Source organism: Paraburkholderia sp. PAMB 6770, from assembly GCF_057748135.1.
The window spans coordinates 802635-860305 of the sequence record NZ_CM173239.1 but is presented as its reverse complement, the minus strand read 5'-3'; the positions used below and the strand labels follow the sequence as shown (position 1 = coordinate 860305).

The following is a 57671-nucleotide window of genomic DNA, read 5'->3' as shown; positions in this document are numbered from 1 at the left end:
ATACAGCTCGGCCTGGTAGCCGTGGTACGCGTAGGACACCACGTTCGACGCCAGCGTGAACAGCACGCCGAGCACGATCAGCAGCGCAGGCTCGGAGGCTCGCGCAAACAGCGCGATCACGACCGCCATCGTCAGCAGGCCTGCGACGATCTGCGTCTTGCGCTCGAACCTGTCCGCGAGCCAGATGCCGATCAGCGGCCCGAACGGGTTGGCGATCGCGATCACGAAGGCGTATCCGAGGCTTTGCGTCACGTGCACGCCGCGCTCGATCAGCAGCGTCGGCACCCACGCGGCAAATCCGTAGAAGCCGACGACCTGCGCCATGTTGAAGATCGAGAGGATCACGGTGCGCCGCAGGTACGGCGGACGCAGCACTTCGCCCAGCGTTCCGCGGCCGCCCTTTTCGAGCTGGACCGGCGCGGGCGGCACCCGCGCGACCGACTTCCCGGCCACCACGCGACGCTCGATGTCCGCGACGATCCGCTCGGCCTCGTCGATACGTCCATGACGGGCCAGCCAGCGCGGGCTCTCGGGAATACTGCGGCGCAGGAACCACACGACGACCGCGCCGAGCGAACCGATCAGGATCACGATGCGCCAGTAGTCGAGGCCGAGCGGCTGCGTGTCCTTCAGGATGTACGCAAGAAACGCGACCACGGGCACCACGCTGAACGTGATGCACTGGTTGACCGCATAGGCCCGGCCGCGCTCCGCGCTTGGGATCAGTTCGGAGATGTACGTGTCGATCGTCACCCGTTCGATGCCGATGCCGATACCGGCCACGAAGCGCCACAGGTTCAGCGCGAGGCCGGTCGTCTGGAATGCCGTGATCGCCGTGCACGCGACGTACCAGACGAGCGACCACGTGAAGATGACGCGGCGTCCGAACCGGTCCGCCACCTGGCCGAACACGAGCGCGCCGAGCCATAGCCCGGCGAAGGTCGAGAAGACGAACGCTTCGACGTCCCCAGCGCCCGCCCCATCGGCGCGGCGCACACGCGCCTCGCGCCCTCAGACCAGCCGCCCGTCCCGCGCGACGATGGCGCCGCCCGCCACGACGAGCTTGCGCACCGGCCGCGCGACCACGGCCTCCGCCGGCGTTTGCGCGTCGACCAGCACGAGGTCCGCGCGGGCGCCGGGATGCAGGCCATAATCGGCAAAGCCGCAGCCGCGCGCCGCACTGTGCGTGACGCAATCGAGCGCGACGGCGAGTTCGTCGTCGCGCCGGAAGTCGTTGCGCAAGCCGATCAACATCGCGCGCTCCAGCATGTCAGGCGTGCCGTAGGGCGTCCACGTATCGCGAATCCCGTCGTTGCCGCCGATCACCGTGACGCCTGCCGCGCGGCAGGCGGCCACCGGCGGCACCGCGACGGAGGCCGGCGCGGTCGTCACCAGCGCGACGTCGAGTTCGGCCATCCGCGCGAGCAGGGCATCGCGCTCCCGCGCGGCGAGATCGCCGAGGCAGAACCCGTGGCTGATCGCCACCTTGCCCTGCATCTGCAGCGCGGCCGTGCGCTGCAGAATCAGGTCGAGCGAATACGCGCCCATGGTCGATCGCTCGTGAAGATGCAGGTCGAGACCGCAGCCATGCCGCTCGGCGAGTCCGAAAAGCAGGTCGAGCACCTGCACCGCGTCGCCCTCGACCGCACACGGATCCAGGCCGCCGAGCAGATCGGCCCCGGCGCGCAGCGCTTCGGCGAGCAGCACGTCGGTGCCGGGCCGCTTCAGCACGCCCGATTGCGGAAACGCGACAATCTGGATCTCCATCTGCCCGCGCAACGTCTCGCGCGTGGCGAGGACGCCGTGCAGGTGCCGCAGCGCGGCATCGGTGTCGATATCGACATGCGTGCGCAAGCGCGTCGTACCCGCGGCAAGAAACGCCCGCGCCAGCGCGAGCGACTGCGCGCCGGCATCGTGGCGCGTCGCCGCGCGCCAGCGGCGCTCGTTCCCGATGCGCTCGATCAGGTGCGGCTCAACCGCGTTGTGATACCACGGCATGCCCCAGAGGGTCTTGTCCAGATGCGTATGCCCCTCGACGAGACCGGGCAGCACGAGCAGGCCCGCCCCGTCTTCGATGCTGCAGGCGTCCTGTCCGTCGATGGCCGGCCCGAGCCGGGCGATCCGGCCGTCCTCGACCAGCACGTCGAGCGGGCCGCCCGCATCCGTGCGCACGTTGCGAATCAGCAGGCTTTTCATGCCGGCATTCTACGGCGCCTGGGCCGTGCCCGCACACCCCGGCGCGATCGTCAGCAGCGACGGCCACACGCGGCGCCAGCCGTCGTCGTGCGACACGCCCGCGACCGTGATCGCGCGCGCGCAGCGCGGGCCCGTCGCGTCGACGAAACGCTGCGCGACCACAGGCGGCACCGTTGCGTCGTCGGCACCGCTGAAATGAAGCTGCGCGATGCCGGCAATGCGCGACGCGAAATCGATCGGATTCTCCGACTCCGGCATCGCCGAGACATGATGCAGCCGGTTGACGAATGCATCGTCGAGATTGCCGGCGACCGTGCGGATCGACGCGACATCGTTGCGTCGCGCCGCGATCAGCACGGCGACCGCGCCGCCGCCCGAGTAGCCGACCAGTTCCACCGGCTGCCCCGGCGTGCGCGCGGCGAACCGGCTCACCGCGTCGTTCATCGCCGCGATCACGTCGGGCGCGAAACGCTTGCCGGTCCAGTACGGGATGCCGCAGCGCGGATTGATCGCCATCGGCGTGAACTGGCACGGGCGCGCGAGGTAGACGACGTTCGGCGCGGGATCCTCGGCCGCGAGCGCGAGCCCGGTGGCCTCGCGCGGCGTCGGGTCGAGCGACGGCTCGGTGCGCGACAGCCACGCGAGCCCGTCGCCCTCGATATAGACGCGCAGCGGCCGGTCGCGCCGCGCGATGCGCGCATACGCCGTCAGCACGAACGTGCCGGTATCGACCTGCAGGCGCTGCAAATGCGCGGGCGCCGCGAGCGCGTCGGCGTGCGCGTCGCGGTCCAGCGCGGCACAACCCGGCAACGCCGCGCCGAGCAGCAACGCGCACAGCACGGCTGCCGCACGCGGCATGCGCGCTCGCCGCGAACGGATGCGCGCGAACCGGTCGTGCGCACGCGTCATCGCGGGTCGAGCCGCGCGAGTTCGGCCGCCATCCGCGTGACGACGCCTTGCCAGTCGCCGCGCACGTCCTGGCGAAACAGGCGCATGCGCGGATACCACGGCGTGTCGGTGCGATCGAGCAGCCAGCGCCAGTCCGGCACCTTCGGCAACATCACCCAGGTCGGGCAACCCAATGCGCCTGCCAGATGGACCGGCGACGAATCGACGGAGATCAGCAGATCGACGCTCGACAGGATCGCGGCGGTGTCCTCGAAATCCGCAATCTCGTCGCTGAGCGACAGCAGCGACATGCCGTGCGGCGGCGTGGCGGCCTCGGCCGCCGCGGGGCCTTTCTGGAGCGCGACGAAGCTGACGCCCGGCTGCGCGAGCGGGGCGAGCTGCGCGAGGCGCATCGAGCGGTTGGCGTCGTTGAAGTGCGTCGGCCGCCCGGCCCAGACGAGCGCAACGCGCGGCCGCGGCACGTCCGCGAGACGCTGCTGCCAGCGCGCAAGCCGCTGCGGGTCGGCGTGCAGATACGGCGTCGGGCCGGGCAGATCGTCGAGCGTGAGGCCGAGGGCCATCGGCAGGCTCATCATTTCGCAGTGCATATCGAATGCCGGCGGCAGGTCCGCGCGCGCGATGATCTCGTCGAAGCCCTCGCTGCGCCGCGCGAGCGACAGCGTCTCGCGGTTGATCTCCAGCACCACCCGTGCCGCGCTTTTGCGCTTCGCCCACGGTACGAGGCGCATGAACTGGAAGGTGTCGCCGTAGCCCTGCTCGTCGTGAATCAGCAGCGTCTTGCCGGGCATCGCACGGCCGTCCCAGCGCGGACGCTGCACCTTGCGCTCGATCGCGCTGGTGTGCGCGAGGCTGTAGCGGTAGCGATATTCGCGCCAGCCGCGCTCGAACTCGCCCAGCAGCAGCAGCGTTTCGGACAGATCGAAGCGCGCCGGAAAATCGCCGGGTGCGTGCGCCACCAGCCGCTCCTGGATGGCGCATGCCTCCGCGATGCGCCCCTGCGGACGGATCGTCGCGACCAGCAGTTTCCACAGCGCGAGCGGGCCGCTGCCGCTCGCGAGGGACGGGCGCACGCGCGCTTCGGCCTCTTCGAGACGGCCCGCTGCGAGCAGCGTGCGCACCTCGGCTTCGAGCGCGCGCAGGTCCGGGAGCGCACCGCTCATCGCGGGGCCTCGACGCCGAGCGCGTCGAGCAGCGGGCGCAGATAGCCCGCATACGCGTGCCAGCGGCCCTTCGACGTCGTGTAGATCGGCTGGCGCACCTGGTTGACGCTCGCGGTGCGCACGACGCGGCGGTTCTGATGGAACGCGAGACATGCGTCGTCCCACGGCAGGCCGAGGAACCCGATCAGACGACGCGCCTGCCCTTCGAGATCGTCGACCACGGCCTCATAGTCGGTTTCGATGAACACGTCGGCGGGCAACAGCGTGCGCCAGTGCGCCATCAGCCGCTCGTAATCCCGATAGAAGACGCCGAGTTCGGTCTGGTCGTATGCGAACGGCTGCTGTCCGCCGAACAGCTTCGTATAGCACGACAGACAGGTGTCGACCGGATCGCGCCGCGCGTGAATGATGCGGGCGCCCGGCAGGATCAGCGGAATCAGGCCGGCATACAGGAAATTGCCCGGCATCTTGTCGACCAGCAGCGGCCGCCCCTGCGCGAGCGGCGCCACCCGCGACAAATACGCCTGCCCGCATTGACGCAGCGCCGCCGCGGTGTCGGACGTGTCGAGCGCTTCGACCCAGTCCGGGAACGCGCCGAGGCCCTCGACCGCGATGCGCAGCGCGGACAGTTCGCCCGCGCCGCTCACCTGCGGATGGGACGACAGGATCTGCTCGATCAGCGTCGTGCCCGAGCGCGGCATGCCGACGATGAAGACCGGCAGCGTCGCGGCCTCGCCGCGCCCCGCGAGGCGCGCATAGCGCGCGGGCGTGAAGGCCGCGCGGACGCGCGCCATCCACTGCCCGGTCTGCGCGCCGTCGTAATCGAATGACGCGCGCTTCTGGCGGTTGCCGGCGTCGAGGTGCCGGAACGCGCGCGCGGGGTCCCGGATGTCGAGGTAAGCCTTGCCGAGCGCGAAATGCGCGGCGACGCGCTCGGTCAGCGGACGGCTCTCGCCCTGCGCGAGAAAGCTTTCCATTGCCGCGATGTCGGGATCGTCCGCGCTGAACGTGCGCACGTCCGAGCGCGCGGCCAGGGTCTGCACGGAGTCGGGAAAGCGCTGCAGCACAGCGTCGAAGGCGGCGAGCGCGTCGTCGCGACGCCCGGCTTCGAGCAGCAGCGTCGCGCGGCCGACCAGCGCGGTCTCGGCGGTGGTACCGGGCAGCGTCGAGGCCTGCGCATACGCGTCCAGCGCTTCCGCGGTGCGGCCGAGATCCTGCAAAATGGCGGCCAGCGTGCTGTGCGCGTCGGCGTTGCGCGGCACGAGCGCGACGACGTGCTGCGCGATCGCGAGCGCCTCTTCCGCATGGCCGATATTCCTGAGCGCCTTCGCGCGCGCAATCAGCGCGGCCGGATGCTGCGGCGCGAACGCGCCGAGCATGTCGAGCGCACGCAGCGCCGCGTCGTGACGCTGGCGCGACATCTCGACTTCCGCGAGATTCATGTAGGCGTCGATGAGGCGCGGACTGAGGTCGATCGCGCGCCGCGCATGCCCGGCGGCCTCGTCGTGGCGCCCCTGGGTCGACAGCAGGAACGCGAGGTTGCTATGCGCCTCCGCATACGAGGGGTGGAGTTCGAGCGCGCGGCGATAGCACGCGAGCGCGTGGTCCATCCGTCCGAGCAGGCGCCACGTGTTGCCGAGATTGTTGTGCGCTTGCGCACCGTCGGGATCGAGCGCCACCACGCGTTCGAGACACACGCGGCTCTGTTCGAGCCGGCCCATCTCCTGCAGCAGGATGCCCAGGTTGTTCCAGCCGGAGACGAGCGCCGGATCCTGCGCGACCGCCCGCTGCGCGGCCTCCTCGCCTTCGGTCAGCATGCCCTTCTGGCGATACATTTCCGCGAGGTTGCTCGAATAGATCGCCGGCGCGCGCGGCGCGAGACACGCCTGGCGCAGATGCGCAATGGCCAGATCCAGATTGCCGTACGCATGCGCCATCAACCCCAGCAGGTGGAGCGCGTCGGGCTGGCCGGGCCAGACCGCCAGCACCCGCTGCGCCAGCATCTCGGCCTGGTCGGCCTGACCGGCATTCCAGTGCGCATAGGCCCGGGCAAGCGCCTCCTGGATGTTCATGCTGCCTGGGGCAGCGGCGGTGTCGGACATGGCTCGGATTTCACGATGGCGGATAGGCTGCGCGCGATCGTAGCATGCGGGGCGGGTTCGCAAGCCTGCCCGAAGCGGTGCGCCGCGCGCCCCTCCTCGCGTTTTCCCCTGGTTGAATCTTTGCCCCGATCGGACCAGACTGTCGGAAACAGTGTGATCACAGGTCACAGATCGCAAACAAACTGAAAGAGGAAGGCACGTGCACACGCGTGAACACAAAAGAGGGCTGCCGCAGCTGGAACTGGTCGAGCGCGAGACGATGGCCGATCGCGTCTATCTGCAGCTGCGCGAGGCGATCATGACCGGCCGCTTCGCGCCGGGCCAGCTTCTGAGCCTGCGCACCGTCGCCGACGCGGTCGGCTCGTCGACCATGCCGGTGCGCGCCGCGCTCACGCGGCTGCAGGCAGAAGGCGCGCTGATCGACGGCGCCGGGCGCGCGCTGATGGTGCCGCCGATGACGAACGATCTGCTCGAAGAACTGCGCGACGTGCGCATCGCGCTCGAAGGCTGTGTCGCCGCGCGGGCCGCCGCGCGCATGACGCGCGCGAGTCTCGAAGCGCTGCAGGCGATCTTCGACGAAATGGATGCGCACGTCGAAGCCGGCGACGCGGCCGCCTATCTGCGCAGCAATTTCGCCTTTCACATTGCGATCTACACGCACGGCGCCAGCGACCTGACGCTCGCGACGATCCGCAACCTGTGGTTGCGCATTGGTCCGTTCCTGAATCTCGTCACGCCCGACATCGCCCATATGCGCCGCTCGATGCTCGCGCACCGGAAGATCGTCGACGCGTTGCGGCGCGGCGACGCCGACGGCGCGCGTGCCGGCATCGCGGAAGACATCGGCGACGCCGCCGCCGACATGCGCGAACGACTGCAGGAGCACGCCTCCGCGAGCGCCTGAGCGCGTCGCGAAGCCCCGCCAACGAACGATGGAGAAGCAAGCATGACCGTTTTGCAGATGTTGATGCCGCGTCCCGGCCTGCGCGTGCTGGTCACCGGCGGCGCGTCCGGCATTGGTGCGACGATCGCGCGCGCATTCGCCGAAGCCGGCGCGCGCGTGCACGTATGCGACGTGAGCACGACGGCCATCGACGCCCTGCGCGCCGATCCGGACACCGCGCGCACGATCACCGCCACGCTCGCCGACGTCGGCCGGCGCGACGCGGCGCATGCGGTATTCGACGACGTCGCCCGCGAACTGGGCGGCCTCGACGTGCTCGTCAACAATGCCGGCATCGCGGGCGAAACGGGCGGCATCGACGCGCTCGACGTCGACGAATGGGAGCACACGGTCGACATCAATCTCAACGCGCAGTTCTACTTCGCGCGCATGGCCGTGCCGCTGCTGCGCGAAGCCCGCGACGGCGGCGCGATCATCGCGCTGTCGTCGGTGGCCGGACGGCTCGGCTATGCGTACCGGACCCCGTACGCCGCGACCAAGTGGGCGATCGTCGGCCTGACGAAGAGCCTCGCCATCGAACTCGGCCCGGCCGGCATCCGCGTGAACGCCATCCAGCCGGGCATCGTCAAGGGGCCGCGGATCACCCGCGTGATCGCCGAGCGCGCCAGCCAGCTCGGCATCGCCTACGAGGCGATGGAGCAGCAGTATCTGTCGCACATCTCGCTGCGCCGGATGACGACCCCGGAGGAAGTGGCGGCCACCGCGCTGTTCCTCTGCTCGCCCGCCGGAATGGGCATCTCGGGTCAGGCGATCTCGGTCTGCGGCAACGTCGAAGTGCTTTAGTCACACGAGGACACCATGGTAGCGAAACGAAAGGTCATCATCACCTGCGCGCCGACCGGCGCCATCCACACGCCGTCGATGTCGCCGTACCTGCCGGTCACGCCGCGCGAGATCGCGGACGCCGCGCTCGCCGCGGCACGCGAAGGCGCCGCGATCCTGCACCTGCATGCTCGCGACCCCGAGGACGGCCACCCGACCCAGGATCCCGCGGTGTTCCAGCAGTTCCTGCCGCGCATCAAGGCCGAGACGGACGCGGTGATCAACCTGACGACCGGCGGCAGCCCGCACATGAGCGTGGCCGAGCGCCTGCGCCCGGCGCATCATTTCCAGCCGGAGGTCGCGTCGCTGAACATGGGCTCGATGAACTTCGGGCTCTACCCGATGCTCAACCGCTACCCGTCGCTCAGGCACGACTGGGAACGCGCGCATCTGGCGAACAGCCGCGACCTCGTGTTCAAGAACACGTTCGCGGACATCGAAACGATCCTCACCTCGTGCGGCGCGAACGGCACGCGCTTCGAATTCGAGTGCTACGACATCTCGCACCTGTACAACCTCGCGCACTTCGTCGAGCGCGGCCTCGCAAAGCCGCCGTTCTTCATCCAGAGCGTGTTCGGCCTGCTCGGCGGCATCGGCGCGCACCCGGAGGACCTCGCACACATGCGCCGCACCGCGGACCGCCTGTTCGGCAGCGACTACGTCTGGTCGATCCTCGGCGCGGGCCGCAACCAGATCGCGCTCGGCACGATCGGCGTCGCGCAGGGATCGAACGTGCGGGTCGGGCTCGAAGACTCGCTGTGGATCGAGCCGGGCAAGCTCGCGGAATCGAGCGCGGCGCAGGTCGCGAAGATCCGCCAGGTGATCGAGGGGCTCTCGCTCGACATCGCGACGCCCGACGAGGCGCGCGCGATGCTCGGCCTGAAGGGCCCCGACGCGGTGAATTTCTGAGCGCCGGAGACCGACATGGCCACTGCCGAACTGAACGTTGTCGCGATGCCGACCGGCTGGCTGAGCGTCGACCGATCGTCGCTCGTCTACGGGCGCCATTACGGCACGACGATGCGCATCCCGGTCTGGTCGACGGCGATCGTCGGCGCGCAGCAGAAAATCGTCGTCGATACCGGCATTCACGATCCGGGGTGGGTCAGCCGCTTCGTCTGTCCGTGCGACCAGGCGCCCGAGGAACGGCTTGAGCGCGCCCTGAAGGACTATGTCGGCTGGGCCGCGGACGAAGTCGATATCGTGATCAATACGCATCTGCATTACGACCACTCCGGCGGCAATACGCTGTTCAGAAATGCCCGCTTCATCGTTCAGTACACCGAATGGGAATATGCGGGACGCCCGCTGCCGACCCAGGCGGCGTTCTATCAGGAGTTCCTGATCGGGCGCGAGCCGCTTGCGTGGTTCCGCTGGCAGTTCGTCCACGGCATCGCCGACATCGTGCCGGGCGTGCGGGTCATTCCCACGCCGGGCCACACGCCGGGGCATCAGTCGGTCGCGGTCAATACGGCGGACGGCGTCGTCGTGATCGCGGGCGACTGCGCGAACTGCATGGAAAACATCGTCGACGGCGTGCCGGTCGGCATCGTCCACGAAACCGCGGACGAACTGGCCTCGCTGCGTCGCATCCGGCAGATCGCCGACCTCGTGATCCCCGGGCACGACCCGGATGTCGTACCCGGGTCGGCGGGGCTGCGGCTGCCGGCCGGCGCGCGTCTGCCGCACGTCGAACGCTGACGCGCCCTGCAGTTCAACGCAGCACCACCATAACTCAGCAGTACCTGGAGGAAGACATGAAAGTCATCACGCAAGGCCTGCAGCGCGCGAGCCGATCGCTCCGTGCCGCCTGTCGCGGGCTCGGCATCGCCGCCGTGCTCGCAGGCACCCTGCTCGCATCCGGACAGGCGAGCGCAGCAGGCAAATACAAGGTGTTCCTGTCGATGAGCTACGTCGGCAACGACTGGCAGACCGAGGCGGCCAACATGGTCAAGGCGATGGCCCAGACCCCCGCGCTGAAGAACAAGGTCGATCTCGAAGTGCAGGTTGCCGGCACCGACGCGCAAAAGCAGATTCAGCAGATCAACTCGATGGTGCAGGCCGGTGCAAAGGCCATCATCGTCTATCCGATTTCGCCGACCGCGCTGAACCGCGCGATCCACTACGCGTGCTCGAAGGGCGTCGTGGTGGTCGCCTACGACTCCAGCGTGACCGAACCGTGCGCGCACAACGTGTCGATCGACCAGCACGAGGCCGGAAGCGCGACTGCGCAGTGGCTCGTGAAGACGCTGCACGGCAAGGGCAATATCGTGCTGATTACCGGCGTGCCGGGCACCTCGGTGGATCGCGAGCGGACCGAGGCCGCCAAGGCGGTGTTCGCGAAGTATCCGGACATCAAGGTCGTCGCCGAAGGTGTCGGCATGTGGAGCCAGGCCACGGCGAAAACCGAACTCTCGAAGATTCTCGCGACACACGGCTGGAATCAGATCGACGGGCTATGGATGCAGGTCGGCTGCTTCACGGCCGCCTCGATGCAGCTCGACGCGGGCATTCCGGATAACCAGATCCGCCCGTGCGCCGGCGAGTCGTCGAACGGCCACCGGGTCCAGATGCTGCCGCCCGGCAGCGTGAAGGGCGAAGGCGCGTACCGCCCGATCGGATACCGCTCGATCTCGTATGGCTCGCCGCCGTACTCCGGCGCACTGGCGCTGGAGCTCGCCGTCGAAGCGCTCGACGGCAAGAAGATTCCGCAGCATGTCACGCTGAAGCTGCCGCTCGTGGATACCGCCGACTCCAGACTGTGCGCGACCGGCTCGATTGACGAGCTGCGCGCCGGATGTACCGCGTTCCCGCCGGACAAGGTGCCGCCGGGATGGTTCGCCGACATCTACTCCGACCAGACACGCGAGGTCGGCTTCAACGCGGCGCTGACCGGCAAGCCGGACTGACGGCCGGCTAACGGGCGGCGCGCCGCGCATCGCGCGCGTGGCGCCGCCCTCTCTCTTCATGACATCCCGACCACGGAGCGCCCCGATGAGTGCATCGCCCCACCCGGCTCAGGCCCCGCTCGCGCCCGCATGGGCGATCCATGTCGCGAACGTGACCAAGCGCTTCGGCGCAACGGTCGCGCTCGACAACGCATCGTTTCGCGTGAGCCGCGGCAGCGTGCACGCGCTGCTCGGCGAGAACGGCGCGGGCAAATCGACCACCGTCAAGCTGCTGTCCGGAATGCTGCAGCCGGACGCGGGTCAGATCGAGGTACTCGGTCGCCCGGTACAATTACGCAGTCCGAAGGATGCGCAGCGCGCGGGCGTCCAGACGGCCTTCCAGGAAATGACGCTCGTGCGCGACCTGACGGTCGCGCAAAACCTGCTGCTCGCCAACGAGCCGACCGGATGGACGGGACGCATCCGGCACGCCGACGCGCACCGGCGCGTCGCGCACTGGCTCGAGGCGCTGGAGCTCGACGAGGTGCGCCCCGGCGCCTACATTCGCGATCTCGCGCTGCCGGTGCGCCAGAAGATCGAGATTGCGAAGGCCATCGTGCGCGAGCCGCAGATCCTGCTGCTCGACGAACCGACCTCGGCGCTCTCGGGACGCGACGTCGGCTGGCTGCGGCGCCGCATCGACGAGCTGAAGGCGCGCGGCGTGACGTTCGTGTTCATCTCCCACCGCATGCAGGAGGTCCGCGACTTCTGCGACAGCCTGACGATCTACCGCAACGGACACGACGTCGGCTCGTTCGACGCCGCCTCGATCTCCGACGAGGAAGTCATCCGGCTCGTGATCGGCCGCTCGATCGACGCGAAATATCCGCCGAAGCAGCCGCCCGCGCGGCTCCCCGGTCCGCCCGCCCTGGAGACGCGCAACGTGCGCATCGACGGCGTCGTCAACGATTTCAGCCTGACGCTGAAAGCAGGCGAAGTGCACGGCATCGCCGCGCTGCAGGGGATGGGGCAGCGCGAGCTGTTCGAGGGCCTGTTCGGCGCGACGCTGATCGACAGCGGCGAGCTGCGCATCGACGGCCATCCGGTCACGCTCACGTCGACCGCCGACGCGCTGCGCAGCGGCGTCGCGGTCAGCCTGCTGCCGGAGGATCGCAAGACCGAGGGGCTGTTCCTGCGGCTGCCGGGCGGCGAAAACATCTCGCTGCCGGTCATCCGCCGCTTCACGCGCTTCGGCCTGATCGCGCGGCGCCGCGAGCAGGCGGCGATCCGCGGCGTGCTCGCGCAGATGGAAGTGAACCCGCGCGCCGAATACAAGCCCTGCCAGTCGTTCTCGGGCGGCAACCAGCAGAAGATCGCGATGGCCAAGTGGCTGCTTGCGCAAAGCCGGATCTGGCTGATGTTCGACCCGACGCGTGGAATCGACGTCGGCACCAAGCATCAGATCTTCGTGCTGATGCGCGCGTTCGCGGCCGCCGGCGGCGCGGTGCTGTTCTATTCGACCGACGTGCCCGAGCTCGTCAACGTCTGCGACCGCGTGAGCGTCGTCTACCGCGGACGCAACGTCGCGGAGCTTGCCGGCGACACGCTGACCGAGGAAAACGTGATGCGCCGGATGCTCGCGAGCTGACCGGCGGCATCGGTGCATCAGGCTATGAGGACTACCATGAACAATGCAATGGCATCGCCCGAGCGCGATATCGCAAGCCCCGACGCGCGCTTCGGGCTCGGCGCCCGGATCGATCATCACCGCGGCCTGCTGATCGCAATCGGCACGCTCGCGGCGATGATGATCGCGTGGATTTCACTGTCGGCGACCTCGATCGGACTGTACGACATCGGCTCGCTGGTTTCGAGCGCCGCGACGCTCGCGCTCGTCGCGATCGGCCAGACGATCGTCGTGCTGACGGGAGGCTTCGATCTGTCCGCCTCGGCGATCCTGTCGCTGTCCAACGTGCTCGCGGTGCACTTCGTCGGCGGCACGCCGCTCGAACAATGGCTCGGCGTCGCACTGGTCGTCGCGATCGGCGGCGCGCTCGGCTTCGTCAACGGGGCGCTGATCGCCTGGGTGCGGCTGCAGTCGATCGTCGTCACGCTGGCGACGATGTTCATGGTGCAGGGCCTCACGCTGCTGATCCAGAACAAGCCCGGCGGCAGCGTCGGCGACCAGTTCGCCGGCTTCGTCACGGCCGACCTGATTCCGGACAAGCTCCCGATGTCGGCGGCCATCGTCGTGGCGGCGCTCGTCGTCTGGGCGTTCGTGCGCCGCACGCGCTTCGGCGTCGGCCTGTACGCGATCGGCAGCGATCCCGACAGCGCGTTCGCCAACGGCACGCCGGTCACGCGCTACCGGATCGGCACCTACGTGCTGGCCGGCGTGTTTTATGCGCTCGCGGGCCTGTACGTGTCGGCCCAGACCGGCTCGGCCGACCCGCTCGTCGGCCGCCCGCTGCTGCTGTCGATGTTCACCGCGGTCGTGCTGGGCGGCACGCGCCTCGGCGGAGGACGCGGCGGCTGCGTCGGCACGGTCTTCGCGGCGATGACGCTGATGATCACCGTCAACATCCTGCTCGTGCTGAACGTGTCGGCGTTCTTCACGACCATCGCCGAGGCCGTGATCCTGATTCTCGCGGTGCTGGGTTCGTCGATCGGCAAGCAGTCCGCCGCGCACGCCTATGCGCGCTACGCCGCCCAGTACGTGCGCGGATGGCGCAGCGGCACGCTCGCGCGCAGCGTGCGCAATCCGCGCCGGGTGGTGTTCGAAGCGCCGCATGCGCAGCAGGTGGCCAACGCGGAGTTGACCGGACGCCGGTTCGCGGACTGGCTCGAACGCAACCGCGAATGGGTGCGCTACGTCGTGCCCGCATATCTGCTGTTCGCCGGGGTGCTGGCGGCCACCGCGGCGGTGTACGGCCCGCACGTGCTCGCGAGCGCGAACTTCTACAGCAGCCTGTTCACGCTGACGCTGTTTCTCGCGCTGCTGGGCCTCGGCCAGGGCGCGGTGATCCTGACCGGCGGCCTCGACCTGTCGGTGCCGTGGCTCATCACGCTCGCCGGCGTGCTGCTGACCGGCCTCACGCACGGCGTCGACGCCAACGCGCTGTGGGCGATTCCGCTCGTGCTCGGCGCGGGCGTGCTGGCAGGGCTCTTCAACGGCGTGGGCGTCGTCGTGCTCGGGCTGCCGCCGATCGTCGTCACGCTGGCGGCGAACGGCCTGCTGCAGGGCCTGACGCTGCTCTACTGCAACGGCTCGCCGCAGGGCTGGGCGCCGCCTGCGCTCGCGTCGTTCACGAACGCGCGGATCGGCTGGTTTTCCGCTGCGGCGTGGAGTCTTCCGCTGGTGCTCGCCATCGCGTGGCTGCTGCTGCACCGCACCGCGTTCGGGCGGCGCGTGCACGCGCTCGGCAACTCGCCGGTCGCGGCGAAGCTGTCCGGCGTGCGGGTCGGTGCGACGCTGGTCGCGGTGTATTGCCTGTCCGGCCTGTGCTCGGCGATCGTCGGCATCCTGCTGGCCGGCTTCAGCAACCAGGCGTTCCTCGGCATGGGCGATCCGTATCTGCTGCCCTCGATCGCGGTGGTCGTGGTCGGCGGCGCCCTGATCACGGGCGGCCGCGGGCACTACCTGGGCGTATTCGGCGGCGCGCTGCTGCTGACCGCGCTCGGTACGCTGCTTGCGGGCACCACGCTGCCGCCCGCGGTGCGCGACATCATCAACGGTCTCGTCGTGCTTGCAGCGGTCGTCACGCTGCGCGAGCGCAAGGCATGAGACATGAGGCATGAGACAGGAGACGGACATGAGCGCAACGGCACGCCGGATGGCGGTGATCGGGACGGGACGGATCGGCCGGGCATGGGCGATCGTGTTCGCGCGCGCGGGCTTTCGCGTGGCGCTGCACGACGCCGATCGCGCGATGCTGGACGGCGCGCCGGACGCGATCGCGGCAAGCCTCGCCGATCTGGCCGGATTCGGCCTGCTCGACGAAGCGCCTTCGTCGGTCGTCGCGCGCATCGGCGTGCACACGCGTCTTGAAGAGGCGCTCGATCGGGTCGAACTCGTGCAGGAGAACATCGCCGAGTCCGTGACCGCCAAGCGCGCGATGTTCGAGCAGCTCGATCGCCACGCGCCGCCCGGCGCGCTGCTCGCGAGCTCGACCTCGGGTTTGCCGGTGTCGGCGTTCACTGCGCATCTGACGCACCGCGCGCGCTGCCTCGTCGCGCATCCGGTGAATCCGCCGTCGCTCGTTCCGCTGGTCGAACTGTGCGGCGCGCCGTGGACTCCGCCCGACACGCTGCAGCGGGCGCGCGCGTTATACGAGGCGGCGGGCCAGCGGCCGGTGGTGGTCAACCGCGAGATTGCGGGCTTTCTGCTCAACCGGCTGCAAGGCGCGCTGCTCGACGAAGCGCTCAGCCTGTATGCGCAGGGGTACGCGAGCGCGGCGGATCTCGACACGGTGATGCGCGACGGGCTCGGCCTGCGCTGGGCGTTCATGGGGCCGTTCGAGACGATCGACCTGAACGCGCCCGGCGGCGTGGCCGATTACGCGTCGCGCTACGGCGGCACCTATCGGTCGATCGCCGCGACGCGCACGCCGTTCGACTGGTCCGACGCGACCATCGCGCAGCTCGACGCCGCACGGCGCAGCGTGTTGCCGCGCGAGCAGATCGAGGCGCGCAGCCGCTGGCGCGACCGCCGGCTGATGGCGCTGCTCGCCCATCGGCGGCGCGACGAGGACGACGCCGCCGGCGTCGAGCCTCCCCTTCAATCCGACTGAACGCAGGAGACACTCATGCTCGAAACCCGACTGCTGGTCGACGCACACAATCACCTTGGCGAAGGACCGCTGTGGGATGTGCGCGAACAGCGGCTGTACTGGATCGACAGCACCGCCGCGGAGATTTATCGCTGCCGCGCGGACGGCAGCGACGTCGAACGCTTCTTCGTGCCGACCCACATCGGCTCGATGGCGTTGCGGGAACAAGGAGGCGCGGTCGTTGCGCTCGCAAGCGGCCTGCACTTCTATGACTTCGACGCGCAAACGGTCCGGCTGATCGGCGACCCCGAGCGCGACGAGCCCGAAACACGCTTCAACGACGGCAAGGTCGACCGGCGCGGACGCTTCGTCGCCGGCACGATGGCCTACGATCACGATCGCTACGATGCGGACCGCGGCCAGCGGCCCACGCCCAGCGGCAGTCTCTACCGGCTCGATGCGGACGGCGCGATCGCGCGGCTCGACGGCGGCATCAGCTGCTCGAACGGACCGTGCTGGAGCCCGGACAACCGCACGCTGTATTTCACCGATACCTACGAAAAACTGATGTACGCGTACGACTACGACATCGATACCGGCGCGGCCACGAACCGGCGCGTGTTCGCGTCCGCACGGGACCTGGCGGGCACCTTCGACGGCGCAACGGTCGACGCCGACGGCTGCGTGTGGACCGCCCTCGTATTCGGCGGACGCGTGCTCCGGTTCACGCCCGAAGGAAAGCTCGACCGCGTGGTGCCGTTTCCGGTGCGCAACCTGACGAGCGTGATGTTCGGCGGTCCCGGTCTGGACGTGCTTTACGTCACCACGATGGGCCGCCCGATGTGGGGCATTCCACAGAAAGAAGCGACGCGCGGCGGCCTGTTCGCGATCAGCGGACTCGGGGTCCAGGGGCTGCCCGAACCGCGCTACGCGGGGTAATGGCGATCTTGCGCGCGCGGTGTGCGGTGTGCGGTGTGCGGTGTGCGGTGTGCGGTGTGCGGTGTGCGGTGTGCGGCGTAGTCCGGACAACCTGATCCGTGAGAACACGGTGCATCGGAACGCGAAGATTGTGAGCTTCCCTGCGACGCAAGCGGAATAGACTCTGTCAGGCGCTCGCCAGCAAGGGGAAGCGCCGATCGATGAGCCCACCACCGATAATCCGGCGCATACGGCTCGCGATTTTTAAGGCAGGAAGGCTCGCGCAGCAAATTCTGTGCGGCTGCGCGACCGACTTCCTGCCTCTTTCATACGCCGGACGGACTGCCCCCACAACATGGCACCAACCGGTTACGCGCCATCACCAGGTTAGCCAGCGCGTTCACCATGTCCTGTTCGGTGGGTCACATTTCTCTCGCCTCAAAAACATAGGATTCCTATAAATATAGCGGGATCAGCCCTGCTCGACGTGGCGGCGGCGTGCGCCCCCCCTCCTCCATCCTGAAGCGACTGCCGTGATTCTTGCGAGGCGACCGGAAGCGACAAGTCGCGTCCCGGGAAATCGCAATCACAGCGCTTTTTGATTCCTCATGAATCAGCTGTTCACCGTGACTGGTGAACAATTGTCATAACGCGTCTATCTCGTTTTAAACCGGTTGACGCGGGAAGCGCTGGATGGTTATGTAGGCGGTTTTGCAAAAACCTAACTGCCTTTAACGGGGTCGACATGGCGGAAGCGGATCGCATACGAAAATATCTGACAGGACGGCAGTCGGCGCATCTGAAGTTCATGCCGCGCACACCCCAGCAGGTCGAGCAGGAGACGGGCAAGCCGAAGCCCATGCCAGTCGCATCGGTCGTCTCCTGGGAAGCGCATGAGGAAATCTGCCAGCCATACCGGATCAAGGCCGTGATCTCGACAACGGAACCGGTCAGCAGAAAGAAGGTGCTCGGGCAGTTCGCACAATTCACGATCCAGCCGGATGACGGGCGCGAACTGCGCAAGTTCAGTGGCTTCGTGTCGCGCTTCGATCTGGTGTCGGAATCGCGTGACGGCTGCGTCTACCGCGTCGTGATCCGCCAGCGGCTCGCCATGCTCGACGGTCCGAGCAACTGTGTCACCTACCAGCAGATGACCTCGTGGGAAATCATCAAGGCCATTCTTGAGCGTCACGACATCCGCTTCTGGATGCAGGTTGAACTTCGGCTGAGACGTGAGCATCCGAGACATGCCTTCCGTTTCCAGTACAACATGGGCGATTGGGCCTATATCAGGCTGGAAATGGAGCAGGCGGGCCTGTTCTGCTTCACGACCACCGGCGAGCATGGCGAAGTACTGGTCATTGCCGACGATATCGACGGCTACGAACGGCCGCATGTCGCCGTGCCTCACCGCCCCACTGCCGGATTGTCAACGTTCGAGGAGTCCATCTTTTCGTTCAAGGTGCGTACTCGCACCGTGCCGGAATCGTTCGTCGTTGCGGATTACAACCCGGAGAGCGCCTGGGCGATTCCGCGCAACGAAAGCGAACCCGTCCGGGACGATCCGACGATGATCGGCCAGCCCTACGTGTGGGGTACGCACCACGAAGACGCGGCGGGAGCAAAGCGGGAGGCACAGTTGCGGCACGAGGCGGCACTCGCGCAGCAGGTGCGCTACAAGGTCAGATCGACCGTGCTCGAACTCAGACCGGGTCGGGTCGTGCGTTCGGACAGCGTGCTTGACGACACGAAAGCAGGCATGTTTGTGACCAGGGTCGTGCACAGCGGCGCGCGCGATGCCGGCTACGTGAACCGCTTCACCGCCATTCCGGCCGATCGCCCGTACCGGATGGCGATTGACGAAGACCGGTGGCCCCGGATACATGGCACACTCGGCGCAACGATCTGCTCTCCTGATCAATACAAATTTGCTTATCTGACTGCCAAAGGGGAATACGTAGCTCGCTTTCATTGCGACTTCGGCACCTGGCCGAAAGGAGCGGAGAGTATCCCCCTGCGGCTGGCGAAGCCCTTTTCGGGGAAGGACAACACGGGCATGCACATGCCCGCGCTGGACGGCGATGAAGCCCTGGTTGCCTTTCGCGAAGGCAACCCGAACAAGCCGATTCTGGTGGGTTTCATGCCCAACAGCCAGCGTCCCGACCTCATCAATGCCTCGCGGCGGCGCATGTCGCGCAACGAAATCCGCACGCAGTCCGGCAACAAGCTGTGGATGGATGACTGGGACAACCAGCAGGGTATCGAACTCAGCACCGAGCATTCGGGCCGCTCGCAGCTCAACCTCGGTTTCATACCGGACGGCGAACTGAAGGAGCGTGGCGCGGGTGCGGAGCTTCGCACCGGGGGACCTCTCGTCAACCGGGGGGGCTCGGGTGTGATGGTGACGGCGTATCACCAGCCAGGCGGAAGCGGCAAGGTGCTCGCCATGGACGAGACGAACGCACAATTGACGGATCACCAGGCGTTCGTCAAGTCACTGGCGGATTCGGCCGGGGCGTCCAGGGCATCGCCCGCCGATACGGATGCGCAGCAGGCGATCCATGATGACCTGAAGACACTGAGGAAGTCCGGCGTGCTTGTGACCGGTCCCGGCCCGGTCGGTATCGCATCGGGCGACGGCGTGCATCTTGCCGCTGACGGCGCGATCATCGGCAGCGCCGGGAAAGGTGTGCATTTCAGCACGCTCAAGCGTTTTACGGTGGCTGCACGTGACATCGTGTCGATGTTCTCGCAGAAGGGCATGAGCCTCATTACGTCGGCAGGCGACTTCGTCGCGCAGGCCCAGCGCGGACGCATGCAGCTCGCTTCGCAGGGCGACATGACGATGGAGACGGTGGACGGGGTGCTGCATGTGAAATCGTCCAGGGAAATCGTGCTGAACGTCGGCGGTTCGTATCTGCGCATGACCCCAGGCGGCATCGAGTTCGGCTCGCGCGGCGGCGCCGTGTTCAAGACAAGCGGCTTGAAAAAGGTGGGCCCCGCACAGATGGACCTGGGCGGTGCGGCGTTCGCTCCGGTGTTCGTGCCGTACACGACGCAGTGCGAGGTATGGCGGACCAATCCGGGTTTTGTACTACCGCCTGCGCCTGACGCGTCGCAGTGGGCGTCGCGGGGGGATACGGGTACTGTGCCACCTGCTCCTGCGCCGGATGCAGGCGGTGCCGTGCCGCCATCATTCCTTGGAGACATGTTCGGTGGGAAATCGGATGCGAAAACTGAAGCGCCAGGTAACGGCAGTCCGGTAATTAGCGACCCGGACAACGAGCAACAGAAATGCCTCGCGCCTGATCCGATCCAGCTATTGAGTCCTGCTCCGTGCAACTGGCAACTGGCTGACTTTAGCGAGTCAGTCAAGATGATGCGGGAGACGCCGACGTATCAGAAATATGGCTGGGCGAGAACTGAGCGTCTGACGAACGGTGGTCAACCAGTCATGTGTGCTGGAACGGCGCCGACTACGTGCCAGTTCATCTATGATTCGGCCAATAAAACGTTGACTGCCAAGGTCGTGATTGCCTTGGTGCCCCGTTTGCTGGTGAAGATGGATCCCGCGACTGGAGAACCGTTACGCGATGAAAATAATCAGTACATAGTCGTGCAATACCAGACGTTCGAAAATGGCGCAAATTCATATAAGACCTTTTCCGAACAAGGACTGATGCTGGTAGAGCGTGATCCGAAGGAGGTCGATGCCTCAATCTACAAAAATCAGATTGAAAAAACCTTGAATCAGGGTAACTACAAACTGATTCTTGACGCGTGTCAAAAAGGAGGTGGCTGTGGTTGCCGGATTTCGGTGAAGTTCTGCGCAGACGTGCACGTAGCACGGAAAGCTGATGCTCCAATGCTCAACCCTAACATCACGATCAACCTGTATCCGACTACTGCTCGGGCGGACGCCAATAACTGGCCAGAGCGTGATTATCAGCTTGATAACAGCGGGGCAGGAGAAATAGAAAAAGTGACTCAGACCAAGGCGCATGAAACAGGCCATCTTTTTAATTTCCCGGACGAGTATTGGCAGCAAGGTGGTTTCGTGCATTCGATCTATGTCCCGGATGGCCAGAACATTGATTTCCAGCTTGGCGACGCGAACAAGAACAAAAACACGTTCTGGGTCATCGAGACGGAAAACAATCTCATGGGAGGGGGGTGCCTCAAGCCGACGGCGACTACCTCACCGTATTATCTTGAGTACATTCGCAGGTGGTTTTCCGCTCACACCAATAAGTTGTGGCGGGTTGGCTATGAAGCGCCTACTGCGTCAGCAGCAAATACCAGTTCGGGCGCTGGGAAATCGGCTTCAAATACCGGTTCGGGTGCGACTGCAAAGGCGGGGATCGTTCATGCTATCAAATAATTTTCAGCATATGGCGAAAGCGTTATTTTTACTTCCGATATTTATATGGATGGGGGGTGGCTGCGCAATGGCAAGCGATATCAAAAATGGCACGATGAACCCGGGCGCATTCTCGCTTTCGTGGGCTGGAGGTCTTGAATATGGATCGCGGGAGATGAGTTTTGACGGTGAAGACAAATTTTACTTTGCCAAAGGAGATACCATCAATGACGAAACTCAAACTGGCGTTGGGGTTTTTGCGCTCAGTCTGCAAAAAAATGATGTACAGGCATTGAAGGATGTCGCACAAACGTTGTGCGACAAGGATATTCAGACAGGTGGCCCAGAAACACATGATCCTGCCGCAACGTTCAACGTTGTTTGCCTGGATGAGGGCAAAGCTGTGCACAGGTCGGGTTCCCTGCGTCTGATTCCTGAGCGTTTCAGACATCAGGTTTTTGATACTCCCTTCAGGCTGTCGGATCAGGCGAAGACGGACGGCCGCAAGCTCATCAAATTGGATTTCTCCACGGTGGGAGTCGAGCATAAAGATGACCACTATGTCATCTCAGTGCGATTCACAAACTCAGGAACCCGATGGATCAAATTTAAGACGCCGGATCAATGGGAAGGAACGAGCGTTGGGGGGCGATTGGGGGTAGGAGCAGTTAGCAAGAATGGTGTGAATGGAAGAAGTGAAAAAGTCAAAGAATCATGGGCGTTCGGATTGAGTGGAAAAAAATTAATTAATCGGGATGACTTTCCGGATGGAATGGTTACATTGAATCCTGGAGATAGCAGAGTTTTAAAATTTGAATCCACTCCTGACTACAATGCCACAAAAGGTGATTACGAGTTCTCAGGTATTGCATTTATGAGAATTGAGTACGATGGGTACGGATGGGGTCTTTCATCACAGGTAGATTTCAAACCGATCCAGAAGCGCATCACAATTGACCACGACTACCCCTCGACGCCGCAGGAGCGCGAGCAGTGGGAAGCAACGCATCGTGCCAACATGTCGTCCCAGCCCGTAAAACCCGGTGAGACCTTTGCCGAGAATGGCCTGTACCGCGCCGTACGCACGAACTCCAGCACCCATCGCAGCCTCCAGCTCGTGCCGTTCACGGCCGGGGCCATTGCGACGACCGACAACGTGAAGATGCTGATGGAGAGGGGAAACGGCCTCAGTCTTGACGGCCCGGTGCAGTGGCTGTGGGAAGGCAGCGCGCCTACCCCTGTAAAGCAGTATTCGCTCGACACCATCGAAGAGACGCGGCAGTTCTGCGAGCCGGGATCGGCGTGCCCGCGCAGTGGGCGCTGGCTTCCCCGCATCCGGGAGGGATGGGACAAGGGCCATCGGTACGATCTGGCAGGCATCATGACGCTGCGACGCGGCCAGCCGATGCCATCCATTCGGGACGCGGGAGATCGGACCGATTGGGAATGGGTGGGAGTCTGACATGGCTGAACGTGCCTGCATTCTTCGCCTTGACCGAACCACGGCAAACGGCACCGTGCTCGACGGCCTCGACGGCGTGGGCCCCGATGATCGCGGCATGAGCTATCTCGGGGCGAGCGTCCAGTGTCCCGCATGCGGTTCTATCGGACGCGTCGTCGCGAACGGTCCGCGTTCAGCGGATGACGCCATGGACGGCAAGCTGCCCGCGCTGGAAGGCGACTTCTGCCGCTGTCACTGCGCTCCCATGCCTCAGCTCATCGCCTCGCAGCATGACTGGACTTACGGAAGCTGACGGGAGACACGCCGATGAGTTTCTCCTGGAATCCGCGTTTTTCTTCCGAATGGGAGGCACAGAAACCGCCGCCCGTCTGGCTCTTCCTCGTGCTGTACCTGATTGTCGAGGGCTTCGCGCTTGCCCTGGTTGTGCCTGCCCTGCCGAAGATCGGCCCCATCCCGTGGGACAGGTTTATCCATGATGCGCTTGTGGTGCCGTTCTTCGGCTGGATTGGGCTCAGTTGTTTTGCCTGGCTGCTGGGGTATGACGTTCCCGCGAGACAGGCAGCAGACCATAACGTGGCGCGCTGGCATGACATTACCGGCTGGCAACGGCAAAGCCGTGCAGGCATGGTGGTGCTCGACAGCGTCATTCTTGTGCCTGAACCCGATCTTGCGGAACGCATGCTGAAGCTGGAGGGCAGCCCGCCCGAGAATCCCGGCAAGGCGATGCGCCTCGCGAGCGTTGAGGGCGAGGATGCGGCTTCGCGCGAACGCGTGGTGCTTGAAAGGCTGTTGACACCGCTGGTCGCCCGGCTTTCTCTCGCGGTAAAAAGCGGTTCATTCGAGATCGTGATCCAGTGCGAGCGGACTGAATCATCGTCTGACCTTCACGTGGTGTGGGAACAGATCGGCTTGCCAGGCAAGCCACGAGTCAGATGGATCGGTATCGACCAGGACCCCGGATTTGCGGATCAATGGTTTAACGATAAAGAATATCCGGCTTATCATTCATATGACATCAACAGGATACCGAAGTATCGCCTCGTGATGGCATGGCATCTGAATGATGAAAACGCAGACGGCAGGCCCGACGTTTCCGAAGCCGCCGTGGCCTTGCTGTCTGGATCGCCCGCGCTTTTGCGCGAGAAGCCGGAACTGAAGCGCCAGGCGTGGTTGTTACGTCAGATCGTTGCCGATGCCGACGAAGCAGACAAGGCGCTTGCGTTGCTGCTGGATTCGGAACAGGTGCAGCGTACGCGTATCCGGCACTTCTGGTACAGCCGCCTGAAGGGCCTCGCGCAGCACGCAACCCTGGCTGCGGTGAAGGAATCCGACCTGAAGGTCGAGAAACATGCGCTTGATCCAGCCATCGGTCCGCAAGCTCCGGTAGCACGCTGGGTGCTTCAGGCGCTGGCGGCGAAGATGGCGCACTTCGGGCAGGGCGCACAGCTCGTAGCGTTACCGCACAAGCAGGGAATTGCGCTGAATGTGGTGGCGAAAGAACCGGATCGCGTGGCGGTGCCGTGGAAGCGGGAATACGATTACAACCCGATCTTCGGCCCCGATCTCGGCGTGCTGGCGTCAATCTGGGGGGTGGTCATGCTGATTTCGCCCAACGGCTGGAGTACGGGGGACACCGTTATCACATGGGTGATCGCGGTTGCGATGGTGGTGCTATTCCTTCTGCGCCATATCCGGTTCGTTATGCCAACCTTTGAATCGGTCGCGGATTATCTGATGAGCTGGATTGGGTAATGAGCGGAACCCCATGCGGAGAAAATGGATGGGCGATGCCCTGGCACATCAGTCTGATGCCTGACCACTTCATCCCGTTGCGGTGGTTTGTCGGGCGGCCCGTCTTGTTGAGGATGAGGATAAAGGCGGTCTTTGATCAACCCCACCCCGAGTAATGCCTTCATTCATATCGAAAAAAAACGATATATACTTCGATCCGTTGCGATGCAGACCCGGACCGTCATCGATCGTCTGGTGTGATCCGCCACCTGTGCTCCCCGAAACCGAACCACGATGACGCTCGACATCGATGCGATCCACAAGGCGCTTGCGAACCCCGTGCGCCGCGACATCCTCGCCTGGCTGCGCGAGCCGCACGTGCATTTTGCCGCGCAGGAGCTGCCGCTCGATCACGGCGTCTGCGCAGGCATGATCGACGCGCGCTGCGGGCTGTCGCAATCCACCGTGTCGGCGCACCTCGCCGCGTTGCAGCGCGCCGGCCTCGTCACGTCGAAGCGGGTCGGTCAGTGGGTGTTTTTCAAGCGCAACGAGGCGGTCATCCAGGCGTTTCTCACGCACATGAACGCGGACCTGTGACGCCCGTGCGCATCGCCGCGCTTCTTTCATCCTGACGTCTCAATCGCTGCGGGCCGCATGCCCGCAAGGAAAGGTGAACCTCATGCCCACGCTGTTCGATCCGCTGCATATCGGCGATCTCACGCTGAAAAACCGCATCATCATGGCCCCGCTCACGCGCCAGCGCGCCGGCGAAATCCGCGTGCCGAACGCACTGATGGCGAAGTACTACGCCGAACGCGCGTCCGCCGGGCTGATCCTGAGCGAGGCGACCTCCGTCACGCCGCAAGGCGTCGGCTATGCGAACACGCCCGGAATCTGGTCGCAGGAGCAGGTGGAGGGCTGGAAGCTCGTCACGCAGGCCGTCCACGCGGCCGGGGGCAAGATATTTCTGCAGCTGTGGCACGTCGGCCGCGTCTCCGATCCGCTCTTCCTGAACGGCGCATTGCCGGTTGCGCCGAGCGCCATCGCACCGCAAGGCCATGTGAGTCTCGTGCGCCCGCAACGGCCGTTCGTCGTGCCGCGCGCGCTCGGCCTCGATGAAATCGCAGGCGTCGTCGAAGCGTTCCGCAAAGGCGCGGAAAACGCGAAAGCCGCCGGCTTCGACGGCGTCGAAGTGCACGGCGCCAACGGCTATCTGCTCGACCAGTTCCTGCAGGACAGCACGAACACGCGCACCGATGCCTACGGCGGCTCGCTCGAAAACCGCGCGCGCCTGCTGCTCGAAGTCACCGACGCGTGCATCGCGGTGTGGGGCGCGCCGCGCGTCGGCGTGCATCTCGCGCCGCGCGGCGACGCACACACGATGGGCGACTCGAACCCGGCCGCCACGTTTGGCTATGTCGCACGCGAACTCGGCAAGCGCAAGATCGCCTTCATCGCGGCGCGCGAATCGCTCGGCGAAAACCGCCTGGGACCGCAACTGAAGGCCGCCTTCGGCGGTCCGTACATCGCGAACGAGAAGTTCACGAAAGAGACGGCCCAGCAGGTGCTCGATGCAGGCGAAGCGGATGCGGTCGCGTGGGGCCAGCTTTTCATCGCGAATCCGGACCTGCCGCGCCGCTTCGCGCTCGACGCGCCGCTGAACGCGCCGAACCCGGCCACCTACTACGGCGACGGCGAAACCGGCTACATCGACTACCCGGCGCTCGAAGCCGTCGCCTGACCCCGCCACGCGCCACGCGCTGCCCGCCGCTGCCCGCCTCGCGGCGGGCAGCGCGACGCGAGCGGTCCGCGCGCCGACTCAGCCCGAAGCCGGCTCGACGTCGCGGCACATGAACACCCGCCGCGTCTCGTCGATGCCGCGCGCGACGTGTGCCGCGCGAATCGCGCGCAACGGCGCATCGAGCTGCGCCTCGTCCATCACGCGAAAGCCCAGCCGCCGGTAATACGGCGCATTCCACGGCACCTCGCGAAACGTCGACAGCACCAGTTGCCGCGCGCCGGCCCGGCCCGCAAGCGCGGCAACGCGCGCGATCAGCGCGGCGCCGATGCGCTGTCCGGCCCACGCCATCGCCACATCCAGTTCCTCGATGTAATAGCGCGCGCCGAGCGGCGCGAACATCGCGAAGCCCACGCAGCGCGTGCCCGCATGCACGGCCACGACGATTTCCGTCGCCGCGATCTTGCGGCGCACGAAGGCCGCGTCCATCGGCTGTGCGGCGGCGATGCCGGTCAGGCCGATCGTCGCGAAGCGTTGCGCCGCATCATATTCGATCGCGCGAATCGCCTGCACGTCGTCCGGACGCGCGAGGCGATAGCTGAGCGGCAAAACGTCGGACATGAACGAAAAGTCCCCTGTACGGCGGCATCGCACGAAGCCGCCGCGCGCAGTCTGCGCGCGGCGAAAACCGGCGCGGCGCACGGCCGCGCGCATCGTCCATAGTGGCATCGTCCCCGCGCGCAGGCCAGTCCCGTGCACAAAGGATTCGCACATCGCGGCGCGCGGGGCTACACTCTCAGCACCATAACCCGTCCGCCCGCCATGGACCTGATGCACCTCCTGCATGTCGCACTGCACTTCGACCACCATCTCGGCAGCCTGATCGCGCAGTACGGCAATGCCGTCTACGCAATGCTGTTCACCGTCGTCTTCGTCGAGATCGGCATTCTGCCGCTGTTCTTTCTCCCCGGCGATCCCCTGATCTTCCTGTGCGGCGGTTTCGCCGCAACCGGCGCGCTGAACGTCTGGCTCGTGATGCCGGTGCTGTTCGCGGCGACCGTCGCCGGCAGTGTCGTGAGCTACCTGTGCGGACGCGTGGTCGGCGACCAGGTCTACAGCGCCAACTACCGCTGGCTCGACAAACGCGCGCTGCGGCGCGCTCACGCGTTCTACGAGGCGCGCGGCGCGCTCACGTTCCTGCTGTCGCCGTGCCTCGCGGTCGTGCGCACATTCGCGCCGTTCGTCGCCGGCGTATCGCGCATGACCTTCGCGCGCTTCATCACGTGCGTGAGCGCCGGCGCCGCCCTGTGGGTCGTCACGCTCGTGAGCGCGGGCTATCTGTTCGGCAACGTGCCGCTCGTGCGCGATCACATGAGCACGATCATCCTGCTCGGCGTGGTGCTCGGCGTCGGCTCGCTGGTCGCGGGCGGCCTCTGGCGCTTCGTCGCGGCCCGCTGGCGGCGGATCTGAGGCGCTTGCCGCCGGCCGCTGGCGGCAATCTGAGGCAATCGTCGCAGCCCACTAGCGGCGGATCTGAGGCGCTTGCCGCCGGCCGCTGGCGGCGAGCTGAGGCAATCGTCGCAGCCCACTGGCGGCGGATCTGAGGCGCTCGCCGCCGGCCGCTGGCGGCAATCTGAGGCAATCGTCTCGGCCCGCTGGCGGCGTATCCGCGTATTCGCCGCGCGCCGCGGACAAACGCCACATCGTTGCAAACGCAACGAACTTCAGTGAACTTCAGCGAAACGGCATTCAGCAAAACGACGCGCAGCGCCCGCTGCCGCGGCGCGTCATTTCAGCCCGAGACGCTTCGCGAGGCGGTTCAGGTTCGCGCGATCGAGACCGAGTTCGCGCGCCGCCGCCGCCCAGTTCTGCGCATGACGGGCGAGCGCGTCGCCCACCATCGTCCGTTCCAGCGCGGTCACGGCGCTGCGCAAATCCGGCACAGGTTCTCCGGCCATGCCCTCGCCCTCGCCTTTGCCCTCGCTTCGGCCTTCCTGCCTGCCCTCGCCCGCCGCCTCGTCGAGGCCCGCGCGCTTGCCGCGCGCCGCGTCCGCGCGCGCGCCGAGCGCGAGGTCCGGCTCGCCGAGCGTCAGGATCCGGCGACGCTCGCGGTTTGCCGCCAGCGCCTTCAGCGCGCTGCGGCCGATCAGATGTTCGAGTTCCCGGACGTTGCCGGGCCACCGGTAGTGCAGCAGCGCGGCCTGTGCATCGGCGGATAGCCGGATGCTCAGCAGCCCGAGCCGCGAGCGGTTCTCTTCGAGAAAGTAGCCGGCGAGCAGCAGTACGTCGCGGCCGCGTTCGCGCAGCGGCGGCACGCGCAGCGGGTAGACGCTCAGCCGGTGATACAGATCCGCGCGAAACCGCCCGGCCCGCACCTCTTCCGCGAGATCGCGGTTGGTCGCGGCGATCAGCCGCACGTCCACCTTGTGCTCGCGGTCCGAGCCGATTCGCTGCAACTGGCCGTTCTGCAGCACGCGCAGCAGCTTCGCCTGCACCGCGAGCGGCAGCTCGCCGACCTCGTCGAGGAAGATCGTGCCGCCGTCGGCCAGCTCGAACTTGCCGCGCCGGTCCGCCGCCGCCCCCGAGAACGCGCCGCGCACGTGCCCGAACAGCTCGCTCTCGACGAGCGTCTCCGGCAGCGCCGCGCAGTTCAGGCTGATCAGCGGCTTGAGCGCGCGCGCCGACTGCGCGTGAATCGCGTTCGCGACCAGCTCCTTGCCGACGCCGGTCTCGCCGGTGATCAGCACGGTCAGATCGCTGCCGGCGACGAGCGCGACCTCTTCGAGCAAGTGCCGGTGCGGCGCGCTGCTGCCGATCATCTCGCGACGCCCCTGCCCGCTCGCCTGGCGGTACGCTTCGGCGCGGCTGCGCTCCTCCTCGCTCATGCGCGCGAGCGCGTCGAGGCGTTCGACCACGCTGACCGTCGCCGCGGCGAGACTGACGAATGCCTGCAGCGACCCGATGTCGAGGCGGTCGAAGGTTGCCGGATCGAGCGCATCGAGCGTGAGCAGCCCCCACGGGCGGCCGCCGATCAGCAGCGGGCAGCCGAGACAATCGTGCACTTCGAGTTGCGCGCCCGCGCCCAGCACGAGGCCGTCGTAGGGATCCGGCAGGCCGGCGTCGGCCGCGAAACGGGTCGGCTCGGCGCGCGCGAGCAGACGCGCGAAGCGCGGATGCTCGTCGACGCGAAAGCGCCGCCCGAGCGTGTCGCTGGCAAGACCGTCGATCGCGAGCGGCACCAGCGTGTCGCCTTCGAGCCGCAGCAGCGCGGCCGCGTCGCCCGGAAACAGCGCGCGCAGCGTGCCGAGCAGCCGGCGATAGCGCTCGCTTTCGGGCAGGTCGCGCGACAGGTCCTGCATCAGCGGCGTGAGCGCGTCGAGCAGCGTGCCCGCAGTCATTTCGACTCTCTCAGAAGTCATATTGACCCGTGTCATATCAACTGCATTTAAATTTAACCCAATGATTTATTTGAATATAACACCTGGCATGAATCATGGATAAAGCAGCGTGCGGCCGGCTCCGGCTGCGCCTTCTCCATCCCGTCACAAGAGGAACCTGCATCATGCTCTCCGCCGAACATCGCGCGATTGTCAAAGCCACCGTGCCGCTGCTGGAAAGCGGCGGCGAAGCGCTGACCACCCACTTCTATCAGCGGATGCTGAACGACTTTCCGCAGGTCAGACCGCTGTTCAACCAGGCGCACCAAGCGAGCGGCGCCCAGCCGCGCGCGCTCGCGCAGGGTGTGCTGATGTACGCGCGCCATATCGACGAACTCGATCAGCTAGGCGGCCTCGTTGCGCAGATCATCAACAAGCACGTCGCGCTGAACGTGCTGCCCGAGCATTACCCGATCGTCGGCCAATGCCTGCTGCGGGCGATCCGCGAAGTGCTCGGCGCGGAGATCGCCACCGACGCGGTGATCGACGCATGGGCCGCCGCCTACCAGCAGCTCGCCGACCTGCTGATCGGCCTCGAAGAACGGATCTACGCCGGGCGCGCGGCCGAGCCGGGCGGCTGGCGCGGCACGCGGCGCTTTCGCGTCGCGCGCAAGACGCCCGAGAGCGACGAGATCACGTCGTTCTATCTGGAACCCGCCGACGGCGGCGCGCTGCTCGCGTTCCGGCCCGGCCAGTACATCGGGCTGAATCTCGCGATCGACGGCGAAGAAGTGCGCCGCAACTACTCGCTGTCGGCCGCGCACAACGGGCGCGACTACCGCATCAGCGTGAAGCGCGAGCCGCACGGCAAGGTGTCGCAGTACCTGCATGCGCGCGTCAACGAGGGCGACACGCTCGACCTCTACGCGCCGTCGGGCGAGTTCACGCTGGAAGCAGGCGACAAGCCGCTCGTGCTGATCAGCGGCGGGGTCGGCATCACGCCGACGCTCGCGATGCTGCAATCCGCGCTCGATACCGGACGGCCGGTGCACTTCATTCACGCGGCGCGTCATGCCGGCGTGCATGCGTTTCGCGCGGCCATCGACGCGCTGGCCGCGCGCTATCCGCAGATGAAGCGCTTCTACTGCTACGAAGAGCGTCGCGCAGGCGACCCGACAGCGGATGCGATCGGCCGGCTCGATGCGACGCTGCTCGAACGCTGGCTGCCCCCCACGCGCGACGTCGACGCGTACTACCTCGGACCGCTCGGCTTCATGAAGGCGATCCGGCAACATCTGAAGGCCGTGGGCGTGCCGGCGTCGCAGAGCCGCTACGAGTTCTTCGGCCCGGCGGCGGCGCTCGAATAAGCGCGCCGCGACGGGCGGCGCGACCCGGACGCCGCCCGCAACTGGTTACCTTAAATTCCTCAAAACCGGTTATTTCAGACAGCCGCTGCGGCGGCTAAGCTGTGCCCATCGACTGTCCGAACCCCCACCACACCCGAGGAAAAACACGATGGAACCGCGTCTCGACTTCTACCAGGCCAGCCCGCTCGCGATCAAGGCGATGCGCGCGCTCGAAGAGCGCATTGCGGCGTCGTCGCTCGAAACGTCGCTGGCGGAACTGGTGCGTCTGCGCGCTTCGCAGATCAACGGCTGTGCGTTCTGCGTGGACATGCACACGCGCGACGCACGCAAGGGCGGCGAAACCGAGCGCCGGCTCGCGACGGTCGTCGCGTGGCGCGAGACGCCGTTCTTCACCGCGCGCGAGCGTGCCGCGCTCGCGTGGACCGAAGCGCTCACGCTGATCGCGCAACAGCACGTTCCGGACGCGCTGTGGGACACCGTTCGCCCGCATTTCAGCGACGAGGAGATCGTCGACCTGACGCTGCTCGTCAACGCCATCAACGGCTGGAACCGCATCGCGATCGCCTTCCGCAAGATGCCCGCCTGAGTGTCGCCCCCGATGCCCGCGCGCGGCATCGCGTCGCCCGCGAACGCGCGCGCCGCCCGTGCGCTCACGGACGATTTCTGGCGCAATGTCGATCGGTGCGGTCATGCGCTTGAAACGCTGTCGTGCGCAGCATCAGGACTGGAATCGATTTATCCGTTGCAAACCCGAGAATTCACAAAAATTTACTTTGGTTGTCGCAGAAGCACGCGCAGACTGGCCGCATAACACAGTGCGACCACGGAGGCCGCTATGACGATCGACAACGCGTGGCAAGGCCAGCCGCGCCGCCCCGCCGACGCCGCCGCCGGCGAGTGGCGCGCGCCGCCTGAGCAGCAGGCCGCGGCGTCCCGGCCGCCGCGCACATCGCGCGCGGGGCGCGCGGTGCTGGCGCTCGTGTGCGTGTGGTCGCTCGTCGAGATTCCGTTCGAATGGAGCCCGCCGGACGGCGCCGCGCAATTCGCCGCGCTGCTCGTCGCGAAGTGCCTGCTCGTCGGCATCGGCGGCGCGGCATTCGTCGGGCTGCGCTATGCGCGGGCGCTGTTTGCGTTCGTCTGCGGCGCCGGCGCGCTCGCGGTGTCGTCGACGCTGCCGTTCGTCTATCACGTATCGCCCCCGCTGTTCGCGATCGCGCTGGTCGAATGCGTGCTGAAGACGCTGTTCGTGCTCGTCTGCGCGGGCGAATACCTGACCCTCCGCTGAGCCCCGCGCACGCAAAAAAGCCCGCGCGAAGCGGGCAACCTTCCCGGTAGAGATCACAACCTCCCGCACCGGACATGCGGCGCACGCGCACAACCGCGCGCGTGCGCTGCATTCAACCTTTGGTCGCGCCGAACGTGAGGCCGGCGACGAAGTGCTTCTGCATCGCGAAGAACATCAGCACCGACGGCAACGCCGCGAGGATCGAGCCCGCCGACACGAGATTCCAGGCGGTCGTCCACTGCCCCTGCAGCGCGGCCACCCCGACGGTGATCGGCGCGGCGGCATCGCCCTGCGTGAGACACAGCGCCCAGAAGTAGTCGTTCCAGACGAACGTGAATACGAGAATCGCGAGCGCCGCGAGCGCGGGGCGAATCAGCGGCAGCACGATGCGAAAGAACACGGTCCACTCGTTCGCGCCTTCGATGCGCGCCGCCTCGACCAGTTCGAACGGCAACTGCTTGATGAAGTTGCGCAGGAACAGCGTGCAAAAGCCGGTCTGGAACGACACGTGAAACAGGATCAGCGCGCCCACCGTGTTGTACAGGCCCAGCTTCAGCGACAGGTCGCGCACCGGGATCATCAGCACCTGGATCGGCACGAAGTTGCCGGCGACGAACGTCGCGAACAGCGACGTGTTGCCGCGAAAGCGGTAGATCGCGAGCGCGAAGCCCGCCATCGAGGCGAGCGCGATCGAGCCCGCCACCGCCGGCAGCGTGATCAGCACGCTGTTCCAGAAGTAATGCAGCATCGGCGAGGTGATCAGCGCGTCGCGGTAGTTCTCGATCAGCGCGAAGTGCTTCGGCCAGCCCCAGTAGTTGCCCTCGGCGAGTTCCTCGGACGAGCGCACCGAGGTGAGCAGCACCGCCAGTAGCGGCAGCAGCCAGATCACCAGCGCGACGGGCAGCGACAGCTTGTAGAGGCGGCGCGAGACCGGCTTCCATTTGTCGATCGGCAGCGGATACATATCGGGCTCCTTATTGCTCGGCGCGCAGCATCCGGCGCAGATGGTAGACGATGTAGATCAGCATGATGCCGAACAGCACGGCCGCGATCGCCGCCGAGTAACCGATCCGGTAGTACTTGATCGCCTGGTCGTACATGTAATACGCGAGCACGGTCGAGCTTTCGAACGGACCGCCGCCCGTCATCACCGAAATCAGGTCGAAGCTGCGCAGCGCGCCGATCACCGTCACGACGATCGCCATGAACGTGGTGGGCCGCAGTTGCGGCAGGATCACGTGCCACAGCATCGCCCAGCCGCGCGCGCCTTCCATGCGCGCGGCCTCGACCTGCTCCGCGTTCAGCGCCGTCAGCCCGGTCAGATACAGGATCATGCAGTACGCGGTCTGCGGCCACAGCGCCGCGAACACAATGCCGAGCGTCGCGTAGCGCGGATCGCCGAGCACCGGCACGCCGTGGCCGAGAATCAGCGCGAGCAGGCCGAAGGTCGGGTCGTAGAACCACGAGAAGATCAGCCCGACCACGACGCCCGACAGCACGAACGGCGCGAAAAACAGCGACTTCACGATGCGGATGCCCGCCACGGCCTGGTTCAGGTACAGCGCCAGCGCGAGCCCCATCGGCGGCGCGAGCAGGAACAGCACGAGCCAGATCAGGTTGTTCTTCAACGCCGTGTAGAAGGTCGGCGACTGGAACAGCTCGACGTAGTTCGCGAGACCGACGAAGCTCGGCGGCGTCATGCCGTCCCAGTGATAGAAGCTGATGCGCAGCGTCGACAGGATCGGCCAGATCACGTAGATCGCGACCATCACGCACGCGGGCGCGAGAAACAGAATCGCTGCGCGGCGCTGCCGGCGCGCGGTGGGCGACGGCCCGCGCGTGCGCCGCGCGCGCGGCGGCACGCCGGGCTGCGCGGCGCTGCCCGTGGGGTCGGGGGCGCCGCCGGCGGGTATCGATCGACGGCTGACGGAATCAATCACGGCCACTCTCCTGAACGAACGTCGTGCGGGCGCGGCGGCACGGTGCCGCCGCGCCCGCGCACTGCGTCACTTCTTGTAGATCCGCAGGCGGTCCTGCTCCAGCTGCGCGAGGATCTGGTCGAGCTTCGTCGGATCGGACACGAACTCCTGCATGCCCTTCATCCCTTCGTCGGCCATTTCCTTCGTCATGTCGCGGTCGTAGAACTGCGCGATGCCGCCGCGCGTCGTCGACAGGATGTGGAAGCCGATTCGCGCGATCGGGTCATCCGGCAGCGGCGACTGGCTGTTCGCCGACAGCGAGCCGAGCCCGTCGGCCAGTTGCGCGCCGATCTTCGGCGTCTCGACGAACTTCAGGAACGCATGCGCCGCGGCCTTGTCCTTCGCATTCGACGGAATGTGCAGCGACTCGACCGGACCGTCTTCGGCAGTCGGCACCTTCGGATCGATGATCGGGAAGCGGAAGAAGCCCATCTCCGGCTTCACGCTCGCCGGGAAGCCGCCGGAGATGAAGGTGCCCATCAGCATCATCGCGGCCTTGCCCTGGAACAGGAACGGCTGCGCCGCATCGAGGTTGTACGACAGCGAGTTGTCGATGAAGTAGCCGTCGTCGATCAGCTGCTTCCACGTCAGGTAGACCTTCTTCACGCGCGGATCGGTATAGGGCACCTCGCCCGCCATCAGCTTCTGGTGGAACGCGTTGCCGTTCAGGCGCAGGTCCAGATAGTCGAACCAGCCGGCGAGCGTCCACGCGTCGCGCCCGGCCACGGCGATCGGCGTGATGCCGGCGGCCTTCAGCTTCTTGCAGTCGGCGAGAAAGTCGTCCCAGGTCTTCGGCTCCGCGCCGATGCCGACCTTGCTGAACAGGTCCTTCCGGTAGAACATCCCCCACGCGTAGTAGACGGTCGGCGCCGCGTACTGCTTGCCGTCATACGAGGACGCTTCCTTCGTCGACGCGTACATCTGGTCCCAGCCGTTCTTCGTCCAGTCGGCGCTCAGGTCCTCGAACAGGCCGCGCTTCGCGTAATAGGCCATGCGCTCGCCGTCGTGCCACGTGACGATGTCCGGCGCGACCGTCGTGAGCCAGCCCGGCAGTTGCACCTTGTACGCTTCCTCGTCGATGAACGACACGTTCACCGTCGTGCCCGGATGCGCCTGCTTGTACTCGTCGATCACCTGCTGCCACACCGCGCGCTGGCTCGCGCCCTTGAACGCGATGTTGATCGCGAGCGTGTCCGCCTGCGCGGTGCCGGCCATCGAGGCCGCCGCGGCAGCCGCGCCCAGTGCGACAGCGCCCATTGCCTTGCGAAGTCTGAAAGTCATACCTGTCTCCTTGGTTGTACGTCGTTGTGCGTGCTGCCGGGTACTGCGTTCATCAACAGGGGCGCGGACGAGCCGCGCCGTCAAGCAGGCGGACCGCGTCATGCGGACCGGTAAACCGCGACGCCCTGCGGCGCGATCTCGCGCGCGCCGAGCACGAAGGCGTCGTCGGCGACCCCGGCAAGCCGGTGCGCGGTATCGCCGTAGTTGAACACATACGTGAGCCCGCCGCGCCGGCTCACGCGCACGCCGTCCGCGCACGGCTCGACCGCGAGGCCCGCGGCGCGCGCGATCGACGCGAACAGGCGCGCGCTCAGCGCGTCGTCGAACAGGCTCGCGAAGTAATGCAGCGTGCCGTGCCGCACCCACGCCGGGTGCCCGTCGGCGAAGCGCGCGCCGATCTCGGCCTGGGGCGCCGCGCCGGTATCGATCAGGTCGCGCCAGTGGCGCGCGCGCCCGTCGCCGGCCGCGCTGCCGGCCAGCATCACCGGCTCGGTGACGTTCGGCCGCAGCGATTCGACGCGCCACACGCGCACCGGCAGCAGCTCGGCGAGCGGCCCCGGCGGCAGTTGCGCGGGAATCTGCAGGTCGGCCGTCTTCGAGCCGGTGCGCGGTCCGATCACGACCTGCGCGCCCGAGCGCGCGAGGCGTCCGGCGAAGCCTTCCGGCAGCACCGGCAGCGGCGGCACGACGATCATCCGGTAGCCGTCGAGCGGCGCGCTCGCCGGCACCACGTCGACGTCGAGCCCGAGGCTGCGCAGCGCCGAGTAGTACTCGAACGCGAAGCGCGGATAGTGGAAGTCCGCGCCCTGCGGATGAACCTCGCACAGCCACTTCGCCTCGTAGTCGTAGACGAGCGCGACCGGCGCGCGCACCGCGGCATTCGCATCGGGCGCCGCGGCGAGCACCGCGCCGATCTCGGCGGCGACCTGGCCGGCTTCGCTGCCGCCCACGTCGAGCCGGTTGTCCGGCGTGTTCAGCCCCGCGTGCATCTGCTCCTGCGCAAACGGCGCCTGGCGCCAGCGGAAGTACGACACGCAGCCCGCGCCGTGCGCGAACGCTTCCCAGCTCCACAGCCGCACCATGCCCGGCAGCGGGGCGGGGTTCCACTGCGCCCAGTTCACCGGTCCCGGCTGCTGCTCCATCACCCAGAACGGCAGCTTCGACATGCCGCGATAGACGTCGTGATTGAACGCCGCGAAATCCGGGTGCCCGGTGCGCAGCCACTTCGCCTTCAGCTCGGGCTCGAACCACTGCTCTTCGAGCGCGCCGAGCGGGTAGCTGTCCCAGGCGGCCACGTCGAGGTCGGCCGCGACCTTGTAGTGGTCGAACTCCGTGAAGAGCTGCATGAAGTTATGCGCGACCGGGCGGTCCGGCGAATGCGCGCGGATGATCTCGACCTGCATCCGGTTGTAGCGCGCCACCTCGTCGGACGCGAAGCGCCGGTAGTCGAGCCGGTGCGACGGATGCGCCTCGGTCACGGTGCCGACCGGCGCGTCGATCTCGTCGAAGCTGCGGTATTCCATGCTCCAGAACACGGTGCCCCACGCGCGGTTCAGTGCGTCGACGCTCCGGTAGCGCGCCTTCAGCCATTCGCGAAAACGCGCGAGCGCGGCCGGCGAGTAGCTGACGACCGTGTGGTGGCAGCCGAACTCGTTGTCGGTCTGCCAGAACGCGACTGCCGGATGCCGGCCGTAGCGCTCGGCCACCGCGGTGCAGATGCGCCGCGATGCTTCGTAGTACGAAGGAGACGAGAAATCGTAGTGACGCCGCGAGCCGAACGCGCGGACGCGGCCATCGGGGCCGACCGGCAGGATGTCCGGATGACGGTCGACGAGCCACTTCGGCGGCGTCGCGGTCGGCGTGCACATCACGACCTGCAGGCCGGCCGCGCCGAGCACGTCGATCGCGCGGTCGAGCCAGCCCCAGTCGTACTCGCCGGGCGTCGGCTCGATGCGGCTCCATGCGAACTCCGCGATCCGCACCTGCTCGATGCCGAGCGCTTTCATCCGGCGGGCATCGTCTTCCCAGAGCGATTCGGGCCAGTGTTCCGGGTAATAACAGACTCCAAGGCGCATCCGATTGTCCTTTAAACGTGGTGTGCGACGGATTCGAGCAACGGAACGGCGAAGCCGTCCTCGGTAAACAGATGGCAGGCGGCAGCCTCCGCGCGCAGGCTCACGCGCGCGCCGGGCTGCAGGTGCGCGGTGCCCGGCGCCTTCGCGATCAGCACCGCGCCGTGCGGGTCGTCCAGATGCACGTAGCTGTGCTCGCCGAGCTGCTCGACGAGCACGACGCCGCGCGTGAGCACGCCGTCGCCGGCGTTGGCCCCATCGGCGACGAGTTCCAGGTGCTCTGGACGCACGCCGAACGTGACGGGCTGGCCGACCGTGAGCGCCGCGCCGTCGACGCATGCGCGCACGGTCTCGCCGTCGTCGAGCGTCGCGGTCACGCCGAGCGCGTCGCACGCCGAGACGCGCGCGGCGAGGAAATTCATGCGCGGCGAGCCGATGAAGCCCGCGACGAAGCGGCTCGCCGGCCGGTGATACAGGTCGAGCGGCGCGCCGATCTGCGCGATGCTGCCGTAGCGCTGGGTGTCGGCGCCCGCGTGCAGCAGCACGATCTTGTCGGCGAGCGTCATCGCTTCGATCTGGTCGTGCGTCACGTAGACGACGCTCGCCTTCGCGAACTGCCGGTGCAGGCGCGCGATTTCGACGCGCGTCTGGCCGCGCAGCGTGGCGTCGAGATTCGACAGCGGTTCGTCGAACAGGAACACGCCCGGCTCGCGCACGATCGCGCGGCCGATCGCGACGCGCTGGCGCTGGCCGCCGGAGAGCGCCTTCGGACGCCGTTCAAGCAGCGCTTCGAGCTGCAGGATGCGGGCGGCCTCGCGAACCTTGCGATCGATCTCGTGTTTGGGGAGTTTGGCGAGCTTCAGACCAAAGGCCATGTTCTCGTAGACGGTCATGTGCGGGAACAGCGCGTAGCTCTGGAACACCATTGCGACGCCGCGCTGCGCGGACGGCACGTCGTTCACGAGCCGCTCGCCGATCGACAGGTCGCCGTCGGTCACGTCTTCCAGGCCGGCGATCATCCGCAGCAGCGTCGACTTGCCGCAGCCGGAGGGCCCGAGGAACACGCAGAACTCGTTCTCGCCGATCTCCAGATCGACGTTGCGGATGACCGGGACGCCCTCGCCGTACGATTTCTGGACGCCTCTTAAGGAAATGCTCGCCATTGCGCCGTCTCCGTGATTTAATCCGATCCGAAACGGAGATTAAGCGCTTAATCTACAGGGCCTAAAAAAATGATCGCGTGCGATCAGGGCCCTGCAGCGTCTCCGATATCGTGTCGTGTAGGTTCGATAGTGCCGCGCCTCGCGCGGGAATGCAAACTTTGGGTAGCACTCCCACATAGTGATCACACCATGACCACCCTCAGCGAAGTGGCGCGCCGCGCCGGCTGCACGCCCGCCACGGTGTCGAACGTGCTGCGCAACCGCGGCCGCGTGGGCGAACAGACCCGCCAGCGGGTGCTCGAGGCGGTCGCGGCCCTCAACTACCGGCCGCACCTCGCCGCGCGCGCGCTCGCCGAAGGGCGCGCGCCGACCATCGCGCTGATGGTATCGAGCATTGCGAACCCGTTCTATCCGGAGTTCGCGCTAGCGGTCGAGCAGGCGGCGCGCACGAGCGGTCATTTCCTCATCATCTGCAACACGAACGAGGATCCCTTGACGGGCCGCGCCTACCTCGAACAGATTGCCGGCACGCTGTCCGAGGGCGTGCTCGTGATGAACGCGAATCTCGACTTCGCCGATCTGCACAAGACCGAGGCGCGCGGCGCGCCGGTCGTGCTGTGCATGTGGGAGCGGCCCCTCGACCCGCCGGGCCTGCCGTGCGTGGCGGTGGACTTCCGGCTTGCCGGCGAGCTGGCCGGCCGGCATCTGCTCGAACTCGGCCATCGCCGCATCGGCGTGATCGCCGGCAGCAAGGCGTCGGGCATCCACGTGGCGCGGCACGACGGCTTCGACGACGCGCTGCGCGCGGCCGGCGTCGCCCTGCGCGACATCCCGGTGCGCCATGCGCGCGACACCGCCGAGGGCGGCTATCAGGCCGCGCGCGAACTGCTCGAAGCGCATCCTGAGCTTACCGCGCTCCTTGTGACCAACGACCTGCCCGCGCTCGGCGCGCTGCACGCGGCGGCCGATCTCGGACGCGACGTGCCGCGCGACCTGTCGGTGATCGGCATCACCGACATCCAGCTGGCGCGCGAAGCGCGGCCGGCGCTGACCACGGTGGCCGTGCCGACCGTCGAGGCGGCGGGGCTCGCGGTCGCGCTACTGCGCGAGCTGATCGAAGCGGCGCCGCGCGGCGCGGCAAGCGCGCCGCGCGTGTGCGTGACCTCGCCGCCGCGTCTCGTCGTGCGGGCATCGACGCAGGCCGTGCCGGCGGGCGGGCGCTAGCAGGATGCGGCGGCCGCGGCCGATGGCGCGCATCGCTTGCGCGCTGCCGCCCGCCCTGCCCGCGTCGCGCGAACGCCGCACCGGAATCGGGTACGATCCGGCAACCGGCTCGACGCGGGCATCTTGGGCATCGCAGGCATCCCGGACCGCGCAGCCCGTCCGCCCAGTCCGGGCCGCGGGACTTCCTATCCTCAGTACCACTATCGGATTTCACCGAACAGGCTCACCATGCTGACGAATCTCTGGTATGTCGTCGCGCCGTCCGCGCACCTGGGCACGGACGTGCTGCCCGTGCGGCTGCTCGGCCAGCGCTTTGTCGCGTTTCGCGACGAGCAGGGCGAGCCGCGGCTGCTCTCCGACATCTGCGTGCATCGTGGCGGGTCGCTGTCGGCCGGCATCAGGCACGAATCGACCGTGCAATGTCCGTATCACGGCTGGCGCTTCGACGGCGCGGGCCGCTGCACGCACATCCCCGCGCAGCCCGCCGCGCGCATTCCGGCCAAGGCGCGCGTCGACGCCTACCCGACCTGCGAACGCTACGGCTGGATCTGGGCCTTCCTCGGCGATCTGCCCGAGGCCGAACGCGCGCCGCTGCCCGATCTCGGCTGGGTCGACGATCCGGCCGTGCGCGTCGTGCGCGGGCATTTCGACTGGCAGGCCAGCTGGGACCGCGTGATCGAGAACGGCCTCGATTTCGCGCACGCGCCATTCGTCCACGGCTCGACTTTCGGCGATCCGGCGCATCCGGAGATGGCGGCGTTCGACGTCGAGACCGACGCATGGAGCGGCCGCGCGGTGATGACGATGCGCCGCCCGGTCCGGCGCGGCTGGCTGCGCCGCACGCCGACCGGCGCGCACGTCGACGTGCGCACGACGCCGGGCTTTCATCTGAGCGGACCGTGCGCGACGCTCGAACTCGCGCCGCGCGACGGCTGGCGCGTCCATCTCGTCTCCGCCCACGTGCCGGTGGAGGCCAACCGGACACGCACGTGGTGGATGATGGGCCGCACGTTCCTGCGCTCGCCGCTCTTCGACGGCATGACGATCCGGCGCAACCTGCGAGTCTTCGCGGAGGATCACGCGGTGCTCGCGAAGGTGCGGCCCGAACGCGTGCCGGGTGACTGGCAGCAGGAAGTGTCGGTGCGCGCCGACGCGCTGCAGATCGCGTTTCGCCAGCAGGTGCGCGCGCTCGAAGCGCGCGGCTGGGGCATCGACGAGCGCCGGCTCGCGCGCGATTACACCGGACGCGTCGCCTGCGCGGTGCCGGGCCCGGCGCGCCGCGACGCGCGGCACTGGGCGATCGAACCGATCCCGCTCGGCGAGGGCGCAGCGGACGCCTGAGCCGCGCCAGAACGACACGCTCGCCTCACGTGAGCCACACATAGGCCGCACGCGCCACGTTCACGTCCACGTTCACGTTCACGTCCACATTACGTTCGCGTCCACGTCCCATTCACGTCCGTTGCCCGCGCGTCCCGCCGCGGATCACTCCAGCGCCGGCCACGGCAGATATGGCGCCGACCAGTCGAGTTCGGTGCCGATCACGAGGCGGCTTTGCGGCGCCTGGACCGCCATCGTGACCGCGATGCACGGCCGGCCGCTCGCCAGCGAAAGATAAGGACTGCTTGCTACCGGCACACCGGGCTGCAACACCGCGTTGCGGAAGTACGGCCGGTGATCCCATCGCGCATCGCGCGGATCGGCGACCGGCTGCAGCGTATCGCTGAGGCTTGCGCCCGCCACGCCGGTCACTTCCGGGCCGATCTGGCGGCCGCGTTCATCGAGAAGAAAGCAGCTGATGCACAACTGCAATTGCGTCAGCTCCGCGCACGCCTCGCGCATCGGCAAGCCGGCGAGCAGAGCATCGGCCGCGCCGCACAGCGTGATCCGGTAAGGCTCGATGCGGGTCTCGAACAGCGCGTGCTGGTGCGCGCGGCCTTGTGCGATCACGTCGAACGCATGATCGATCATGCGGTTCGTCTCTTCGGGCGCCGCGACCTCGGGCGAAGGACGGCCGAGCAGATAGCCCTGCGCGAAGTCGACGTTCGACTCGATCGCGAGAATCAGTTCCTCGGTGGTCTCGACGCCCTCGACGACCACCAGCATCCCGGCCTGATGCAGCAGCGACACGAGCCTCGGCAGGATCGACTGCTGGGTGCCGGGCATCGTCGCGCGGATCAGTTCGCCGTCGAGCTTCACGAAGTTCGGGTGAATCCGGAACAGCCGGTCGAGATTCGACTGGCCCGCGCCGAAATCGTCGACGGCGATCAGGAAGCCGTGCTCGCGATAGCACGCGGCCGCACGCGACATCTCGTCGATGCTGCCGCCATGCGATTCGAGAATCTCCAGCACGATGCGCGCCGGCGCGAGTCCCGCCTCGCGCGCGAGGATCGCGAGCTGGTCCGCGTAGCCGCGCGCGACGAAAGTCTCCGGCAGGATGTTCAGGAAGAGCCACGTGTCGTCGCCGACGCGGCGCCGCGCATGGGCGAGATGGACCGCATGGCTCGCGCGGTCGAGCGCGCCTTCGTCGCCGAGCGGGCGCGGCGCGAACAGCACGACGGGCGGCACCAGCGAACCATCGGCGTCCTCGCCGCGCAGCAGCGCCTCGAAGCCGACCTGCTTCTGATGCGACAGGCTGTAGAGCGGCTGGAAATGCGACGTGAGCGTGTAGTTGTCCCAGCGCGGCCGGCCCGTTTGCGCGAGCGAGCCGCCGCGCAGCAGCGCGGTCGCGTCGAGCGGCGCCGCGCGTTCCGCGCAGACGCGGTTGCGCCCGGTCTGCTTCGCGCGCAGCAGCGCCTCGTCGGCGCGGTCGAGCAGCGCGAGGACGGTTTCGCCGCGCCGGTATTCGGCTACGCCGAAGCTCGCGCTCAGCAGGCCGTCCGGACGCGCGATGCGCCCGATCGCGGCGCGCAGTGTCTGCGCCAGCCCGATCGCGCCCGCGAGGCCGTCGCGCCGCAACAGCACGAACTCCTCGCCGCCGATCCGGCTCACGCTGTCATGCACCGTGACGTGATCCATCAGCACGCGCGCGACCGCGGACAGCGCCTGGTCGCCGATTGCGTGGCCGAACTGGTCGTTCAGCGACTTGAAGTTGTCGATGTCGAGGTAGATCGCGCTCGCCTGCGCGTCCGCGCCGGACGCCTTCAGCCGCCGCTCGGCCTGTTCGAGAAACGCGCGGCGGTTCTGCAGGCCGGTGAGTGGATCGGTCGCGGCGAGTTGCGCGAGGCGGTTTTCGAGCAGGAAATGGTCGCGCCGGAACCAGTAGAAACCGAAGTGGAACACCGCCGAGGTCGGCAGGCCGATCGCCACCCACAGCCACGCGACCACGTTCACGTCGTGCGCGTGCGGCTGGCGAAACAGCAGCGGCAAGCCGATCGCATAGCAGACCGCGGTGCCGGCGGCGAAATGCGTCGGCGTGAGCCACAGCGGCGCGGAGCAGATCGGGATCACCATCAGCGCGGGCAGCTCCCACAGCAGCGGATGCGCCACCCCGGCAACGTTCAGCGCGATGCCGATCAGCAGCACCAGCGTGTACGCGACGCCGAGCGCGCCGAACAGCCACGTGCTGCGCGTGTAGCGCACCGCCGACGCGATCAGCCCAAGACACGCGACACAGGCGAGCCGGTACGGCAGCGCGACGGCCGGTCCCGCCACGAGATCGCGTGCGAGCACGAACAGCAGGCTCGCGATTACCGTGAAGGTCATCGTGAAGGTCAGGAGCGGACGCTGCTGATCGAGCGAGCGCCGGTGAAAGCGGTGACGCAGATGGGCTTCGGTCGTCAATTGCATGGGGAGGGAAATCATTGTGATTGCCACCAGGCCAGTTTCGTCACTCTGCCTTTGTATAACGGCAACCCTCCGACAAATATTTATGCCCCGGCATGCGGCGATACAAAAAGCGCCCGGATCGCTTGCCTGTGCTGGCTTTGCCTGTGCTGGCTTTGCCTGTGCTGGCTTTGCCTGTGCTGGCTTGCCTGTGCTGCCTTATCTGCCGCGCGCGCAGAAGGCGCACTAAAGGGATCCGCCTCAGGTCGCGCGGATCACCCGGTTGCGCCCCGCCGCCTTCGCCGCATATAGCGCGCGGTCGGCGCGCGCCATCAACGCGGAAAGCGGCTCGCCGTGCCGGTACTCGTCCACCCCGACGCTGAACGTATAGCGGCGCGGACTCGCGGCGCGCTCGGCCGCCTCGTCGTCAGCCGCCTCACGCTCAGCCCGCTGGTCGTCAGCCCCATTGATCGCACCCGCCGCCTCGGCCTCAGCCTCAGCCTCAGCCACCAAGCCCGCCATGTCAGCCATGTCAGCCGCGTCAGCGCCGGCACCCCACCCGGCCTCGCCCGTGGCCGCCGCAGCCGCAGCAGCCCCGCCGGCCGACGCAAGCGCTACGCGCAGACGTTCGAGCAGCGCGGCCGCGCCCGCGGCGGGCGTATCCGGACACAGCACGCCGAACTCCTCGCCGCCGAGCCGCCCGAACACGTCGCCCGCCCGCAGGTTGCGCGCGACGAACGCCGCAAACCGCACGAGCACCGCGTCGCCGGCCGCGTGGCCGTACGCGTCGTTGATCAGCTTGAAGCGGTCGATGTCGATCACCGCGAACGCGGCCGGCGCGCGGGCGCGCGCGGCGGCGTCGAGCAGCGTCTGCGCCTTGTGCAGGAACGCCCGCCGCGCAAGCGCGCCGGTCAGGTCGTCGATGTTCGCAAGACGCTCCAGGCGTTGCGCGAGCCGGTCGTGCGCCAGCATCACAAGGCCGGTCGAGACCGCCGGCGGCGCCAGCACGCCGAGTCCCATGAACGCGATGTTGACCGCGTCGACCTGCAGCAGATCCCCCTGCTCGACGATGCCGAGCCCGTACATCAGGCCGCGCGCGAGATGTCCCGCGCATAGCAGCAGCGCCGCGATCGCAACGAAGTAGTAGCTGTAGAGCGCCCGCGCCTGCGGACGGCAGCGCAGCGTCAATGCCGCGATCCACAGGTACAGTCCCGCATGAAAGGCCGAGACCAGCGCGACCCGTGCGTCGAAGTCCGGCGCGGCGTAGGTCCACCAGACGATGCCGGCCGCGACGAGCAGCAGCCCCGCGTAGCCCGCCCACGGCCGCCGGCCGATCCCGAAGAAGCGATAGCAGCCGTCGAGCACGAGCAGCAGTCCGAACGCCAGCAGCACGTTTGCCGCGACGATCGTCAACAGCCGCGGCGCATGCCCCTGGAGCGCGAACAGCGGCAACGCGGCGAGCGAGACGAGACTCGCGGCGATCCAGACGCCCAGCCCGGCGATCGCGGCCGGCCGCAGCGAGCCGAGCATGGCGACAGCCATCAGGCTCGCCAGCACCGTGACCACAAGAATACTGAATGGATTGAGCATGCGTTGAGCGGGCAAACCGGGACCGGTCCGCAAGAGGACAAGGCTATATTTGAACTCATATGCGCGAATTGCGGCAGCATAACGCATACCAATAAGCACGCCGCGCGCGTCGGCCGCGCGGCGCAGCGCCGCGCACGGCGCTGATGCGGCCTTACAACAGTCGGCCCTCACGGCGGCCGCGCCGACGCCCCGGCTTGCGCACGACCGTGCGATCCGCGCCTTCGCGCGGCACACGGCGTGCCTGCCCCCCGCCCGTAACCGCCAGTACCTGCCCGTAACCGCTTGCAGACGTCCGCGCACGCTTGCGTACCGTCGTGTCCCGCCGCCGCGAGGCCGGACATGCATGAGGCATCGACCCGCGATCGCCGCAAATGTGCGCAAACAGACCGACGTGCATCTAATTGTCCTGTGGCACAGTACTGAAGTATTAATTAGACTGCGCGGTGCAAAACCACGCTCCGTGCGATGCAGGCGCAAGGCGCGCATCGGCGGTCCGTCATCGCCCCTCACGAAGACATGACTCCCGTACTCGACTATCTTCTCGAGCAGCAGATTTCCCCGCAATGGCGCGGTCCGCTCACGGCGCTCGCGGAGGAGTTCGCCGCGCAACTGCGGCCGGCCGAATTGCGCCAGCTGATGCACCGGGTCGGGTGCCGCTTCGCCGCCGCGCATCCGCTGCCGCCGTGCGGCTCCACCGCCGAGCTGGGCGCCGCGCTCAACGCGCGCTGGCATGAGGCGGACTGGGGGTACGTGACGCTGTCCGACGAGCCCGGGTACCTGCGCATGGTTCACCATTGCGCGCCGCTGCGCGCATTCGGCACCGCTGCGCTCGGCTGGACGCCAGCCTTTCTCGAAGGCGCCTATCAGACCTGGCTCGCCGCGCTCGGCGCCGATGGACTGACCGTCACCCAGGCGGGCCCGTCCGACGATCAGACTGCGCTCGAGTTCCGGCTGGGCCGTTATCCGGGATGAATGTCCGCGACGCACCGGGCGTCCGCCGCGCGGACCGGCAAGACATCAGGAGACAGAGGCGTCATGAGCCCTTCGAGCGACATTGAAACCCTTTTCGATCACTTCGGCGGCAAGGCGAGCGGCTATCAGGAAATCGGCCGTGAAAACGAAGCGGGGTCGGCGCGCACGCGCTGGCCGCTGCTCGTGACGCTCGACCTGAAACAGCCGTCGATTCCGGCCATCGTGCCGCGCCGCACGCCGGAGGCGGCACCGCCGCAAGCCGCCGTGCCGGCCGTGGACCCGGGCGCGGCCGGCACGGCAGGCGCGGCCGCGTCCAATGAGCCGGGCAGCGCCGCGGCCACGACGCCGCCGAAGCCGCTCAAGGGGTCGATCTTCACGCGCGCGCACCGCCATTCGATTCCGCCGGTTGCCGCCGGCCCGACCGCCGATACGCCGCGCGGCGGCGAACGCTTTGCACCGCCGCCGGTCGTCGACGCAGCCGCGCAAAGCGCCGCGAGCGCGCTGCGCGAACCGCCGCCGCCCGCCGCCGATACTGCCGATGTTGCCGGCATCCGCCCCTCGCTGACAGCGCCCGCCGTGGCAGGCTCCGCGTCCGTCCACCCGGATGCGGGCGCCGAGTGGAATCCGACGGCATTCGCGCGACTGCGCGCGGCGCCCGCGCCGGACGCCAGCCGGGCAGGCGCGTCGCCCTCAAGCGTGCCCACGCTGCCCGCCGCACCGCTGCACGTTGCCGTCGCGCCCGCGCCGGCGTTCGGCGCCGCCCCCCCGCTGTCCGCACGCGCGACGGCGGCAGGCAGCACGCACGCCGCCGAGGCGCCGGACGATCCCGTCTCGCGCCCGCAAGTGTTCGGCGCACCGCCATCGGGCGCATCGGCGTTCGGCCAACCGCCATCCGGCGCACCCGGGTTCGGCACACCGCCATCCGGCACACCGGCGTTCGGCCAACCGCCATCCGGCGCACCAGCGTTCGGTGCGCAAGCGTTCGGCACACCGGCATCCGGCCAACCCGCGTCCATCGCACCCGCCGCCGCGCCGATCCTCGGCCGGCTGTTTGCGGGCGCGCCGGCCGCCGCACCGGTCGCGAACGCCCCGCCCACCGCGCTCGCGTCCCTCTTCGAGCGGCTGCGCCGGGGCGGCGCCCCGCAGACGGCACAGGCTGCGTCCCCTCACTCGTGGCTGACCAACGGCCCGCGCCGATCATGAAAATCATTGCGGTCGTCTCCGCGAAGGGTGGCGTCGGCAAGACCACCCTCGCCGCCAATCTGGCCTCCGTGCTCGCCGCGAGCGGGCGGCGCGTGCTCGCGGTCGACCTCGATCCGCAGAACACGCTGCGCCTGCACTTCGGCGCGCCGCTCGACAGCATCGACGGCCTGTCGCGCGCGACGCTCGCCGGCGACGCGTGGAAATCCGTGATGTTCGACGGCGTCGACGGCGTCACGGTGCTGCCCTACGGCGCGCTCACCGAAGCCGACCGGCGCCGCCTCGAAGCGCTGATCGACCGCGACCCGCTGTGGCTCGCGCGCGCGCTGGCCACGCTCGGGCTCGAAGCGGCCGACATCGTCGTGATCGACACGCCGCCCGGCGCGTCGGTCTACACCTGCGCGGCGCTCGGCGCGGCGACCTGCGCGCTGAACGTCGTGCTCGCCGACGCCGCGTCGTATGCGTCGATTCCGCAGATGGACCGGATGGTCGAAGCATACGCGGCGCCGCGGCCCGAATTCGGCGGCGTCGGCTACGTGATCAACCAGGTCGACCAGACGCGCGCGCTGACCCGCGACGTGCTGAAGGTGCTGCGCCAGATGCTGGGCGAGCGGCTTTTCGACGGCGTGATCCACGAGGACGAGGGCGTGGGTGAGTCGCTCGCCTGCGACACGACGCTGATCCACTACGATCCGCTCTGCCAGGCCGCCGCCGATTTCCGCGCGTGCGCACAGTGGCTGCTCGCGCGCGTGGACGCATCGGCTGCGTCGGCTGCATCGGCCGTGTTGGCTGCATCGTCCATCTCGCCCGGGAGCGTCGCATGAGCACGCCGCACGACACCGCCGCGGCGTCGCGGCTCGAACGCTTCGCCGATGCGCGCCTCTTGGGCAGCAAGCCGGTCGTCGTCTGCCTGACCGTGTTCGCGCTCGTCGTGCTGTACTTCGTCTTCACGGTGCCGCTCGCGTTCTACCCGCAGCTCACGTTCGCCACCTGCTGCTTCGTGTGCGCGCTGCTGTTCCGGCGTCTCGAAGGCCGCTACGTGACGCTCGTGATGATCATGCTGTCGGTGATCGCATCGGGCCGCTACATGTACTGGCGGCTCACCGCGACGACCTACTGGGAGCGCCCGCTCGACGCCGCCTGGGGCCTGCTGCTGGTGTCCGCCGAACTGTACGCGACGCTCGTGCTGCTGCTCGGCTATTTCCAGACCGCCTGGCCGCTCAAACGCGAGCCGCTGCCGCTGCCCGCGGACCGCAGCGCGTGGCCGAGCGTCGACGTGTTCATCCCGACGTACAACGAGCCGCTGTCGGTGGTCAAACCGACGATCTACGCGGCGCTCGCGCTCGACTATCCGCCGGACAAGCTCGCGATCCACGTGCTCGACGACGGCCGCCGCCCCGAGTTCAAGGCGTTCTGCGAGGAAGTCGGCGTGCACTGGACGATCCGCACGCACAACCGCCACGCGAAGGCCGGCAACATCAACGAGGCGCTGAAGATCACCCATGGCGAATACCTGGCGATCTTCGACTGCGATCACATTCCGACCCGCTCGTTCCTGCAGATCGGCCTCGGCTGGTTCCTGCGCGACCGCAAGCTGTCGATGCTGCAGACGCCGCACCATTTCTTCTCGGCCGATCCGTTCGAGCGCAACCTCGGCACGTTCCGCAAGGTGCCGAACGAGGGCGAGCTCTTCTACGGCCTCGTGCAGGACGGCAACGACCTGTGGAACGCGACGTTCTTCTGCGGCTCGTGTGCGATCCTGCGCCGCTCGATGGTCGAGGAGATCGGCGGCATCGCGGTCGAGACGGTCACCGAAGACGCGCATACCGCGCTCAAGCTGCACCGTCTCGGCTACACCACCGCGTACCTCGCGATCGCGCAGGCCGCCGGGCTCGCGACCGAGAGCCTGTCGGGCCATATCGGCCAGCGGATCCGCTGGGCGCGCGGCATGACACAGATCTTCCGCATCGACAATCCGCTCGCCGGGCGCGGGCTGAACCCCGGCCAGCGGCTGTGCTACCTGAACGCGATGCTGCACTTCTTCTACGGCATCCCGCGCCTCGTGTTCCTGACCGCGCCGCTGTCGTTCCTGTTCTTCGGCGCGCACGTGATCGAAGCCGCCGCCGGCACCATCGCGATCTACGCGCTGCCGCACATGATGCATGCGAGCGTCACGAACTCGCGGATGCAGCGGCAGTTCCGCCATTCGTTCTGGGCCGAAGTGTACGAGTCGGTGCTCGCGTCGTACATCACGGCGCCGACGCTGCTCGCGCTGATCAACCCGAAGCTCGGCAAGTTCAACGTCACCGCGAAGGGCGGCCAGATCGAGAAGAACTACTTCGACTGGGCGATCTCGCGCCCCTACCTGCTCCTGCTGCTGCTGAACCTGGTCGGCTTCGTCACGGGCCTCGTGCACATCTACCTGAACCAGCACGTGCACAGCGAGGTGCAGACCACCGTGCTCAACCTCGCGTGGACCGGCTACAACATGCTGATCCTCGGCGCGAGCGTAGCCGCCGCCAACGAGCGCCGGCAGATCCGCGCGGTGCACCGGGTCGCGATGAAGATGCCGGTGATGCTGAAGTTTTCGACCGGCCGCACGCTCGCGTGCGAGACGATCGACTACTCGGAGGGCGGGGTCGGCGTCGCGCTGCCGAACGGTATCGCGGTGCCGCTGCACGAGCGCGTCTGGGTGTCGCTGTTCCGCGGCAACGAGGAGTACACGTTTCCGGCCACGGTGAGCTTTTCCGAGCCGGGCCGCGTCGGCCTGCGCTTTGGCGAACTCACCCGCGAGCAGGAGTACGCGTTCGTCCAGTCGACCTTCTCGCGCGCCGACGCGTGGACCGGCTGGTCCGAAGGACGCCGCGAGGACACGCCGCTGCACGGCCTCGCGCATGTGCTGCGGGTGGGCCTGCGCGGCATCGCGCGGCTGTTCGAACATCTGTACGCGGATCTGCGCAGCTGGTCGGGGCAACGCCCGGCCGGCACCGACAAGCTGAAAAAGAGACAAGACTGATCTATGGGCAAAGGGATTGCGCAGACACGGAACCCCGATCCACAGCACGTGCAACGGTGCGGCAGCGCGTCCGCGCGCACGCCGCATCGGCCGCATTCACCGCATTGGCCGCATTGGCCGCGCATGCGCCGCTGGCTCGCCGGCTGGCTCGTGATGCAGACCGCGCTCGGCGCGCCGCTCGCCGCCGCGGCAGCCGACCTGTCCGGCGCGGGCGGCGCGACCCGCCCGGCCGCCCGCCTCGACAGCCCGCACAACGCAACGGACAGCGCCGGCACCTTGGGCAATACCGGTCGCGCAGGCAGCGCGGGCCGCACCGCCGCGCCCCCCGGCACGCCTGTCGCGACCGGCGTCGGCGACGTGCCGCCGCCCGGCCCGGCCACCCCGTTCGAGCGGGACGCGATCGTGCAGCCGCCGCTCGCCGAGCCGTCACCGGTACCGACGCCGCAGGCGCTGAAAGCGCTCGGTCTCGGCATCCATACGCCGACCACCAGCGACCCGGGCATCCTCGTGCCCGGCGGACGCCGCCAGACGCTCACGTTCGCCGATTACGGCGCGCGCGACCCGCTGCAGCTGCGCGGCACGGACGGCCAGAACGGCATCGCGTTCTCGGTGCGCAACGACGAGGTCGTGACCGCCGCGGTGCTGCATCTGATCTACAGCTACTCGCCCGCGCTGCTGCCGTCGATCTCGCAACTGAAGGTGCTGGTCAACGGCGAAGTGGCCGCGACGCTGCCGGTGCCGCGCGAGCAGGCCGGCATGCTGGTCGCGCGCGACATCTCGATCGACCCGCGCTTCATCACCGAATTCAACCACCTGAACATCGAGCTGATCGGTCACTACACGCAGCACTGCGAGGATCCGGCCAGCTCGGCGCTGTGGGCGACGGTCAGCAACGCGAGCGCGCTCGACCTCACGTACGCGTCGCTCGCGAGCCCGCCCGACCTCGCCGCGCTGCCGCAGCCGTTCTTCGACCGCCGCGACGTGCGCCGCCTCGAACTGCCGTTCGTGCTGCCGAGCCGGCCGGATGCGCCGACCCTCGAAGCGGCCGGCATCGTCGCGTCGTGGTTCGGCGCGCTCGCCGGCTATCGCGGCGCGCTGTTCCCGGCGCAGCTCGACGAAGCGCCGCTGTCGGGCAACGCGGTGGTCTTCGCGACCGACGACGCCCGCCCCGCCGGCGTGCCGATCCCGCCGATCGCCGGGCCGACGCTCGCGGTGGTCGAGCGCGCCGCGCCGGCGCGCGGCAAGCTGCTGCTCGTGCTCGGCCGCAACGACGCGGAGCTGAAGATCGCCGCCGAGGCGCTCGGCATCGGCAGCAGCGCGCTGTCCGGCGCGAGCGCGACGATCACGCATTTCAGCGAGCTCGCGCCGCGCGCGCCGTACGACGCGCCGAACTGGCTGCCGACCCACCGGCCGGTGCGCTTCGGCGAGCTGGCCGATCCGCGCGACCTGAGCGTGCGCGGCTACGACGCGGACGCGGTGCGCATCAACCTGCGCGTGCCGCCCGACCTGTTCATGTGGCACACCAAGGGCGCGCCGATCAACCTGCTGTATCGCTACACGGTGCGCCCGAAGGTGGACCGCTCGTCGCTGAACATCAGCATCAACGACGCGTTCGTCGAATCGCTGCCGATCCCGGCGCGCTCCACGTCGATCTTCGATCCGAGCCGCTATTTCAGCCGGCTCCAGCCGGATCACACCGCCGAGGCGCGCCGCACCGTGTACATTCCGCCGCTGCTGATGACGCCGCGCGCGCAGTTGCGGCTGCACTTCTTCTACGACATTCCGAATACCGGCGAATGCGCGGGGCGGCTGCTCGAAAACGTCGCGGGCGCGATCGATCCGAACTCGACGATCGACCTGTCCTCGTTCCCGCACTACATGGCGCTGCCGGATCTGGCCGCGTTCGCGAACAGCGGCTTCCCGTTCACGCGGATGGCCGACCTGTCGCAGACCGCCGTGATCCTGCCGAACGACGCCGATTCCAGCGACTACAGCATGTACCTGCTCGCGATGGGCCGCATGGGCGCCTCGACCGGCTACCCGGTCACCGGCGTGACAGTCGGCACCGCCGACCAGGTCGACCAGTTCGCCGACAAGGACCTGCTGATCCTCGGCGCGCCGGGCCGCCAGCCGCTGCTGCAGCGCTGGGCCGCGTCGATGCCGTTCTCGGTCGACGGCGACGCGCGCACCTTCCTGCTCTCGGACATCGTGTTCAGGCTGGAGGACTGGTGGCACGGCGACAACGGCGTCGAGCGCACGCCGGCGCGCGCGGACCTGTCGCTCGTGAGCACCGGCGGCTCGGCGCTGCTGACCGGCTTCGAGTCGCCGCTGCGCAAGGGCCGCAGCGCGGTCGCGATGATCAGCGCGGCCGGCCAGTCCGACGCCGACCTGAGCAGCGCGCTGCTCGACGCCGACATGCTGCCGCTGATCCAGGGCGCGATGGACGTGATCCACGGCCGCGACGTCACCGTGACGTCGAACGGCAACGCATACTACATCGGCCATCTGTCGCCGCAGGAATACCTGCGCTGGGCGCTGTCCTCGCATCCGCTGCTGCTGCTGCTCGCCGGCGTGCTCGCCGCGCTGATCATCGCCGCGTTGTTCTACCGGGCGCTGCGTGCAATCGCCGCGCGCCGACTGAAGGATTGACATGCCGGTCCGAATGAAACTCGCCCGGATGGCCTCGCTCGCCGCCTGCGCGGCCGTCGTCGCGGCGGGCGCGAACCGCGCGGCCGGCGCCGCGCCCGCGCCGTCCTGCGACTGGCCCGCGTACCGCAACTTCGTCACGCATTTCGTGCAGGACGACGGCCGCGTGATCGACTACTCGACTCCCGCCCAGCAGACCACCTCCGAAGGCCAGTCGTATGCCATGTTCTTCGCGCTCGTCGCGAACGACCGCGCGACCTTCGAGCGGCTGCTCGGCTGGACCCGCGCGAATCTGGCGGACGGCCAGTTCGACGCGTCGCACGTGCGCCTGCCCGCGTGGCAGTGGGGCCGCCGCCCGGACGGCGCGTACGGCGTGCTCGATCCGAACGCCGCGTCGGACGCGGACCTGTGGATCGCCTACGATCTGCTGCAAGCCGGCCGGCTGTGGCGCGACCCCGCGTACACGCGGCTCGGCAGCGCGCTCGCGGCGCAGATCGCGCGCCGCGAGGTGGTCGCGCTGCCCGGTCTCGGACCGATGCTGCTGCCCGGGCCGCAAGGCTTCCAGAGCGGCGGCGTGACGCGGCTCAATCCGAGCTACCTGCCGCTGCCGGTGCTGCGCGCGCTCGCCGTCGCGCAGCCCGACGGCCCCTGGCGCGCGCTCACAGGCAGCGCGTACCAGCTCGTCAAGGCGACCGCGCCGCGCGGCTTCGCGCCGGACTGGGCGGCGTGGCGCGCGGGGCAGTTCGTCGTCGATCCGAAGAGCGGCGACCTCGGCAGCTACGACGCGATCCGCGTGTACCTGTGGGCCGGCATGAGCGCGCCCGCCGACCCGCTCGCCGCCCGCTGGCTCGCCGCGCTCGGCGGGATGCGCGCCGAGGTCGCGCAGCTCGGCTATCCGCCGGAGAAAGTCGCCGTCACGACCGGCGCGGTCAGCGGCGAAGGACCCCTCAGCTACTGGGGCGCGCTCGCGCCCTACTTCGCCGCGCTCGGCGATACGCGCGCGCTCGGCCTCGCGCGCGCGCAGCTGGCCGCGCTCGACGCGCCGCCCACCGCGCAGGGGCCGCGCTACTACGACTGGGTGCTGGGCCTGTTCGGCGCCGGCTTCGTCGGCGAGCGCTTTCACTTCGACGCGAACGGCGCGCTCGTGCCCGCCTGGAGGCCCGCATGCGACTGAACGCGCTCGCCCTGGTCCTGAGCGTCGCCGGCCTCTGCGCGCTCGCGCCGCCGCATCGCGCGTGCGCGGCCACGCCGGCAGCGGTCAATCCGCTGACCGTGCTGATCGATCAGGGCAAATACTGGCAGGCCCACCATCGCGGCGACCTCGCGGAGCAGGCATGGCAGAAGGTACTGCGCATCGATCCGAAGCAGCCCGACGCGCTGTTCGGCATGGGCATGGTGCTCGCGGACCGCAAGGACGGCAGCGGCGCGCAGCAATACCTCGCGCGCCTGCGCGCGGTCGCGCCGAACTATCCGGAGATCGACGAACTCGGCCGCCGGCTCGGCGAAACCAGCCTGCGCGACCAGACCGTCAACGACGCGCGCCGCCTGGAACAGAGCGGGCAGACCGCCGGCGCGCTCGCCGAGTATCAGCGTGCGCTCGCCGGCAAGCCGGCCACGCCCGAACTGCAGCTCGAGTACTACCAGGCGCTCGCGTCGACGCCGCAGGGCTGGGACGAGGCGCGCCGCGGACTGCAGGCGCTCGCGCAGGCGCATCCTGACGACCCGAAATACGCGCTCGCGTATGCGCAGCATCTGACCTATCGCGACGTCACGCGCCGCGACGGCATCGCGCGTCTCGAAACGCTCGCGAGCGACGGCACGGTCGGCGCCGCGGCCCTCAAGAGCTGGCGCCAGGCGCTGCTGTGGCTCGACGCGCGCGCCTCGGACGCACCGCTGTTTCAGGCGTACCTGAAGCGCGTGCCGGACGACGCGGCGGTCAAGGCGCGCTTCGACTCGATGGTGCAGCAGGATGCCGCGGCGCGCGCACGCGCCGAGCAGGGCGCGCTCGCGAGCGCGCGCGGCCGCGCGATCGCCGACGGCTTCGCCGCGCTCGATCGCGGCGACATCGCGACGGCGCGCGCGCGCTTCCAGTCAGTGCTCGCGACGCACCCGAACGACAGCGACGCGCTCGGCGGCATGGGCATCGCCGCGCTCAAGCAGGAGCAGTTCCCGCAGGCGCGCGACTATCTCGAACGGGCCTCGCACAATGGCGACGCGGCCCGCTGGCGCAATGCGCTGCTGAGCGCCACCTACTGGACCTACACGAGCGAGGCGCTCGGCGCGCGCAGCAACGGCGAGCTGGCGAAGGCAAAAACGCTGTTCGAGCGCGCGATCGAAGTCAATCCGTCGGACGTGACCGCCCAGGTGCAGCTCGCCGACATGCTGATGGCGAGCCGCGACTACGCGGGCGCCGAACAGGCATACCGGATGGCGCTGCGTCGCCAGGCCGACAATCCGGATGCGATCCGCGGCCTGGTCGGCGCGCTCGCCGCCCAGGGCCGCGGCAAGGAAGCGCTGCAGTTCGCCGAGGCGCTCACGACCGAAGAGCAGGCGAAGGCGGGCGGCATCGACCGGCTGCGCGGCGACGCCGAAGCGGCCGAAGCGCGCGACGCCGAGGCGCGCGGCGATCTCGGCGCGGCGCGCAGCCTGTTCGAGGATGCATTGCTTGGCCGTCCTGACGATCCGTGGCTGCGCCTCGATCTCGCGCGCATCTACGTGCGCGAAGGCGCGCTTGGCACTGCGCGCAGCATGATGCAGGGACTCGTCGCCGCCCACCCGGAGATGACCGACGCACTGTACGCGAGCGCGCTGCTTGCCGCCGACATGCAGGACTGGTCCACCGGGCTCGCGGAACTGGACAGGATCGCGCCCGCGCAGCGCACCGATGCGATGACCGCGCTGCAGCACCGGCTGTGGGTCCATCAGCAGGCGGGCGTCGCGATCCAGCTGGCAAAGAGCGGCCGGGCCCAGCAGGCGTTCGCGACGCTGCGCGCCGCGGAACCGGTGGCCGGCAACGCGCCCGAGCTGGTCGGCGCGCTCGCCGCCGCGTACCAGCAATGCGGCGATCCGTCCCGCGCGCTGTGGATGATGCGCGGTGCGCTCGCCGCCGCACCCGGCGACGCGGATCTGCTGCTGCAGTACGCGGGCATCCTGCTCGCCGCCCATCAGGACGCCGAACTGGGCGACGTGATGCGGCGCCTCGCGGCGACCCCGCTCACGCCGCAGCAGCGCGGCAACTTCGACCAGCTGAACGTCGCGATCATCGTGCGCGACGCCGACGCGGTGCGCCAGCGCGGCGACCTCGCGGCCGCCTACACGGTAATCGCGCCGTGGCTCGCCGCGATGCCCGACGATCCCGACCTGCAGGCCGCGCTCGCGCGGATGTACGCCTCGGCCGGCGACGACGGCCACGCGCTCGCGAGCTATCGCGTCGCGCTCCGGCGCCGTCCGTCGGACCCCGCGCTGATACTCGGCGCGCTTTACGCGGCGGTCGGCGCGAAGGCGTTCGGCACGGCGGAATCGCTCGCGCAGCAGGCGCTCGCCGCCGCGCCGAACGATCCCGACGTGCTGGCCGCCGTGGGCCGGATGTACCGCGCCGAAGGCAAGCTCTCGCTTGCCGCCACTTACCTGCAGCGCTCGCTGGTCGCCGCCAGCACGCCGCCGGGGCCGCTCGCGGCCGGCGGCAGCGCGGGCAACGTGCCGCGCGACTGGGCGATCGCGATGCGCCGCATCGGCGCGACGCCGCTGCCCGGCACCAATCCGTTCGAGGGCAAGACCGCCATCGTCAGTCCGGCGGACGCCGTCGCGCTCCCCGCCGGCAACGGCTTCGGCGCGAACGCGACGCCGGCGTCCCCGTATCCGCCGCCTCTCTATCCGACGCAGACCGTGCCGACCTACCTGCCGCCCGCGCCCTATCCTGCGCCCTATCCTGCGCCCTACGTGGCGCCTGCCCCCGCGCCGCTTGCGCCCGGCGCCCAGCCCGCTCCCGCGGCCCCGCCGGGCGCCGCTTCCGGCGGCTACGGCGCCGACGGCTACGGCACGAGCGAGTCCGGTGCGCCGGCGTATGGCGCACCGCTGCAGCCGTACGCGAGCACGCCGGCCGCAGTGCCGCCTGCCATGCCGCCCGCCGCGTCCCCCTATGGCGCCGCGCCCTATGCGCAGCCTTACGCGCCCTATGCACAGCAGTCCGCGCCTTATGCGCAGCAGTCCGCGCCTTATGGCACGCCCGCGCCCTATCAAAGCACGCCGTGGCCGATGTCGCCCGCCGCGCGCGAAGCCGAAGCGCAGGTGACGCAACAGCGCGACTCGGCCGCGCGGCGCACGGCGGCACCCGCGCCGCATCGGGCCACGCGCAAGCAGGCAAGCGCGGCGCAGCGCCGCAACGAAGCGCGCGCCGCGCCGCGTCCGGCGCCCGCGTACGCGCCGGGCTATGCCGCGGCGCCCTACGCGCCGCAAGGCTACGCCCTCCCTCCCTACGCAGCGCAAGGCTACGCGCCCGCCCCCTACGCAGCGCAAGGCTATGCGCAGCAGCCGTACTACGGCGCGCCGGCCTACGCGCAGCAGCAGGGCTATGCGCCGCCCGCCTACCCCGCGCAGCAGCAGGGCTACGCCCCGCCCCCTTACGTGCCGCAACCGCCTGCCGGCGCCGCCCGCTACGCGCAGTCGCAACCTTATGTGCCGCAGCCTTACGGCCAGCAGGGCTATGCGCCGCAGCC

The 57671-nt window shown here is 68.2% G+C and carries 42 protein-coding genes (2 of these 42 cut by a window edge); 28 read left to right on the top strand and 14 right to left on the bottom strand.

The genetic code is table 11. The features are described from left to right. The 5 genes in view from AC3AP7_RS21240 to AC3AP7_RS21220 are tightly spaced (at most 47 nt apart) and all read right to left on the bottom strand, a layout consistent with a single transcriptional unit that may run on beyond the window. Nucleotides 1-996, bottom strand: partial view of an MFS transporter gene (locus AC3AP7_RS21240; protein ID WP_487364529.1) — the 5' portion only. Its footprint begins 213 nt before the window's first position; 996 of the gene's 1209 nt are visible here — the first part of the coding sequence; it begins with the start codon at nt 994-996; its stop codon lies beyond the left edge, outside the window. A 15-nt stretch (nt 997-1011) separates the two neighbouring features. Further along, nucleotides 1012-2196: an amidohydrolase family protein gene (locus tag AC3AP7_RS21235; RefSeq protein WP_487364528.1), complete on the bottom strand. Its 1185-nt coding sequence runs from the start codon at nt 2194-2196 to the stop codon at nt 1012-1014. A gap of 9 nt (nt 2197-2205) precedes the next feature. Then, nucleotides 2206-3054: an alpha/beta fold hydrolase gene (locus AC3AP7_RS21230; protein ID WP_487364527.1), complete on the bottom strand. Its 849-nt coding sequence runs from the start codon at nt 3052-3054 to the stop codon at nt 2206-2208. Between the two features lie 47 nt (nt 3055-3101). Next, complete coding sequence (locus AC3AP7_RS21225; RefSeq protein WP_487364526.1) at nt 3102-4265, bottom strand: glycosyltransferase family 9 protein; 1164 nt, start codon at nt 4263-4265, stop codon at nt 3102-3104. Continuing rightward, entirely contained in the window at nt 4262-6367 is a 2106-nt protein-coding gene (locus AC3AP7_RS21220) for a tetratricopeptide repeat-containing sulfotransferase family protein (RefSeq protein WP_487364525.1), read from the bottom strand. Before AC3AP7_RS21220 ends, AC3AP7_RS21225 begins: the two co-directional genes overlap by 4 nt. 259 nt (nt 6368-6626) lie before the next feature. Here AC3AP7_RS21220 and AC3AP7_RS21215 point away from each other — a divergent pair, with 259 nt between their 5' ends. From AC3AP7_RS21215 to AC3AP7_RS21145, 15 genes are all read left to right on the top strand, one after another. Beyond that, on the top strand, nt 6627-7271 hold the full coding sequence (locus AC3AP7_RS21215) for a GntR family transcriptional regulator (protein WP_487364962.1): 645 nt from the start codon (nt 6627-6629) through the stop codon (nt 7269-7271). Nucleotides 7272-7313: 42 nt separating this feature from the next. After that, on the top strand, nt 7314-8114 hold the full coding sequence (locus AC3AP7_RS21210; RefSeq protein ID WP_487364524.1) for an SDR family oxidoreductase: 801 nt from the start codon (nt 7314-7316) through the stop codon (nt 8112-8114). Nucleotides 8115-8129: 15 nt separating this feature from the next. Continuing rightward, entirely contained in the window at nt 8130-9062 is a 933-nt protein-coding gene (gene kce / locus AC3AP7_RS21205) for a 3,5-dioxohexanoate:acetyl-CoA acetone transferase (RefSeq protein ID WP_487364523.1), read from the top strand. Between the two features lie 15 nt (nt 9063-9077). Further along, a complete protein-coding gene (locus AC3AP7_RS21200) occupies nt 9078-9854 on the top strand; it encodes an N-acyl homoserine lactonase family protein (RefSeq protein WP_487364522.1) in 777 nt (258 codons plus the stop codon). 56 nt (nt 9855-9910) lie between these two features. Further along, the gene (locus AC3AP7_RS21195) at nt 9911-11062 is read left to right on the top strand and encodes a sugar ABC transporter substrate-binding protein (RefSeq protein WP_487364521.1); all 1152 of its coding nucleotides are present in this window, start codon (nt 9911-9913) and stop codon (nt 11060-11062) included. An 85-nt stretch (nt 11063-11147) separates the two neighbouring features. After that, complete coding sequence (locus tag AC3AP7_RS21190; RefSeq protein ID WP_487364520.1) at nt 11148-12689, top strand: sugar ABC transporter ATP-binding protein; 1542 nt, start codon at nt 11148-11150, stop codon at nt 12687-12689. Between the two features lie 36 nt (nt 12690-12725). After that, nucleotides 12726-14825, top strand: coding sequence for an ABC transporter permease subunit (locus tag AC3AP7_RS21185; RefSeq protein ID WP_487364519.1), 2100 nt, complete (start codon nt 12726-12728; stop codon nt 14823-14825). A gap of 28 nt (nt 14826-14853) precedes the next feature. Then, the gene (locus AC3AP7_RS21180; protein WP_487364518.1) at nt 14854-15831 is read left to right on the top strand and encodes a 3-hydroxyacyl-CoA dehydrogenase; all 978 of its coding nucleotides are present in this window, start codon (nt 14854-14856) and stop codon (nt 15829-15831) included. A gap of 15 nt (nt 15832-15846) precedes the next feature. Beyond that, nucleotides 15847-16749: an SMP-30/gluconolactonase/LRE family protein gene (locus AC3AP7_RS21175; RefSeq protein ID WP_487364517.1), complete on the top strand. Its 903-nt coding sequence runs from the start codon at nt 15847-15849 to the stop codon at nt 16747-16749. A 724-nt stretch (nt 16750-17473) separates the two neighbouring features. Then, a complete protein-coding gene (locus tag AC3AP7_RS21170; protein ID WP_487364516.1) occupies nt 17474-21109 on the top strand; it encodes a type VI secretion system Vgr family protein in 3636 nt (1211 codons plus the stop codon). A 67-nt stretch (nt 21110-21176) separates the two neighbouring features. Continuing rightward, nucleotides 21177-22550, top strand: coding sequence for a hypothetical protein (locus tag AC3AP7_RS21165; protein WP_487364515.1), 1374 nt, complete (start codon nt 21177-21179; stop codon nt 22548-22550). A gap of 1 nt (nt 22551) precedes the next feature. Further along, nucleotides 22552-22842 (top strand): PAAR domain-containing protein, encoded by a 291-nt coding sequence (locus tag AC3AP7_RS21160; protein ID WP_487364514.1) that lies wholly within the window; start codon nt 22552-22554, stop codon nt 22840-22842. 14 nt (nt 22843-22856) lie between these two features. Further along, complete coding sequence (locus AC3AP7_RS21155) at nt 22857-24302, top strand: hypothetical protein (RefSeq protein ID WP_487364513.1); 1446 nt, start codon at nt 22857-22859, stop codon at nt 24300-24302. A gap of 273 nt (nt 24303-24575) precedes the next feature. Further along, complete coding sequence (locus tag AC3AP7_RS21150) at nt 24576-24878, top strand: ArsR/SmtB family transcription factor (RefSeq protein WP_487364512.1); 303 nt, start codon at nt 24576-24578, stop codon at nt 24876-24878. An 82-nt stretch (nt 24879-24960) separates the two neighbouring features. Next, complete coding sequence (locus AC3AP7_RS21145; RefSeq protein ID WP_487364511.1) at nt 24961-26022, top strand: alkene reductase; 1062 nt, start codon at nt 24961-24963, stop codon at nt 26020-26022. Between the two features lie 78 nt (nt 26023-26100). Here AC3AP7_RS21145 and AC3AP7_RS21140 read toward each other — a convergent pair whose 3' ends face one another. Beyond that, complete coding sequence (locus AC3AP7_RS21140) at nt 26101-26640, bottom strand: GNAT family N-acetyltransferase (RefSeq protein ID WP_487364510.1); 540 nt, start codon at nt 26638-26640, stop codon at nt 26101-26103. Between the two features lie 201 nt (nt 26641-26841). Between AC3AP7_RS21140 and AC3AP7_RS21135 the strand changes: the two genes are divergently transcribed. Continuing rightward, nucleotides 26842-27489, top strand: coding sequence for a VTT domain-containing protein (locus tag AC3AP7_RS21135; RefSeq protein ID WP_487364509.1), 648 nt, complete (start codon nt 26842-26844; stop codon nt 27487-27489). Between the two features lie 317 nt (nt 27490-27806). On the opposite strand, the gene norR is transcribed toward AC3AP7_RS21135, so the two are convergent. Beyond that, entirely contained in the window at nt 27807-29438 is a 1632-nt protein-coding gene (gene norR / locus AC3AP7_RS21130; RefSeq protein WP_487364508.1) for a nitric oxide reductase transcriptional regulator NorR, read from the bottom strand. A 143-nt stretch (nt 29439-29581) separates the two neighbouring features. Between norR and hmpA the strand changes: the two genes are divergently transcribed. The 3 genes from hmpA (at nt 29582) to AC3AP7_RS21115 (ending at nt 32048) form a co-directional block, all read left to right on the top strand. Further along, nucleotides 29582-30763 carry an NO-inducible flavohemoprotein gene (gene hmpA, locus AC3AP7_RS21125; RefSeq protein WP_487364507.1) on the top strand — a complete coding sequence of 394 codons (1182 nt, stop codon included), beginning with the start codon at nt 29582-29584 and terminating at the stop codon, nt 30761-30763. Nucleotides 30764-30911: 148 nt separating this feature from the next. Beyond that, a complete protein-coding gene (locus AC3AP7_RS21120) occupies nt 30912-31349 on the top strand; it encodes a carboxymuconolactone decarboxylase family protein (protein WP_487364506.1) in 438 nt (145 codons plus the stop codon). A 249-nt stretch (nt 31350-31598) separates the two neighbouring features. Beyond that, the gene (locus AC3AP7_RS21115) at nt 31599-32048 is read left to right on the top strand and encodes a hypothetical protein (RefSeq protein WP_487364505.1); all 450 of its coding nucleotides are present in this window, start codon (nt 31599-31601) and stop codon (nt 32046-32048) included. Nucleotides 32049-32160: 112 nt separating this feature from the next. Here the strand turns inward: AC3AP7_RS21115 and AC3AP7_RS21110 are convergent, their stop codons facing one another. From AC3AP7_RS21110 to AC3AP7_RS21090, 5 genes are all read right to left on the bottom strand, one after another. Continuing rightward, a complete protein-coding gene (locus tag AC3AP7_RS21110) occupies nt 32161-33012 on the bottom strand; it encodes a carbohydrate ABC transporter permease (protein ID WP_487364504.1) in 852 nt (283 codons plus the stop codon). A 10-nt stretch (nt 33013-33022) separates the two neighbouring features. Beyond that, on the bottom strand, nt 33023-33988 hold the full coding sequence (locus AC3AP7_RS21105) for a carbohydrate ABC transporter permease (RefSeq protein WP_487364503.1): 966 nt from the start codon (nt 33986-33988) through the stop codon (nt 33023-33025). 66 nt (nt 33989-34054) lie between these two features. Continuing rightward, nucleotides 34055-35308, bottom strand: a complete 1254-nt coding sequence (locus AC3AP7_RS21100) for an ABC transporter substrate-binding protein (protein ID WP_487364502.1) — start codon at nt 35306-35308, stop codon at nt 34055-34057. Between the two features lie 98 nt (nt 35309-35406). Further along, nucleotides 35407-37383: a beta-galactosidase gene (locus AC3AP7_RS21095; RefSeq protein ID WP_487364501.1), complete on the bottom strand. Its 1977-nt coding sequence runs from the start codon at nt 37381-37383 to the stop codon at nt 35407-35409. Between the two features lie 11 nt (nt 37384-37394). Beyond that, entirely contained in the window at nt 37395-38543 is a 1149-nt protein-coding gene (locus AC3AP7_RS21090; protein WP_487364500.1) for an ABC transporter ATP-binding protein, read from the bottom strand. 189 nt (nt 38544-38732) lie between these two features. Here AC3AP7_RS21090 and AC3AP7_RS21085 point away from each other — a divergent pair, with 189 nt between their 5' ends. Beyond that, nucleotides 38733-39767, top strand: a complete 1035-nt coding sequence (locus tag AC3AP7_RS21085) for a LacI family DNA-binding transcriptional regulator (RefSeq protein ID WP_487364499.1) — start codon at nt 38733-38735, stop codon at nt 39765-39767. Between the two features lie 228 nt (nt 39768-39995). Beyond that, on the top strand, nt 39996-41108 hold the full coding sequence (locus AC3AP7_RS21080; protein ID WP_487364498.1) for an aromatic ring-hydroxylating dioxygenase subunit alpha: 1113 nt from the start codon (nt 39996-39998) through the stop codon (nt 41106-41108). Nucleotides 41109-41252: 144 nt separating this feature from the next. Here AC3AP7_RS21080 and AC3AP7_RS21075 read toward each other — a convergent pair whose 3' ends face one another. Together AC3AP7_RS21075 and AC3AP7_RS21070 are read right to left on the bottom strand one after the other, a co-directional pair. After that, nucleotides 41253-43571, bottom strand: a complete 2319-nt coding sequence (locus AC3AP7_RS21075) for an EAL domain-containing protein (RefSeq protein ID WP_487364497.1) — start codon at nt 43569-43571, stop codon at nt 41253-41255. A 222-nt stretch (nt 43572-43793) separates the two neighbouring features. Beyond that, nucleotides 43794-45122: a GGDEF domain-containing protein gene (locus AC3AP7_RS21070; protein ID WP_487364496.1), complete on the bottom strand. Its 1329-nt coding sequence runs from the start codon at nt 45120-45122 to the stop codon at nt 43794-43796. 516 nt (nt 45123-45638) lie between these two features. Between AC3AP7_RS21070 and bcsD the strand changes: the two genes are divergently transcribed. The 7 genes from bcsD to AC3AP7_RS21035 form a co-directional block, all read left to right on the top strand. Beyond that, nucleotides 45639-46094 (top strand): cellulose biosynthesis protein BcsD, encoded by a 456-nt coding sequence (gene bcsD / locus AC3AP7_RS21065; protein ID WP_487364495.1) that lies wholly within the window; start codon nt 45639-45641, stop codon nt 46092-46094. A gap of 63 nt (nt 46095-46157) precedes the next feature. After that, the gene (gene bcsP, locus AC3AP7_RS21060) at nt 46158-47297 is read left to right on the top strand and encodes a cellulose biosynthesis protein BcsP (RefSeq protein WP_487364494.1); all 1140 of its coding nucleotides are present in this window, start codon (nt 46158-46160) and stop codon (nt 47295-47297) included. Next, nucleotides 47294-48118 (top strand): cellulose biosynthesis protein BcsQ, encoded by an 825-nt coding sequence (bcsQ, locus tag AC3AP7_RS21055; protein WP_487364493.1) that lies wholly within the window; start codon nt 47294-47296, stop codon nt 48116-48118. The genes bcsP and bcsQ overlap by 4 nt, the downstream gene beginning before the upstream one ends. Continuing rightward, nucleotides 48115-50310: a UDP-forming cellulose synthase catalytic subunit gene (bcsA, locus tag AC3AP7_RS21050; protein WP_487364492.1), complete on the top strand. Its 2196-nt coding sequence runs from the start codon at nt 48115-48117 to the stop codon at nt 50308-50310. The genes bcsQ and bcsA overlap by 4 nt, the downstream gene beginning before the upstream one ends. 123 nt (nt 50311-50433) lie before the next feature. Next, on the top strand, nt 50434-52959 hold the full coding sequence (gene bcsB, locus AC3AP7_RS21045) for a cellulose biosynthesis cyclic di-GMP-binding regulatory protein BcsB (RefSeq protein WP_487364491.1): 2526 nt from the start codon (nt 50434-50436) through the stop codon (nt 52957-52959). Between the two features lie 28 nt (nt 52960-52987). Continuing rightward, nucleotides 52988-54130 carry a cellulose synthase complex periplasmic endoglucanase BcsZ gene (gene bcsZ / locus AC3AP7_RS21040; protein ID WP_487364961.1) on the top strand — a complete coding sequence of 381 codons (1143 nt, stop codon included), beginning with the start codon at nt 52988-52990 and terminating at the stop codon, nt 54128-54130. Continuing rightward, nucleotides 54121-57671 carry the 5' portion of a cellulose synthase subunit BcsC-related outer membrane protein gene (locus AC3AP7_RS21035; protein ID WP_487364490.1) on the top strand. The gene runs 1333 nt beyond the window's last position, so 3551 of the gene's 4884 nt are visible here — the first part of the coding sequence; its start codon is at nt 54121-54123; the stop codon falls past the right edge of the window. The genes bcsZ and AC3AP7_RS21035 overlap by 10 nt, the downstream gene beginning before the upstream one ends.

Bases quoted from the DNA above. Each gene is read 5' to 3' on its own strand.
- AC3AP7_RS21235 (WP_487364528.1), bottom strand. From the start codon at position 2,196: ATGAAAAGCCTGCTGATTCGCAACGTGCGCACGGATGCGGGCGGCCCG.
- AC3AP7_RS21230 (WP_487364527.1), bottom strand. From the start codon at position 3,054: ATGCCGCGTGCGGCAGCCGTGCTGTGCGCGTTGCTGCTCGGCGCGGCG.
- AC3AP7_RS21225 (WP_487364526.1), bottom strand. From the start codon at position 4,265: ATGAGCGGTGCGCTCCCGGACCTGCGCGCGCTCGAAGCCGAGGTGCGC.
- AC3AP7_RS21220 (WP_487364525.1), bottom strand. From the start codon at position 6,367: ATGTCCGACACCGCCGCTGCCCCAGGCAGCATGAACATCCAGGAGGCG.
- AC3AP7_RS21215 (WP_487364962.1), top strand. From the start codon at position 6,627: ATGGCCGATCGCGTCTATCTGCAGCTGCGCGAGGCGATCATGACCGGC.
- AC3AP7_RS21210 (WP_487364524.1), top strand. From the start codon at position 7,314: ATGACCGTTTTGCAGATGTTGATGCCGCGTCCCGGCCTGCGCGTGCTG.
- kce (WP_487364523.1), top strand. From the start codon at position 8,130: ATGGTAGCGAAACGAAAGGTCATCATCACCTGCGCGCCGACCGGCGCC.
- AC3AP7_RS21200 (WP_487364522.1), top strand. From the start codon at position 9,078: ATGGCCACTGCCGAACTGAACGTTGTCGCGATGCCGACCGGCTGGCTG.
- AC3AP7_RS21195 (WP_487364521.1), top strand. From the start codon at position 9,911: ATGAAAGTCATCACGCAAGGCCTGCAGCGCGCGAGCCGATCGCTCCGT.
- AC3AP7_RS21190 (WP_487364520.1), top strand. From the start codon at position 11,148: ATGAGTGCATCGCCCCACCCGGCTCAGGCCCCGCTCGCGCCCGCATGG.
- AC3AP7_RS21185 (WP_487364519.1), top strand. From the start codon at position 12,726: ATGAACAATGCAATGGCATCGCCCGAGCGCGATATCGCAAGCCCCGAC.
- AC3AP7_RS21180 (WP_487364518.1), top strand. From the start codon at position 14,854: ATGAGCGCAACGGCACGCCGGATGGCGGTGATCGGGACGGGACGGATC.
- AC3AP7_RS21175 (WP_487364517.1), top strand. From the start codon at position 15,847: ATGCTCGAAACCCGACTGCTGGTCGACGCACACAATCACCTTGGCGAA.
- AC3AP7_RS21170 (WP_487364516.1), top strand. From the start codon at position 17,474: ATGGCGGAAGCGGATCGCATACGAAAATATCTGACAGGACGGCAGTCG.
- AC3AP7_RS21165 (WP_487364515.1), top strand. From the start codon at position 21,177: ATGGCAAGCGATATCAAAAATGGCACGATGAACCCGGGCGCATTCTCG.
- AC3AP7_RS21160 (WP_487364514.1), top strand. From the start codon at position 22,552: ATGGCTGAACGTGCCTGCATTCTTCGCCTTGACCGAACCACGGCAAAC.
- AC3AP7_RS21155 (WP_487364513.1), top strand. From the start codon at position 22,857: ATGAGTTTCTCCTGGAATCCGCGTTTTTCTTCCGAATGGGAGGCACAG.
- AC3AP7_RS21150 (WP_487364512.1), top strand. From the start codon at position 24,576: ATGACGCTCGACATCGATGCGATCCACAAGGCGCTTGCGAACCCCGTG.
- AC3AP7_RS21145 (WP_487364511.1), top strand. From the start codon at position 24,961: ATGCCCACGCTGTTCGATCCGCTGCATATCGGCGATCTCACGCTGAAA.
- AC3AP7_RS21140 (WP_487364510.1), bottom strand. From the start codon at position 26,640: ATGTCCGACGTTTTGCCGCTCAGCTATCGCCTCGCGCGTCCGGACGAC.
- AC3AP7_RS21135 (WP_487364509.1), top strand. From the start codon at position 26,842: ATGGACCTGATGCACCTCCTGCATGTCGCACTGCACTTCGACCACCAT.
- norR (WP_487364508.1), bottom strand. From the start codon at position 29,438: ATGACTTCTGAGAGAGTCGAAATGACTGCGGGCACGCTGCTCGACGCG.
- hmpA (WP_487364507.1), top strand. From the start codon at position 29,582: ATGCTCTCCGCCGAACATCGCGCGATTGTCAAAGCCACCGTGCCGCTG.
- AC3AP7_RS21120 (WP_487364506.1), top strand. From the start codon at position 30,912: ATGGAACCGCGTCTCGACTTCTACCAGGCCAGCCCGCTCGCGATCAAG.
- AC3AP7_RS21115 (WP_487364505.1), top strand. From the start codon at position 31,599: ATGACGATCGACAACGCGTGGCAAGGCCAGCCGCGCCGCCCCGCCGAC.
- AC3AP7_RS21110 (WP_487364504.1), bottom strand. From the start codon at position 33,012: ATGTATCCGCTGCCGATCGACAAATGGAAGCCGGTCTCGCGCCGCCTC.
- AC3AP7_RS21100 (WP_487364502.1), bottom strand. From the start codon at position 35,308: ATGACTTTCAGACTTCGCAAGGCAATGGGCGCTGTCGCACTGGGCGCG.
- AC3AP7_RS21095 (WP_487364501.1), bottom strand. From the start codon at position 37,383: ATGCGCCTTGGAGTCTGTTATTACCCGGAACACTGGCCCGAATCGCTC.
- AC3AP7_RS21090 (WP_487364500.1), bottom strand. From the start codon at position 38,543: ATGGCGAGCATTTCCTTAAGAGGCGTCCAGAAATCGTACGGCGAGGGC.
- AC3AP7_RS21085 (WP_487364499.1), top strand. From the start codon at position 38,733: ATGACCACCCTCAGCGAAGTGGCGCGCCGCGCCGGCTGCACGCCCGCC.
- AC3AP7_RS21080 (WP_487364498.1), top strand. From the start codon at position 39,996: ATGCTGACGAATCTCTGGTATGTCGTCGCGCCGTCCGCGCACCTGGGC.
- AC3AP7_RS21075 (WP_487364497.1), bottom strand. From the start codon at position 43,571: ATGATTTCCCTCCCCATGCAATTGACGACCGAAGCCCATCTGCGTCAC.
- AC3AP7_RS21070 (WP_487364496.1), bottom strand. From the start codon at position 45,122: ATGCTCAATCCATTCAGTATTCTTGTGGTCACGGTGCTGGCGAGCCTG.
- bcsD (WP_487364495.1), top strand. From the start codon at position 45,639: ATGACTCCCGTACTCGACTATCTTCTCGAGCAGCAGATTTCCCCGCAA.
- bcsP (WP_487364494.1), top strand. From the start codon at position 46,158: ATGAGCCCTTCGAGCGACATTGAAACCCTTTTCGATCACTTCGGCGGC.
- bcsQ (WP_487364493.1), top strand. From the start codon at position 47,294: ATGAAAATCATTGCGGTCGTCTCCGCGAAGGGTGGCGTCGGCAAGACC.
- bcsA (WP_487364492.1), top strand. From the start codon at position 48,115: ATGAGCACGCCGCACGACACCGCCGCGGCGTCGCGGCTCGAACGCTTC.
- bcsB (WP_487364491.1), top strand. From the start codon at position 50,434: ATGCGCCGCTGGCTCGCCGGCTGGCTCGTGATGCAGACCGCGCTCGGC.
- bcsZ (WP_487364961.1), top strand. From the start codon at position 52,988: ATGGCCTCGCTCGCCGCCTGCGCGGCCGTCGTCGCGGCGGGCGCGAAC.